This is a genomic window from Eikenella sp. (assembly GCF_057315495.1).
The window spans coordinates 1-55,327 of record NZ_DBHKXY010000024.1; the positions used below are offsets into that span (position 1 = coordinate 1).

Here is a 55,327-nt window from a genome sequence, read left to right on the forward strand (position 1 = left end):
TTATTTCTCTGTTTCTGATGATGAGTAGCACCTTTTTTGTTACTTATGCCGCAAAAGGCTACCTGAAAATGTAGAGCGCCAAGCAATTTTCAGGTAGCCTTACAGCCGACCCATTCCCCAACCACAAGGATACCTGCCATGACCACACTCCTCACCATTCCCGCCAGCCAAACCGTATTCGCCATGTCGCCCGACAATGCCCCCGTGCTGCGTGCCGCATCGGGCAGCCGCGTGCGTTTTGAAACCTGCGACTGCTTCACCAACCAAATCCAAACCGCTGCCGACACTTTCGACAATCTCGACTGGAACCGCATCAATCCCGCCACCGGCCCCCTGTTTGTGGAAGGCGCCGAGCCAGGCGACACCCTGCGCGTGCACATCCGCCGCCTCGAATTGGGCAAACAGGCCGTGCTCGCCACCCTGCCAGGCGCAGGCGTGGCCGGCAACCGGCTGGAACGCGGGCGCATCGACATCGTGCCGGTGGAAGACAACCATGTTGTCTTGTTCGGCAAAGTGCGCCTGCCGCTCAACCCAATGATCGGCGTAATCGGCACCGCACCCGCCGAAGGCGCCATCAGCTGCGGCACGCCCGATTCACATGGCGGCAATATGGACACCAAAATCATCACCGAAGGCACCACGCTGCTCCTGCCGGTAAACGTACCCGGCGCGCTGCTGGCCATGGGTGATTTACACGCCGGCATGGGCGACGGCGAAGTGGGCATTTCCGGCCTGGAAATCAAAGGCGCGGTAGAAGTGGACGTGAGCGTCATCAAAGGCCGCCCCTACCCCCTGCCGCTGGCCGTTACCGCCGATTGCTGCTACACCATCGCCTCCAGCCCCGATTTGGATCAAGCCGCCGAAACCGCCACCCTGATGGCCACCGACCTGCTCACCGCCCACGGCGGGCTCGACACCAACCAAGCCATCGCCTTGCAAAGCATCGCCGGCGATTTGCAAGTGTGCCAAGTGGTCGATCCCAACAAAACCTGCCGCTTCGCCCTGCCGCGCAGGGTAACGGAACAATTAGGGATTGAGCTGCCGTAACGCGTGTCCTTGATTGGAAATAGTAAAAGGCTACCTGAAAGTTTAGCTTCACAGGAATTTCGCTTTATAGCGTTATTTCGTTGAAGCCAAACTTTCAGGTAGCCTTATTGATGCGCAAAGCAACGGGAGAAGCTTAAGCTTGCTCCTCTTCGTCTCCATAATACTTCACCCCGATTTTAATCGGCGGCCGGCCTTGTGATTTGCGGTAGGCGTTAGAATCGCGCAGGGAATAAGCACAGCCGCAGTATTCCTGCTGGTAGAAGTGTTCCCGCTTGCTGATTTCGATCATGCGTGCGCTGCCACCGCCTTTGCGCCAGTTGAAATCCCAATACACCAAGCCGGGATACTGTTCAGCGGCACGGCGGCCGCAATCATTAATCTGGTTCATGTTTTTCCAGCGGGAAATGCCGAGGCTGCTGGTGAACACAGGAAAGCCGTTTTCGTGGGCATATTGGGCGGCTTTTTCAAAACGCATGTCGAAGCACATGGTGCAGCGAATGCCGCGCTCGGGCTCAAACTCCATGCCTTTGGCTTTCTCAAACCATTCTTTGCGGTCGTTTTCGTAATCGTCGTCTTTATCGATGAAGGGAATGCCGAATTTGTCGGCAAAACGCATATTTTCTTCTTTGCGCAGCAGATATTCTTTGAGCGGGTGGATGTTGGGATTGTAGAAATAGATGGTGTAGTCGATGCCGGAAGCAAGCAGGGCTTCCATCACTTCACCGCTGCATGGGGCACAGCAGGAGTGGAGCAAGACTTTGTTCTGCCCACCCGGCGGAACAAGCACGGGGCGGCTGATGGGGCTAACTTCAAGAGTGTGGTTCATGGTTTTTCCGTCATTTAGTTTGGGCAGGATTTTAACACCAAACGCAGCAGGGCTGCGGGCCTACGGGTTAAAGCCAAGGAAAAAACGTTTTCAGGTAGCCTTTTTATGTTTTGCAAAGGCTACCTGAAAATATTACAACCAATAGTAGCAAGGCATGGTCTCTGTGCTCAGCATGTCAATCGCAGCTATAAGAGAAAACCGCTTGAAAGGGCATGCCTTTTCAAGCGGTTTAGTTTGGCTAAAGCCGGAATCAGCAGCAGCGGCCGCCGTTGGCTCCACAGCGGCGTTTACGGCAGTAGTCTGCAAACTGCTGCTCGGTCATCACCGGTGCGTTGGGGTTATAGCGCCGTTGGCGTGCCACGTAGTTGGCGTAATCCGGCACGCCCACCATCAGGTTGGCAGTCAGCTTAGCTGTTTTCCAAGCCTGATGGAGACGCTGTTTCAGCTTATGCTTCATTCACGGCCTCGGAGCTTGCGCCGGCGGTTTCGTTACGGAATACCGGCGGGATTTCCTGAGCGGTCGGCCAGCCGACTTTACGGGCTTTCAGGGCTACCTGAAGACCATAAATCCCCACCACAACCACTACAGCCAAGAACAGCACGGTCAGGCCGGAGTTTACATAGTCGTTGAAGGCGATACGGCTCATCTCTTCGGCGGTTTTAGCCGGAGCCAAGATTTCGCCACGAGCCAAGGCTTCTTTGTATTTGGCAGCGTGGGCCATAAAGCTTACGCGCGGGTTGGAATCGAACACTTTTTGCCAGCCGGCATAGCAGGTTACCAGCAATACACCAAGCGCCGGAACCAAAGTAACCCAAATGTAGCGGTCGCGTTTCATCTTAATCAGAACCACGGTACACAGAATCAGAGCCACACCTGCAAGCATCTGGTTGGCGATACCAAACAGCGGCCACAGAGAGTTGATGCCGCCCAACGGGTCGGTTACACCGGTGTAGAGGAAGTAGCCCCACAGTGCAACGGCCATAAAGGTGGCAATCAAGTTAGCCGGTAGGCTGTCGGTGTTGCCGAAGGGTTTGTAGAAGATACTGCCCAAGTCCTGGATCATGAAGCGGGCCACACGGGTACCGGCGTCCACAGCAGTCAGGATGAACAGGGCTTCAAACAGCAGCGCGAAGTGATACCAGAATGCCATCATGCTTTCGCCCGGGATCAGCTGGCTCATGATGTGAGCCATACCCACGGCCAGAGTCGGCGCACCGCCTGCACGAGACAGGATGGTGTGTTCGCCCACTTCTTTGGCCACGTGCAGCAGAGTGGCTTCGCTTACCGGGAAGCCCAGCTGGGTGGTGATCACGTGTGCGGCATTGGCAGCGTCGGTGCCGATGAGGGCAGCCGGGCTGTTCATGGCGAAGTACACACCAGGATCAAGCGAAGAAGCGGCAGCCAGCGCCATAATGGCCACAAAGCTTTCCATGATCATGCCGCCGTAGCCGATCATGCGTACGTGCTCTTCGTTTTCCACCATTTTCGGAGTGGTACCTGAAGAAATCAAGGCATGGAAGCCGGATACCGCACCGCAGGCGATGGTGATAAACAGGAAGGGGAAGAGATGGCCTGAGAATACCGGGCCAGTACCGTCGATAAAACGGGTAACGGCGTGCATTTGCAGCGGCGGGCTAACAATAACGATGCCCAAGGCCAATGCAATGATGGTACCGATTTTCAGGAAGGTGGAGAGGTAGTCACGCGGGGTGAGCAGCAGCCACACCGGCAACACGGAAGCGATGAAACCGTAGATCATCACTGCCCAGGCGATAGACAGGCCTTCCAAATCGAAGATATGCCCAAAGGAGCTTTCAGCCACGTTTTTACCATACACAATCGCCAACACCAGCAGGATAAAGCCGACGATAGAAATCTCGCCGATTTTGCCCGGACGGATATAGCGGGTGTAGATACCCATAAACAGGGCGATCGGGATGGTGGTGGCGATGGTGAAGGTACCCCACGGGCTGTGGATCAAGGCTTTTACCACAATCAGCGCCAGCACGGCCATAATGATTACCATGATCATCAAAATGCCGATGGAGGCAATCACGCCGGCTACAGTACCCAGCTCTTGTTTCACGATGTCGCCCAATGATTTACCATCACGGCGCATGGATACGAACAACACCATCGCGTCCTGAACCGCACCGGCAAACACCACGCCGAAGATAATCCACAGCGTGCCGGGCAGATAACCCATCTGCGCGGCCAACACCGGGCCTACCAACGGGCCGGCGCCGGCGATGGCGGCAAAATGATGGCCGAACAGCACGCCTTTGTGCGTCGGCACATAGTCCAAGCCGTCGTTATGACGCTCGGCCGGCGTGAGCCGGTTGGGATCGAGCTGCATTACGTTTTTGGCAATGTAGAGGCTATAAAAGCGGTAGGCAATGGCATATACGGAGACGGCAGCAATCACCATCCACACCGCACTTACCTGCTCACCGCGATGGATAGCCAAAGTGGTAAAGGCGGCCAAGCCAGCCAACACCACAACGCCCCATATCAGGAAGCTTTTGAGTTTGCTCATGATAACAACACTCCGATTCAACAAACATAAAACGGCTGCTTGGCCAGGCCATACCGCCCAACTCGGCAGCCCCTATCCAGCAATCAAACGCTATGCTAAAGACACAAACGTCTTAACTACCAAACGGCACAAGCTTAACATATTTGTGGGAATAATTACGTTAAATTTTCAAGCAAGAGCGGCTGTTTTTGCCACGTTTTAGACGGAAAAGCCTAGATTCAGTACAAAAATATACTGGAGCAAGAATAATTTGACTTGGATCAACAAATCACCATCGGATAACACCATTATTGGTTTTTACAAAAAAATCGGCAGGCGAAGGTAAAGTTTGTTTGTCGGGCTTGAGTTGTATTGACGCTTTTCAGGTAGCCTCTTGAGCCTTGGCAATCGCCAAGATAGCAGCAAAAGGCCACCTGAAAATGTGGGGAGCAGACAGAGCAAAATGTCAGAGTGGCAATACCAACCTAATCATCAAGTTTCAGGTAGCCTCCCGCTAGGTAATGGCTGCATTGGCTGTTTGCTGCTGGTATGACCAACGGCTACCTGAAAACAACCAAACCGGACGGCTGTATGCCCGCCCGGTTTGGTTGTTCCATAGATAAATCAGGCGGCAAACTACTGCGCTGGCTGCGCCGCTGGGGCAGGAGCTTTCCGGTAACGGCCGGCCATGGCTTTATACACCATGCTTTCGTAGCGCAGGGCTTGGTAGCGGGCTTCAAGTAGGCTTTGCGCGCCGGAGTATTCGGTGTTCAGTGCGGAGAGCCAGTCTTTGAGCTCGTTGCGGCCGTGCTGGTAGCGCACGCGGTAGTAGCGGCTGTTTTCAACATCGAGCCGGTAACGGCGGCGCTGATTTTCCAGGGTTTGGCGGCTGGCGCGGTATTGGCGGTAGTTGGTATCGACTTCGTTGAGCGCGGTGGTAAGGGCTTTTTCGAAGGCAAGTTTGGCGTTGTCAAAGTTGGCTTCGGCGCTGCGGTCTTTCCAGTGCATGGTGCGCCAGTTGAGGAAGGGCAGGTTGAGGCTGACGCTGCCGCCCAATATCGGCACGTTGAACAGGTTTTTGCTGTGTTCGGACGAGGTGCTCAGCGCGGCATTCAGCGTGATGCTGGGATACCAGCTGCGGTATTGCGCCTGCTGGCTTTTGAGGGCGGACTGTAGGCGGTAGTCGGCGGCGATGAGGTCGGGGCGGGCGGCGAGGGTGGAGATGGGCACATTCAAATCGAGTTTGCCGCCTTCGGGCAGGCGGAAAGATTCGGGCTGCACGGCCATTGCCTGGCCGGGGCGCAGGTTGAGCAAGTTGCGCAGGGTGGCTTCGGTGTTGCTGCGGCTCTGTTGCAGCGACAGCAGGCTGTTTTCGGCGGCAAGCAGGGATTGCTCGGCCTGGGTAACCTCAATCGAGGCCACGCGGCCGTGGCGGTATTTGCTGCGGGCGATTTGCAGGATTTGTTTGTATTGCTCGATGGTTTTTTCGGTGAGCTTAATGGCTTCGTTGAGATAGGCTACCTGAAAATAAGCATCGGCCACATTGTTGATTACGGTGAGTCGCGTGGCGGCCAAATCTTGCTCGGTGGCGCGCTGCTCCCACGCCTGGGCAGAGGCGGCGGCATTGAGTTTGCGCCACAAATCCAGCTCGTAGCTTAAGCCGAGCTGACTGCTGTAACTGTGGCTGTTTTGGCGGGTGTCGAGGTTGCGGTTGGCATTGGCGCCGAGCGAAGCGTTGAATTCGGGCACGAGGTTGGCGCCCAGGATGTTGGCCTGATACAGGGCTTTGTTCACGCTGACGGCGGCCTGTTTCAAATCCACGTTATTAGCCAAGGCCTGTTCCACCAGAGCATTCAGTCCGCTGTCGCCGAAAGTTTGCCACCAATCGCCCTCGGTTTGGTAGGCGCAACCGGCGGGATCGGGGCAGTGGCCGCTCTCGCTGGCGGCGGTTTGCACACTGCCTTCGCGCTGAGCTTGGGAGAGGCCGATTTGGGTGTTGGGGGTTTGGTCGATGGCGCAGCCGGCAAGCAGTAGCAGAGCCAGCGCGGCAGCGCGGACGGGCGGGTGGGCTGTGTGGTTCATAAACCCTCGTTTCTTGGTTGGGTATCGGGTGGGTTTCAGGTAGCCTGGGTCGCAGGGTTGGAGGCTACCTGAAAAATAGTTCACTTCGGTTGTTAATCCAGTTTTAGCTTGTTTTCAGGTAGCCCCTGCCTACCGATGGCAGGCTACCTGAAAATAGCGGGCAGCATTTAATTTGATGGCTGCTCACACTTTCCGCCCGCCGCTAATCGCGCGACAGGGCGGCAATCGGGTTGAGCTTGGAGGCGTTCTTGGCGGGCATGAAGCCGAACAGCACGCCGATGAAGGTGGAGCAGCACACCGCGCTCACAATCGACCAGGTGGAGAAAGACATAGCAAACTCGCTGGCCATCGCATTGAAGCCCAAGCCGATTAAATAGGAGAGCAGAATGCCGGCCGCACCACCGATGAGGCAGATAAGCACGGCTTCAATCAGAAACTGCTGCAAAATATTGCCCTGACGCGCGCCGATGGCCATGCGCACGCCGATTTCCTTGGTGCGCTCGGTTACCGACACCAGCATGATGTTCATCACGCCAATACCGCCCACCACCAATGAAATCAGGGCAATACAAGAAATCAGCAGGGTCATCGCGCCGGTGGTTTTTTCAATGGTTTGCTTGATGCTGTCGCTGTTGCTGGTGAAGAAATCTTCCTTGCCGTGCCACGCCAGCAGTAGCTCTTTGATGCCCTGCTCAGCCACAGAAGTGCTCACATCGTCGCGGATTTTCACGGTAACTGCGCTGATGTAGCGTTCGCCGGAAATGCGGTTCATCACCGTGGTGTAGGGCGCCCACATTTGCAGGCTGTCGCCCCCGCCGAAGCCGTTTTGCTCTTCCGCGCTGATGCCGATTACGCGCAGCGGGCGTTTACCGAACAGAATGGTTTGGCCGATGGGGTTGGTGCCTTCCGGGAACAACTGCTTGCGGGTGTTCGGGTCGATTACCACCACTTGCGCGGCAGCATCCACGTCGTCTTGGTTAAACAGCCGGCCTTGGTCTAGTTTGATGCCGCGCACGTTGAAATACTGTTCGCCCGCGCCGTAGAGCTGGGCGGTAACGTTGGTGTTGCGGTAGGTAACTGTGGCGTTGGAAGTGGTCAGCGGGGTAACGCTATCCACATAGCTTTGTTTGCCGATGGCTTCGGCGTCGGCAATGGTAAGCGTACGGATGCGGCCTCGGTGGCGGTCGCCAAAGCTCTTGCCGGGATACACGCCGATGGTGTTGGTGCCGATGGCGCTGATGTCGGAGAGGATTTTCTCCTGCGTGCCGCGTCCCAACGCCACCACGGAGACCACCGATGCAATGCCGATAATGATGCCGAGCATGGTGAGCAGGGAACGCATTTTGTGCGACATGATGGCCTGTACCGACATCTTGAAGGCTTCCACAAACTGGTCTTTATAAAACAGCCAAGATGCCTTTTCGGCGCGGCTTTCCACGCTGCTGGGCGGGATGTCGGCGCTTTTGCTGGTGTCGGCGATGATTTCGCCGTCTTTGATTTCAATCACGCGGTTGGCAAAGGCGGCGATTTTCGGATCGTGCGTTACCAAAATAACGGTGTGGCCTTTTGCGTGCAGCCCGCGGATGATTTCCATCACCATCTCGCCGCTGCCGGAATCGAGCGCGCCGGTGGGCTCGTCGGCCAGGATGATTTCGCCGCCGTTCATCAGGGCGCGGGCAATGGACACGCGTTGCTGCTGGCCGCCGGAGAGCTGGTTGGGGCGGTTGTCTTCTTTGCCTTCCAAGCCCAAATCGGCCAAAAGCTGGGTGGCGCGTTCGTATCGCGCTTTCTGATCCATGCCGGCATACACGGCGGGCAGGGCTACGTTGTCGCGTGCACTCAATGCGCCCAACAGGTTGTAGCGCTGGAAAATGAAGCCGAACTTGCGCCGGCGCAGTGCGGCCAGCTCGTCGCCGCTCATCTGCGAAGCTTCCACGCCGTCGATTTGATACGAGCCGGAAGTGGCGCTATCGAGACAGCCGATGATGTTCATCAGCGTGGATTTGCCGGAGCCGGATTGGCCGATGATGGCAATGAAATCGCCTTTTTGGATGGTGAGGCTGATGTCTTTTAAAACGTGGACGCGGTTGGCGTCTTCACCAAAATAGCGGTTGATGTTGCGGCATTCGATTAGGTTCATATGCATACGGCTTTCGTTGCGGCTGGGGAGGCTACCTGAAACGATAGAAGCAGGCTTTAAAGTATGGTTTCAGGTAGCCTTTAGGTTTTCAGGTAGCCTGATATGGCAAAGCGAGAGCCAGCTTATATCGGCGGGCCGCCCTGCCACTCTTTCACCGTGCCGTCGCTCTCCGACACAATCACTTTTTCGCCCTCTTTCACACCCGATTTCACTTCGGTGCGCGTACCGTCGCTGATGCCCACGGTAATCGTGCGCTCTTCCACTTGGTTGTCGGCTTTCAGCACGCGCACATAGCGTTCGTGGCCGCGCTGCTTCACCGCGGTGGAGGGAACGGTTAGCACGTTTTTGGCTTCGCCGATCACGATATTGTTTTGCGTGGTCATACCGATGGCGAGCTTGCCGTCTTCGTTCGGCACGAGCGCGCGGGCGTAGTAGTAGATGGCGGTGCTGGTGGTGTCGGTGCTGGTGGTGTAGCTGCCTTGCGACAGGGTGGTTAAGCCCGGATCGACGCTATCCAGCTTGGCTTCCCGTTCGCTGTCGGGGTCGGCCAGGGTGGTAAACAGCAGGGTTTGGCCGGCGCGCACTTTGGTTACATCGCCCTCGGCAATCTGCATTTTGTTCAACATGCGGCTCAAATCGGCCACTTGGCCGATGGCGGGCGTGGTTTGTACCGCGTTCACGGTTTGCCCTTCTTCCACTTTCACCGAAACCATCGTGCCGGAAATCGGCGCCGTGATGCGGGTGTAGCCCAAATCGGCCTCGGCCGTGTTGATGGCGATGCGGGTTTGGCGGATGGAAGATTGCAGCTCGCCCACCTGCGCCTTGGCCGCGGCATACGAGCCCTGCGCGCTTTCCAGCTCTTCTTTGGAGGTGGCATTTTCCGCCCACAGCGCCTGCTCGCGGCGGTATTTGCGTTCGGCGTTTTGCAGCGCCACGCGGGCAGACACGAGCTGCGCCTGATAGGTTTCCAGCTTGGCCTTATTCGTGTTCAGCGCGTTGAGCTGGGTGGTGGAATCGATTTCGGCGATGAGGTCGCCCTTTTCCACATGCTGCCCGAGCTTCACGTATAGATGCTTGATCTGGCCGGAAGCCTGGGCGCCCACATCCACCAGTTGCGCGGCGGAAATCTCGCCGGTGGCGGATACGGTTTGGCGCACATCGGCACGTTTCACTGCTTCGGTGAGATAGGTGGTTTGTGGCTTGCTCGGCTTCAAAAAGGCATAGCCCGCTGCGCCCACAGCCAACGCCGCCACTGCCCACAATGTCCATTTCAACGGTTTTTTCATCTTGTTCCGCCTGCCCTTTCCGGCAGCTGTTAAGAAATATGGTTATTCTAGAAAACTGCCGCTGCTTGCGCTATCTGATTAACCTATCCTTACCCCGCCGAGGCTTTGTTGGCAGGGCTTTACGGAAATTAGGGTTGCAGAAAAGGCTACCTGAAAGTTTCAGGTAGCCTTTTGTTTGATCACGCTTGGTTCAATCAAGCGGATTGTGCCTAACGCCTTCTGCCGTGGCTGCGGCGGGCGGCGGGTTTGCCGGCTTGGGGCATACCGACCACGGTGGTGTGCAGGCCGGTTACGCGGCGTTGCCAGGCGGCTTTCACCTCTTCGGCGCTCAGGCGGGAAACGACTGCCGGGTAGCGGCTGAGGTAGTCGTCGGGCAGGTTGTAGAGGCCGATGAGTTTCAGGTAGCCCAACAGTTCGGCGTTGGTGTCGAAGCGCAGGGGGAAGCTGCCCACGAGATTAGCTTTGGCTTGGGCAAGTTCGGCTTCGGTGGGGCCGTTGGCGGCGAATTCCTGCAACACTTTCTGCGTGTCGGCCAGGGCGGCGGCGGCACGGGATTTCTCGGTGGCGAATGAGATAGTGAGCGGGCCTTGGGCGCGCAGGGGGGTGAGGCGGGAGGAGGCGCCGTAGGTGTAGCCGTGTTGGTCGCGCAAGACTTTCATCAGCCGGCTATCAAAACTGCCGCCGCCGAGGATGTAGTTGCCCACGGCCAAGGCGTAGTAGTCGGGATCATTCGGCGTGATGATGGGCATGCCCAATACGATGTGCGCCTGGGTGCCGCTGTGCGGCAAGGTTTGGGTTTGTACCGCGCCATGGGTGGCTTCAGGCAGGGGTGGCAAGGCTTGGCCGGTGGGCAAGTCGCCGGTGAGTTTGCTCACGATTGCTTCGGCCTGGCTGCGGCTCACATCGCCCACAATTGCCACCACGGCGTTGCGGCGGGTGAAATATTGCTGGTGGAAGCGGTGCAGGTCGGCAGGGGTGATGCGTCGGATGGTTTGCTCGCTGGTGCGGGCGGGGTAGCCGTAGGGATGGGCGGGATACACCTGCCGGGTGTTGGCTACGGAAGCGAGGAAATCGGGCTGGGTGCGGTTTTGTTTGAGGGTTTCCACCGCACGGTCTTGCTCGCGTTTGAGCACGGCCGGGTCGAAGCTGGGCTCAACCAACACGTCGCGCATCAGGCCGAGGGCGGGGTTGAGGATATCCGGCTTGAAGAGGCTGCGCAGGCGTACGCCGGAGGTCTCGGTGGTGTTGTAGCTGGAAAGGCTCACGGCCAAATCGGCCACGCGCTGGAGCAGGGCTTCTTCGCCCAGGCTTTTGGTGCCGGTGTCGGCTAAGCCGGCGGCGAAATCGGCCACGCCGATTTTGTTGGCGCTGTCGCGGCTGCTGCCGGCATCGAAGGCCACGTCGATATCGACAATCGGGTTTTCATGCCGCTCCACCAGCAGCACTTTGGTGCCCTCGGCGGTTTGCCAGCGCTGAATCGGAATATTCTCGGCCAACGCGGCGGCGGGCAGCAGGCAGGCCAGCAGCAGGGTGCGGAACAGGGGTTTCATGGGGATTTACTCCTAAATTTGGATACGGTTTTGGCTGCGCTGAAGCGGGCGCTTTCAGGTAGCCTGTTAATTTAGAACCGGAAGGCTACCTGAAAATATTCCTACTTTTTCAGGTAGCCTTTGCCGCTTATTTGGATTCGGGATACAGCACCACGGTGGTGTGCTTCTGCGCCAGGAGCCAGCGGGCGGCCTCGCGCACTTCTTCGGCGCTCACGGCCAAGCGGCGGCGGAGAATTTCGTCTTCATCCGTGTAGGAGAAGCCGGCCGATTCCAGCGAGCCGATGTTGGTGGCTTGGGTTTCCATCGAGTCTTTGCCAAACTCGCGCGCGGCCAGGCTGCGGTTGCGCACACGCGCCAATTCTTCTTCGCTCACACCGTGTTCGGCAATTTGGCGCACTTCGTTCAAAAACGCTGCCGTGAGCTGCTCGGGCTTCACATTCGGCGCGGGCGTGCCGCTAAACAGCAGCACATCCGGCGAGCGGGTGAGCATATCGTAGCCCATCGAGGCTTCCACGGCGACTTCGCGGCCGCGCACCAAGTTGCGCTCGATGCGGGCAGACATGCTGCCGTCGAGCACGTCGGCCAGCATATTCAACGCATAGGGCAGCTTGTCGTCTACCTTGCGCAGGGCGGGCACCTGAATAGCCAAACCCACCACCGGCGAGCTTACCGGCGCGGTAGAGCGGGCGGAGCGGTTGGCCGTTTGCGGCGGCTCGGTTAAATCATTACGCGCGGGCAGCGGGTGGTCGGGCAGGCTGCCGAACAGTTTTTCCGCGTTATCCAACACTTCGCCCGCCTTCACATCGCCCACAACCACCAGCGTGGCATTGTGCGGCGCATACCAGGCGCGGTACCACTGGCGCAAATCTTCCGGCTTGAGCGTGTGCAAATCCGCCTCATAGCCGATAACCGGCGCACGGTTTTCCGGCTTGGCATAGGCATTCAGATTAATCTGCTCCCACATTTTGCCGTCGGGGTCGTTATCGGTGGTGAGGCGTCGCTCTTCGCGGATTACCTTCATTTCGTTTTCAAAATCGGCATCGCTGAAATTCAGGTTCACCATGCGGTCGGCCTCCAGCTCCAGCACCTGCGGCAGGCTGGCTACGGCAAATTCTTGGTGATACACGGTTTCGTTGCGCGAAGTGAACGCGTTGTCGCTGCCGCCCAGCGCGGAAATGCGGCGGCTGAACTCGCCGGCGGGCACGGTGGGCGTACCTTTAAACATCATGTGCTCCAAGGCGTGGCTCAGGCCGGTTTTGCCTGCGTGCTCGTCGGCACTGCCCACCTTAAACCACAGCTGCGTAACCGCCACCGGCGCACGGTGGTCTTCGCGCACAATCACTTTCATACCATTGGCCAGCACGCGCGACTGCGTTTCTGCCGCCGCCGGCACCACAGAAGCCGCCAGCACGGCGGCCACAAGCAATGAACGGAACATAAGTTTTCCTAAAAACGGGAAGAGGCTGCATGATACCGAAATTTTCGGCAAAGGGCACTTGGAGCGGTCTGAATCAAAGATAAAGGCTACCTGAAACTTTCAGGTAGCCTCTGCCGTGATTGCGAGCCTCTGCCGTGATTGCGTCAGATTACCGCGCGGCCGGAGCAGCGGGCGCAGTGCTCTGCAGCTGGCCGATAAAGTTGATGAAGCGCAGCGGCCGACGGCCGGTATTTTTCAGCGAGTGCGACTGGCCTGGGCGGGCGATGGTCACGTCGCCGGCAGACACCGGCACTTCCTTGCCGTCTGAGCCCACAAATATGCCGCGGCCTTCCACAATCAGATATACGTCTTCATTAATGGTGTGCCCGTGCAGGCCGATAGACGCGCCCGGCGGCAGCGTGAGCCAGCCGATTTCGCGGATTGCATCCTGCTCGCCGGTTTGGTGGCGGGTGTAGGCGAAACGCCCCAGCAGCTTGCCCTCGCCGCCGGCGGCTTTTTCGCGGTCCCACTGCTGGAAGTCGGCTGCTTTGTATACTTGAATGCTGCGGTCTACCGGCGTTTTGCTCGGCTCATTCGCCCAAGCGCCGGTGCTGGCCAACAGAGCGGCAGTGGCAACGGATAAAATTACTTTTTTCATCGGGTATCTCCTGTGGTTGAAATCAAGGGGAAACAAAAGAATCGGGCGCAGAATAACAGCAACGGGGCAGCAGTCAAACCTGCAGGCGGGCTTATCTGCCGCTTATTTGATGTATGCCAAACATGGTGCGAACAAAGGCTACCTGAAAACTTTCAGGTAGCCTTCCCCATTCATCCCAACGCATTCACACCCGATGCAGCAACACCTGCAACACAAACTTGCTGCCCACATAAGCCAGCATCAGGCACACAAACCCGGCCACACACCACAGCGCCGCCGTACGGCCGCGCCAGCGGCGGGTGCGGTGTAGCAGCAGAATGCCGGCATACACCAGCCACGAAAGCACGCCGAACACGCTTTTGTGCGTGAGCGCGAGCGGCTTGCCGAAAATCTCCAGCGGAAACAGCAAGGCGCCGCCCACGGAAACGCTCAGCAGCACAAAGCCCGCCAGCATGCTTTGAAACATCAGCTTTTCCAAACTCAACAGCGGCGGCAGAAACGATATCAGCGGAGAAATGCGGTGATTGCGCAGGCAGCGGTTTAGCAGCAACACCAATAGCGCCAACAGCGCGGCAATGCCAAACAGGCTATACGACAACACCGATGCGCCCACATGCAGTGCGAAGGATATATTGTCCACTGCATAATCTGCGCCCGGTGCCGGCCACTGCGCGGCAGCCAGCATGGAAAGCGCGGCAAAGGGATAGAGCAGCAGCTGCAAGCCCTTCAACGAATAAAAGAAACTGCCACACCAATACAGCAGCAGCATCAGCCAGGTAACCAAGCACAAGGCATAGCCGATGCCGTTGGGGAAGCGGCTGAGCAGCAGCGGCTGCCACACCACTGCCGCATGCGCGGGCAGCAACGCCGCCAGCAACAGCAGCTCGCCCTTGAGCGGATATGGCAGCCGGGCATTTTGCCGCCCAAACCACCAGGCAAACACGCCCATGCCGCCATAGAGCAGCCCGAGCAAAACAAACAATACAGCCATGCTTTTTCCGTGTGTTGCGCGCCCGCTTTTCCATCAGGAAAGCCGCAAAGGCTGCGCGTAATAGTGTAAAATGCCGCGATTTTAGCAAACTTTGCCGCCTGCCAGGGGCTACCTGAAAGCAAAGCGTCAGCGCAATTAAAACGCTATGCAGCGAAGTTCCTACAAAACTAAAGCCCCGCTTCAGCAAATTTAACCAACCCGCTATCCCCATTCCGAATCAAACCCATTTATCGGTTGGGCAAAACCGCCAGCAATAAAGCGAGCCAAGGCAGCATCTAAGCGGTTTCACCCAGCATAAGGAACAATATGTTAGACAATCTATCCGGTCGCCTCAGCCAGTGGGCCAAAAAAATGCGCGGCCAAGCGCGCCTCTCTGAAGACAACATCAAAGAAGCCCTGCGCGAAGTGCGCATGGCGCTGCTGGAAGCCGATGTAGCGCTGCCGGTGGTGAAAGACTTTATGGCCAGCGTGAAAGAACGCGCCGTCGGCCACGAAGTAATCGGCAGCCTCACGCCAGGCCAGGCCTTTATCGGCGTGGTCAACCAAGCGCTCACCGAGCTGATGGGCACGCAAAGCAGCAGCCTCAATCTGGCCGCCGTGCCGCCTGCCGTGGTGCTGATGGCCGGCCTGCAGGGCGCGGGTAAAACCACCACCGCCGGCAAGCTCGCCCGCCTGCTCAAAGAAGAGCAGCGCAAAAAAGTGCTGCTGGTGTCGGCCGACGTATACCGTCCCGCCGCCATTGAGCAACTGCGCCTCCTGGCTGAGCAAGTGGGCGCGGATTTCTTCCCCTCCGACGTTTCCCAGCAGCCCGTGGCCATCGCCCAGGCCGCGCTTGATTACGCCAAAAAGCATTTCTACGACGTGCTGATGGTCGACACCGCCGGCCGATTGGCGGTGGACGAAGTCATGATGGCCGAAATCAAGGCTCTGCATGAAGCCGTGAATCCGGTGGAAACCCTGTTTGTGGTGGATGCCATGCTCGGCCAGGATGCCGTAAACACCGCCCAGGCCTTCAACGAAGCCCTGCCGCTCACCGGTGTGATCCTGACCAAAATGGACGGCGACGCGCGCGGCGGCGCGGCACTTTCCGTGCGCCACGTTACCGGCAAGCCGATTAAATTCATCGGTACAGGCGAAAAAATCGGCGGCCTCGAGCCTTTCCACCCCGACCGCATCGCCGGCCGCATTCTCGGCATGGGCGACGTGCTTTCCCTGATTGAAGACGTGCAAAAAGGCATCGATCAGGAAGTGGCCGAACGCATGGCCAAAAAGCTGCACAAGGGCAAAGGCTTCGACCTGAACGATTTCAAAGCCCAAATCCAGCAGATGCGCAATATGGGCGGCATCGAATCTCTCATGTCCAAACTGCCCGGCGAGATGGGGCAGCTTTCCGCACAAATCCCGGAAGGCACGGCGGAAAAAGCCATGAGCAAAGTGGAAGCCATCATCAATTCCATGACCCCGAAAGAGCGTGCCAATCCGGCTCTGCTCAAAGCCAGCCGCAAACGCCGCATCGCCGCCGGCGCCGGCACCACCGTGCAGGAAGTGAACAAAATGCTCAAGCAGTTCGAGCAGTCGCAAAAAATGATGAAAATGTTCGGCGGCAAAGGCATGGGCAAACTCATGCGCATGGCGCAAGGCATGAAAGGCCTGTTCCCCGGGCGTTAAACCCTCTGAATGAAATATCAGAAGGCTACCTGAAAATGGTTTTTCAGGTAGCCTTTTCCGTATCCGAACAGCTTTGTCGATTAAATAAAAATATAGCCGTAAACCCGCCTGCGATACTTTTAGATAGCCACCTGCCCGCCTATAATCAGGCTACCTGAAACCCAACCGTTTATATAGAAAGCCCATCATGTGCATCCGCCTGCTCCCCCTCGTTTCCGCCCTATTGCTCGCCGCCTGCGGCCAAATCACTGACACCCTGCCCACACCTGCCGCCAACCAAACCGCTACTCCCGCCGCATCCGAATCAGCCACCAGCACGACTGCCGAACAAACAGCCCGTAAGCCCGACTTTACCCCGTACAATTCGCATCCCACCGTCGTACGCCCCGGGCAGACCGCCTCCCCCATTCCTGCTGTCGCCACACGTTCCTACGATTTCTTCCACCAAAAACGTTGCTATCCTGGCGGCAAACTCTGCGCCGAAGTCCGCCTTACCTTGCCCGATACTGGCATTGCCTGGCTAAACCGCTTTTGGCGCGAAAGCTTCTACAACAATCAATCCACCAAAGAGCAGACAATAAAAAATGATGCCTCCCTGCGCCGCTCCTATCAAAACGAACTCAACAGATTAGCCGCTAAAGTGAAAACAAACGATTACGGCGAAGCACTTTACCAATCCACTTCCGATGTCCGCTTCCTTTACCAACGTGATAATTTGGCTTTTTTTGAATCATCCTTCGATATATACGAAGGCGGTGCCCATGGGTGGAGCAGGCTAAATTACTGGATCATGGACTTGGAAAAACACAAACTGCTTGAGCTTCAAGATATCCTCCTGCCCTGGCGTGAGAACGAAAGCGAAGTCCTCCAGCTTCTACAAAACAGCTTCGACGTATATCTAGAAGACAACAAAATGGAGACCATGTCGGAAACAGAGCGGAAGTTGGATAAAAGCTACCTTTACAATGCCAGCATCCTCTTTACCGCAAATGGGTTGCTATTCCATTACAATGATACCGTATTACCCGGCCACGGTTACGCCCAAGGACAAGTTGATCTAACCATTGATTGGATTAGCCTCAATCAATTCATCAAACCCGAATACCGCTGGAAATAAATCCCTGTCGATTTTTCAGGTAGCCTCCTGCCTGCCACAGGCTACCTGAAAAATCCAGTCAAACCATGTAACCGCACGCCCCCGATGCAAAACTTAAGGCTATAATGCCGCCCCAAAGCCGCTGATTCTCAGCGCACCTTCCCTTTTTCAGCAAAGGAACCCCAAATGACCAGTCTCACCCTCCGCCTCGGCACTGCCGCCGCCCTGTGCGCCGCCGCACTGGCCGCGCCCACTGCCGCTGCCGAAACTGCCTTTCCCAAAAACGCCGAGCTGCACTACATCGGCCCCTATGGCGTGCCCGCTGTGATGACCTTCAACCAAAACGGCGGCCGCTACAACGTAAACGCCGACATCAACGTGCCGCTCTACAAAATGCGCTTTTCCTCCAGCGGCAGCATCAGCGGCAACCGCCTGCAGCCTGCCCGCTACAGCGACACCCGCAAAGGCCGCGCCTATGCCGGCGCCACTTTCGACTACGGCAGCAAAACCATCACCTACGGCAAAGCCGGCCACACCGAAAGCCAGCCGCTTGCCGGCCCCACTTTCGACCTCTTTACCTTGGCCTGGCAGCTTGCGCTCAATAATGGCCAACTGCCCGCCAACCTGCACATTACCAACGGCAAACGCGTTTACCCCGTGCGCGGCATGACCCGCCTGCCTTCCGCCCGCTACAACATCAACGGCGCCAGCATTGCGGTAAACCGCTTCCGTGTACAGCGCGGTGACGACACCATCGAATATTCCTTCGCCCCCGATTTTGCCAACATCCCCGCCCTCATCAAATATACCGACGACGGCAAAACCTACGAGCTCAAACTGCGTAGCGGCAAAATCGACGGCACCCCGCTGCAACCGCCCAAGTAAGCAGCAAACGCAGGCTACCTGAAATGCCAAACAAACAGACAAGCCGCCCCACAGCCTGTCTGTTTCTTATCTGCCCATTTTCAGGTAGCCTTCCCCTTTCCCAGGCTACCTGAAACCTCGCGCCCAAATGACCCCTGCCCAACTCCTCCACACCTCCACCCTGCTCGGCCAAGTGCTCGGCTTCGAACAACCCGCTGATGCCCTCGTTTCCGCCTATTTCCGCAGCCACAAAAAACTCGGCCGCCAAGACCGGCACGAAATCGCCGAAACCGTGTTTGCCGCCCTGCGCCATTTGCAGAAAATCCAAAGCGTGCTGCCCGAGCCCGTGCGCCAATCCCGCCGTGCTGCGCTGGCTGCCCTGGTATTGGGTCGCGGCATCAGCATTTCCGCCCTGGCCGATTGCGCCAATGCCGAAGAAACCGAGTTTCTAGGCTACCTGAAAGCCAAAAAAACCGAGTTTGCCGCGCAGCTGAACACCGCTGCCGAACTGCCCGAGTGGCTCATCGCCCAACTGCGCGCCCAAGGCTGGAACGACGAACACATCCTCGCCTTCGGCCGCAGCACCGCCACCCCCGCCCCGCTCGATTTGCGCGTGAACACCCTCCAAGCCAAACGCGACAAGGTGCTCGCCCAGCTACAAGATGAAGGCATCCGCTGCGAAGCCACGCCTTATTCGCCGTGGGGCATCCGCCTGCACGACAAATCTGCCCTCATGCGCCACCCGCTGTTTTTAGAAGGCGCCATCGAAGTGCAAGACGAAGGCAGCCAGCTGCTCGCCCGCCTCACCGGCGCGCGGCGCGGCGAAATCATCGTCGATTTCTGCGCCGGCGCGGGCGGCAAAACCCTCGCCCTGGGCGCCGCCATGAATAACAGCGGCCGCCTCTACGCCTTCGATGTGGCCGAAAAGCGCCTGGCCAAACTCAAACCGCGCATGGTGCGTGCCGGCCTCACCAACATCAGCCCGCAGCGCATCGGCAGCGAAACCGACCCGCGCCTCGAACGCCTCATCGGTAAAGCCGACCGCGTGCTGGTGGACGCCCCCTGCTCCGGGCTGGGCACACTGCGCCGCAACCCCGATTTGAAATACCGCCAATCGCCCGAACGCATCGCCGAATTGGCAAAACAACAGGCTGCCATCCTCGAAGCTGCCGCCCGCCTGGTGCGCCCCGGTGGCCGTTTGGTGTATGCCACCTGTAGCGTGCTCGCAACTGAAAACGAACAGCAGGCCGAGAGCTTCAGCGATGCCCACCCCGATTGGCAGCTGGCCAACGCCGCCGAACTGCTGCCCGACTGCCCGGAATTATTTTCAGGTAGCCCCTATCTGCAACTCTCCACCGCAGAACACCGCACAGACGGCTTCTTCGCCGCCGTGTGGACGCGCCCGGCATAGTCGGCAAATCGGCTATGGCACATCCATTTCGCTGCTGCTTCCGGTATCGAAAGCAAATGTAATCCGCTATAATGGCCGCCGTTTTGCATCCGAATTTTGATTCATATTTAATCCATAAAAGGAAAACACCATGAGCATCCAAGAAGAAATCAAACAATTCGTAAACAGCAACCGCATCGTGCTGTTTATGAAAGGCACCAAACAATTCCCGCAATGCGGTTTCTCTTCCCGCGCCGTGCAAATCCTGCAAGCCGCCGGCTGCAATGATTTCGTTACGGTAAACGTATTGGAAAACCCAGAAATCCGCCAAGGCATCAAAGAATACGCCAACTGGCCCACCATCCCGCAACTGTATGTAAACGGCGAATTTGTGGGCGGATCTGATATTCTGATGGAAATGTATGAAGCCGGCGAATTGCAAGATTTGCTGAAAGCCGAAGCCTGATTTTCTATAAAGAAACTAAGCTGGTTTGGTACATATTCGTGCCAAACCGGCAATTTATTTCTAGCATAACAAATCAAAATACCTTTATAATCAGCCCAGAAATAAATTTTAACAACCTCCACAAAGGAAACATCATGGCAGCACGCGAAACTTTAGACCAACTCTTGGAGCAGAAGAAAACCTTGGAAGACCGTATCCAACGCCGTTTGGCTTCCGAGCGTAAAAAGAAAGTCAATCAGATTCTGGCCATTATGCGAGACTTTGAAATCAGCGTTGCCGATATCGAAGCCGGCCTGAAAGAAAAACAAAGCCGCCCGCAATACCGCAACCCCAAAACCGGCGCAGTGTGGGGCGGCGTGGGCAAACGGCCGAAATGGATTGTAGAAGCCCAAGAAAAAGGCATCGACATCAAGAAATTCTTGGTATAACTGTTGCCCATACAGCATAAAAGGCTACCTGAAAGTTCTCAGGTAGCCTTTTTCATGTTATGCCTTAATCCGCATTCATATTGATGGTGTCTTTAAATTGTGCGTTGGGCACTTGCACAATCAGCGGGTCAACTGGGCCGATAGCTTTGAGATCGCGGTCGGGATAGTCGAGAGCATGCAGGAAGAAGCGGATACAGTTGAGGCGGGCGCGTTTTTTGTCGTCAGACTTAATAATAGTCCAAGGCGCATCCCCAGTATGGGTGTGGAAGAACATGGTGTTCTTGGCTTCGGTATAAGCGTCCCAACGGTCGAGCGACTCGATGTCTACAGGCGAAAGTTTCCAGTGTTTCAACGGGTCGTCGCGTCGAGAGATGAAGCGGCGCAGCTGTTCTTCGCGTGATACGGAAAACCAGAACTTGAACAGGTGCATCCCGCTGTTTACCAACATGCGCTCCAATTCGGGCGCTTGGCGCATGAATTGCAGGTATTCGTGCGGTTCGCAAAAGCCCATTACGCGTTCTACGCCGGCACGGTTGTACCAAGAGCGGTCGAAAAACACCATTTCGCCGGCAGTGGGCAGGTGGCTGATGTAGCGCTGGAAATACCATTGGCCGCGTTCGCGGTCGCTGGGCTTCTCCAAAGCCACCACGCGGGCGCCGCGCGGATTGAGGTGTTCCATGTAGCGTTTGATGGTACCGCCTTTACCGGCGGCATCGCGGCCTTCAAATATGGCGGCGATGCGGCTGCCGCTCTCTTTCACCCAGCTTTGTACTTTGAGCAACTCGATTTGCAGCTTTTTCTTTTCTTTTTCGTACACATTGCGGCTGATGCGGGTGCGGTAAGGATAGCTTTCGGGTAGTGGTGCAACAGATGAATCTTCACTACTGCGGTTACCACTGTATTGCAGCACTTGTTCTTCAAATACTTGCAGGCGGTCTTTGCGCTCTGCCAGATCGATTTCTTCAAATGGTTTGAGTTGATGATCGGTCATGGTGTGCCCCTTATGGCGTGTTAGAAAATAAAATTTATCCTTTTGACTATTAAGGCTATTTTACATTATGGCAGGCTACCTGAAAAGTGAATTTTCCATTTATCATTCATGCCAATCTAATTATTTCAAACAGGTATAAAGTGTGGTGGAAAACTACATGGTTAGGAGAGTAAACGTTGTATTATTTCTATTGGAACGACCATATGGTTGAAGCATTTATTTTCTCATGCAAGGAGAGCTAACACGATATAAGAAAATAAGTGTTTAGCTACCCTCACCAAGAATAAAACAGCCCGAATCTTGCAGATTCGGGCTGTTGCCTTTTTGCTATATCTTAGGATTTGACGGCACCATTGATTTTCCGATTAATCAACCACTGCTGTCCCATACTCAAGAGGTTATTCACCACATAGTAAAGCACTAGGCCGGCAGGGAAGAAGAAGAACATCACGGAAAAGGCCAGCGGCATGATTTTCATCATTTTAGCCTGCATCGGGTCACTCGGCGGCGGGCTGAGTTTGGTTTGGATATACATTGTCAGCGCCATCAAAATCGGCAGGATATAGAGCGGGTCGGGTCGGGCCAAGTCAGCCACCCAGCCCCAAGAGGCCTGGCGCAGCTCAACCGAGGCGAGCAGCACCCAATACAAGCCGATAAACACAGGGAACTGCAACAGCATGGGCAGGCAGCCGCCCAGCGGGTTGATTTTCTCATCTTTATACATCTTCATCATGGCCTGTTGCAGCGCCATACGGTCATCACCATGCTGTTTTTTCAGCATTTCCAGCTTGGGCGCAACGGCACGCATCTTGGCCATGGAGCGGTAAGAGGCGTTAGTAAGCGGCAACAACAGGGTTTTAACGATGATGGTCAGCAAAACGATGGACCAGCCCCAGTTGCCAATGAGACTGTGCAGCCAGTTGAGCAGGCCGAACAGCGGCGCGGCCACCACGTGGGTGCGGCCATAGTCTTTCACCAGCTCCAAGCGGTCAGCCACTTTGCTGATCACGGCGTATTCCTGCGGACCGGCATACAGTTCGGCAGGCACGCTCAGTTTCTGGCCAGCAGCAATCGCGGGCAGCGGCACGCGCACGCCGGCGGAGTAAAGATTGTCACTGCGGCGTTTGATGTCGAGCAGGCAGTTGCCGTTTTGGCAGATGCTGTTGCCATCTTTGGGCTGTAGCACCCACACAGTGGTGAAGTAGTGTTGAGTGAAGCCAACCCAGCCGCTGGTAGCAGTGCGCTGGTAGTCGGCGCGATCACGTTTGCTCTCGAAATCGTCGTCCAAGTCTTTAAACGGCACTTTTTGGAAGTTACCATCGGGCGTGTAGGCTACCGGGCCGACATAGGTTTGGTTGAAATAACCGCTGCCCTCGGGCGTGCTGTTGTCGCGCAGCACACGATACACACCATCCAGCTTCAGCGGGGCATCAGTGTGGTTGGTGATATCGAAGCGTACATCAATAAGGTAGCTGCCTTTACGGAAGGTGTACACTTTGTCTACCTGAACGCCGTTGGTTTCCGGCGCGCTCAAGCGCACTTCCAGTGTATCGCCGTTGAGGGTGTAGCTGTTTTGCGGGGCTTTGAAGCTGCTGTCTTGTAGCAGGTAGTTGCCTTTTTGGTCGATCAACAGCGATTGCACCAAGTATTTGTGCTCGTTGTTGTCGGAAAGCAGGGTGAAGGTTTTGCTGGCATCGCCGGCGGAGTTGTGTTTGAGCAAATCCAGCCCGCGCAAATCGCCACTGTTTTCATCGATCACGGCTTTGAGCGTATCGGTGCTTACGGTGATCGGTTTGGTGGGCGGCAAATCGCTCCCGGCAACGGGTGCAGCAGCTTGCTGCTCCGTCTGCACAGCAGCCTGTTCGGGCTGCTGCGGCTGGGGGTTGAAATAATTCCAAACCATCAGGGTCAGGATAGCGATAATGGCAAAAACCGCCGTCCGCTTCAATTCGTTGTTGGATTCCATAATCGGGTTCCGTTTGAAAACAGGAGAAAACGGCAGTCTGCATTCCAAGTGCAGGCTACCTGAAAATTCTGCCGCCATGCGGCATAAATGCCGTAGACAGGCTTAAGGCACAGGGTCGTAACCGCTGCCGCCCCACGGATGGCAACGGCCGATGCGCTTGGCCGCCAGCCAACCGCCTTTAAGCGCACCGTACTTGCGCACCGCCTCAATGGCATATTGCGAACAGGTGGGCTGATAACGGCAGCGCGGCGGCAGCATCGGGCTGATTGCGTATTGGTAAAGCCGGATCAGCCCCAGCAGGATTTTGGCTAGCATGGTTTTTTCGGCACAATCTGTTCCAACTGCGCCAACACCTGCTGCCGTCCAGCCTTACCAAACGGGCGGCGCACGCGAACCACCAAATCGCTGCTGTCCAAACGGTGCCGATTAAGGCGGAACCATTCGCGCAGCGTGCGTTTCATATAGTTGCGGCGGTTGGCACGGCGGGCGGTTTTCTTGGCCACCACCAAACCTAGCCGGGGATGCCCCAGCCCGTTTGGCTTATGCCACAGTTGGATATCCGGCCGCGATTTCAGCCGGCGTAAAGCAAAAACGGATGAGAAATCATCCGTTTTCAGTAAGCGGTATGGTTTGCCGAAACAGTGATCCACTGTTATACGGCCAAACGTTTACGGCCTTTGGCGCGACGAGCAGCCAACACGGCACGGCCGCCGCGTGTTTTGGAGCGAACCAAGAAGCCATGGGTGCGTTTGCGGCGGATAACGGAGGGTTGATAAGTGCGTTTCATGATGTTTCCCGTGGAAATAATCTAAAATCAGAAAGCGGCGTATTACACCTGATTTTGCTGAAATTGTCAAACTATTCGTGCTGCATGCCGCTTTTCCTCCCGCCTTGGTTCGCTTCCTGGATTTTGGGTATAATTCACCGTTCGCACTTACTTAGATACGACGGGGCACCATGCCCCTTTGCCGCTTCCCCTGTATTTTTTTCAGAACCGCCACCATGACGCTCGACCAATTCTGGCCACAATGCCTGCATCATTTGCGCCACACTCTGCCTGCCAAACAGTATCAGAGCTGGATTGAGCCTTTGAGCGTGGGCGAAGGGGCGGGCGGGGAGTGGGTGGTGTATGCGCCTAGCCGCTTCGTGTTGAATATGTTGCGCACCCGCTATGCCGCCGAAATCGACAAACTACTGGCGGAGAGGCTACCTGAAAACACCCCTACACTATTGTTCAAACAAGGGGAAGGTAAACGCTATGCCCCGGCCGACAAACCAGCGTCTGTGCGTGCTTCCAAAGCTGCTGCGCCAACCGAGCAAGCCGGCAAACCAGCTACCCCACAACATACTGACAAACGCAGCGCCCTAGAAATCGTGCAATCCCGTTTGGAAAGTTTGGGCATCAATCCGCAAGCCGAACCAACCGGGCAACCCAACCAAACCAAACCGACAACCAAGCCTGCCCAAGCCAAATCTACCGCCAAACGCGAAGAGCGCCAGCAGCAGCGCTATGCGCAGACCAATTTATCGCCAGAATACACTTTCGACACTTTAGTGGAAGGCAAAGGCAACCGCTTGGCTGTAGCCGCTGCCCGTTCTATTGCCGAAAATCCGGGCAAAAACTACAACCCCTTCTTTTTATACGGCAGCACCGGCCTGGGTAAAACCCATCTGGCGCAGGCCGTGGGCAATGAGTTGTTGCGGCTCAAGCCCGAAGCCAAGGTTTACTATATGCATGCCGAAGACTTCGTGCGCGGCATGATTCAGGCCTTCCGCAACCATGCCCACGATGCCTTCCGCCAGCAATACAAGCCCTACGATTTTCTCATTATCGACGACATCCAGTTCATCAAAGGCAAAGACCGCAGCATGGAAGAGTTTTTCCACCTGTATAACCATTGCCACCACCATAAAAAACAGATTATCCTTACCTGCGACGTGCTGCCCACCAAAATCGACGACATGGACGACCGTCTGAAATCCCGTTTTTCATGGGGTTTAACGCTGGAGCTGGAGCCGCCGGAATTGGAAATGCGAGTGGAGATTTTGCAGAAAAAAGCCGATTCCGTGGGCGTGGAATTAAAAGAGGAAGCCGCCTTTTTCATCGCCACCCACATCCGTTCCAACGTGCGCGAGCTGGAAGGCGCGTTTAAACGAGTGGAAGCGCGCAGCCGTTTCGAACATAAGCCGATCGATGTAGAACTGGCCACCGAAGCCCTGCAAGATATCGTGGCCGGTAACTTCAAGCCGATTAATCTGCCGTTGATTATGGACGCAGTGGCCAAATATTACGGCATCCGCACTGCCGACCTTATTGGCAAAAAACGCGCACAAAGCATCGTCCGTCCGCGCCACCTGGCCATCAAACTTGCCCGCGAGCTAACCACTCACAGCTACGAAGACATCGGCAAAGCCTTCGGTGGGCGCGACCACAGCACGGTGCTCAATTCCGTGAAAAAGGCCGATGAATTGCGGCAGGAAGATGCCGAGATTGCCCAAGATTACGAAAAACTATTGATTATAATCAAAAATTAGACCTAAGGAATCTGTATGTTGATTTTAGAAGCCGAGCGCGACACTCTGCTCAAACCGCTGCAAGCCGTTACCGGCATCGTGGAGCGCAAGCACACCCTGCCTATTCTCTCCAACGTGCTGATTGAGCGCACCGGCGGGCAAACCAATATTTTGGCCACCGACTTGGAAATCCAAATCCACACCCATGGCCCGCACACCGATGCCGAAGATTTCCGCATCACCACCAATGCCAAAAAACTGCAAGACATCCTGCGTGCGCTGCCCGAAGGCGCGATTGTGGCACTGGATTGGGCGCAAAACCGCCTCACCCTCAAGGCCGGCAAATCTCGTTTTGCCTTGCAAACCCTGCCAGCCGAAGATTTCCCGCTGATGAGCATTGGCGAAGAAGTGGTTTCTGCCTTCACCCTGCCGCAAGAAACCTTCCGCAATATGCTCTCGCAGGTGCAATACGCCATGGCCGTGCAAGATATTCGCTACTATCTCAACGGCTTGCTGATGCAGGTGGAAGGCAGCAATCTGCGCCTAGTGGCCACGGACGGTCACCGCCTGGCCTACTCCGCCGCCGTGATTGATGCCGACTTGCCCAAAGCCGAAGTGATCCTGCCGCGCAAAACTGTGCTCGAACTGTTCAAGCTGCTCAACCGCCCCGAAGAACCCGTTACCGTGGAGCTCTTAAACAACCAAGTGCGCTTCCGCTGCAACGACACCGTGGTGGTGAGCAAAGTGGTGGACGGTAAGTTCCCCGATTTCAACCGCGTGATTCCGCAAGATAACGACAAAATCTTCCTGCTCGGCCGCCAGCCGTTCTTGGGTGCGCTGGAACGTGCTGCCATTTTGGCTAACGAAAAATTCCGCGGCGTGCGCCTACAGCTGCGCCCCGGCCTGCTGAGCGTGTTGTGCAGCAACAGTGAACAGGAAGAAGCGCGTGAAGAGATGGAAATCGCCTACCAGGGTGCCGAGCTGGAAGTGGGCTTCAACATCAATTATCTGATGGACGTATTGCGCAACGTACACGCCGAAGACATCCAACTGGCCTTCGGCGATGCCAACCGCTCCACCCTGTTTACCATCCCCGACAACGCCGATTTCAAATACATCGTGATGCCGATGCGCATCTAAGGCTGCATCACCATACGCCAGCAGGCTACCTGAACATTACAAAGTAAAAGTTTTCAGGTAGCCTGAAAAATATGTGGCAGACAAGCACACTTGCGCTATAAACTTTGCCCTTTACAGTTTCAGGTAGCCTTCTGCTGCCGCACACCCATTCCAAGGAACCACCATGTCTTCACGGCATTCCCGTATCCGCACCCTCGCCCTTGCCGCCCTCCTGCTGCCGCTGGCCGCCCAAGCCGCGCCAGCTCCACGCAAATCTGGTTCGCAAACCCCGCTGACCCACCGCCAAATCATCGACCGCGCCAACAATCTGATGACGGCCTTCTCCTCCGAGATTGCCCTCCAGCAAGGCAAAGGCAGTGAAGCCCTCTCTGCCTATATACGCCTGTTCCGTCGCACCAACGACCCGGCAGTAGCCGAGCGTGCCGTCGAAATCGCCCTTGCCACCGATGTCCGCCTAGCAGAGCAAGTGCTTGAACGTTGGCAGGAAGCCGAGTCCAAACCCTCGGCCGAACAAAAACGTATACGCTGGATTGTGGCTGCAGCCAAGGGCGATGTCGCCACGGTGCGCGCCGGCTTGCCCGAAATCCTCGACCAAACCGACCGCCACCGCATGCGTAACGTATTCCTGCGCATGTCCCAGCTCGCCCTCTACCACCCGGAAGCTGCCGATGCGCAAACCGCGCGTCTCGTGCACCAAGCTGCTGGCCGCTTCCCTAGTCTAGCTGAGGCCGCCATCACGGATGCCATTTATTCCGCCCACGCCAGCCGCACTGCCGATGCCAACGCCGCACTGCGCCGCCTCTCCCGCCTCGACAGCGATATTCGCCCTATTACCAGCATCACCCTGCGCCTGATTGCCCAGCGCCAGCCTGAAGTGCTCGAATACTTCTTCCGCCATGCCGACAGCCGCCATCTTTCCCCCATGTGGCAAAACCTGCAAGTAGAAACCCTCATCGCCGCCAAACGCGAAGAAGAAGCCTACCGCCTGCTGCAAAATATGCTGGCCAAAACCCCAGATGCCGACCTCTACATCCAAGCCGGCATCCTCTCCGTGCGCCGCAAAGAGCCCGTGGCCACCACCATCAACTACTTCGACAAAGCCTACCTGCACGGCACCCAGCAGCAGAAAAGCCGCGCCGCCCTGCTCGCCACCATGCGCCTGATTGAAGACAACAACATAGCCGAAAGCCGCAACTGGCTCAATCGCGCCAACTCCCCTGAAGCCCAGTTTGATAAACACATCCTGGAAGCACGCATTGCCGAAGCCGAGAAAAACTGGCCGGCGGCCGAAGATGCCCTGCTACGCGCAGAAACCATCATTTCCACCGACCGCAACAACGCCATCTTCAACACCGACGACCTCCTGGTTGCCCACCTGCGCATCGCCCGCGAGCAGCCGCCTGCCGAAGCCCTCAACAGCATCCGCAGCCTCTATCGCCGCTACAGCGACAACTCCGCGCCGCTCGCCATGATCGCCCTCATCCTCGAGCAGCGCGCCATCCTGTATGCCGACCGCCTGCAACAACCCGAAAAAGCCGTGGCCGACCTCAAGCAGGCACAAGAGCTCGTGCCCAAAAACCCCGACATCCTCAATTCCCTCGGCTACACCATGCTCTCCCTGCCCAACCCTGACCTAGCCCAGGCACGCCACTACATCGAGCAAGCTCTGCACCGCCGCCCTAATTCGCCAGAAATCCAAGACAGCATGGGCTGGGTGTTGTTCAAGCAAGGCCAACCTCAGGCCGCCCTGCCGTATTTGCAGCGCGCCCACGCCAAACTGCCTGAAGCCGATGTAGCCGCCCACCTCGGCGAAGTGCTGTGGACACTCGGCCGTAAAAACGAAGCCATCGTTATCTGGCAAGCCGCCCAGCGCAAAGGCGGTGACAAACCCGTATTGCAGGAAACCCTGCAACGCCTCAACGTAACTCTCCCGTCTTCCGGTGGAAAAGCCGATAGCGAAGGCAACAGCAGCCAATAAATCAAAGGCTACCTGAAAACAGTTCCTGCCGTTTTCAGGTAGCCTTAGCGTGTATTGAAATAGATATTCCCTTATGCGGCCGCCAATCTTACCCGTCCAGCCACATCACTCAAGATAAGCAGTAACTTGGTCGCGAATATGCATAACAGGCTACCTGAAAGCGCCCGCTTCGGCGCAGCTAAAACCACATCCGCATTAGACACTACGCTCCTGCTAGGCTTCCGCCCTAGCGCCACCCACCCAATCCGTGAGAACCCATGATCCGACGCTATTTCCTCCCTATCTCTGCCGCCCTCCTGCTCGCCGCCTGTACCAGCCTTGGCACGCAAATGTCTGCCGAAAACTGGCGCGACGATGCCACCACGCCCGAATTTGAAGCTTCCGGTCGCATGGGCGTGAAGGAAAACGAACGCGGCAGCTATGCCAATTTCGATTGGCTGCGCACTACCGCCGTACAGCTGTTTGACGTGAAAACCCCGCTGGGCAACAGCGTGGGCCGATTGTGCCAAGACAGCGGCGGCGTGCAGGCGGTGGCGTCCGACGGCCAAGTTTACCGCGCCGCCACCACCGCCGAACTCAGCCGCCAGCTGCTCGGCTACGACCTGCCCGTGGCCTATATCGACCGCTGGGCCAACGGCCTGCGCGTGCCCGGCGAACCTTACAGCGTACTGCCCGACGGCCGCCTGCAGCAAATGGGCTGGAAAATCCAGCGCAATTTGGGCGAAGACGGCCAAGTGCGCATGTTGCTGCTGGAACGCACCGGCTTGAGCCTGCGCCTGGTGTTCGACCGCTTCGGCCAGCCTGAGCGCCGCCCCGGCAGCTGCGCCGCCGATGTCGAGCAGACTGTATGATGCGGCCGCACCCTGCCGCCCGGGCCTTTCCCGCTCCGGCCAAGCTCAATCTCGACCTGCGCATCATCAGCCGTCGTGCCGACGGCTACCACCTGCTCGAGAGCATCTTCTGCCTGATTGATCTATGCGACACAATATGGCTGCTGCCGCGCGAAGACGGGCAAATCATCCTGCATAATCCCGCCGGCGGCATCCCGCCCGAACAAGATTTGAGCCATCGCGCCGCCCGGCTGCTGCAACAGTTTTCAGGTAGCCCTAACGGCGTGGAAATCTGGCTGGACAAACATATTCCCAGCGGCGGCGGGCTAGGCGGCGGCAGCTCGGATGCCGCTACCGTGCTGCTTGCCCTCAATCATTTGTGGCACACTGCCGTGCCGCCCGAAACGCTGCGGGCGCTCGGCCTGAAGCTGGGTGCGGACGTGCCGTTTTTCCTGTTCGGCCAAAGCGCTTTTGTGCAAGGCATCGGCGAAATCCTGAGCCCGCTGGCCGTGCCGGAACAATGGTATGTGGTGGTTCGCCCCGATGTACATGTGGCCACCCCGAAAATCTTCGCCCACCCCGGCCTCACCCGCAACAGCCCGCCCTGTACGCAACCCGGTTTCGCGCAACTGCAACCTTTCCGCAACGATATGCAGGCCGTGGTGCTGGCCGAATATCCGCCCGTGGCCGCAGCATTCCGTCTGTTGCAAGACTACGGCACGCCGCAGCTCACCGGCTCCGGTGCCTGCCTGTTTACCGCCTGCGCCACGCAAGGCGAAGCCGAGTATATCTATAGCAGGCTACCTGAAAACCTGGCCGCCTGGTGTGTGCGCGGTTTGGATCGGCATCCCTTGCAAGCCATCTTGGGAAATAACGAAAATATCAGGCACGCTTGACAACGTGCCGAAAAAACCGCATAATTCGCACCTTTCCTGAATCACCTGCCGTAATAGCAGGTTCGTACTGGGGATTCGCCAAGTTGGTTAAGGCATCGGATTCTGAATCCGACATACGTAGGTTCGAATCCTACATCCCCAGCCAGATTCGTAAACAATATAATTGGGGATTCGCCAAGCTGGTTAAGGCACCGGATTTTGATTCCGGCATGCGTAGGTTCGAATCCTACATCCCCAGCCACCTTACAAAAGCATGTACGTGTACATGCTTTTATTTTTGTTGCCGCATTGTGCAGCAACAGGCTACCTGAAAACGAATATAGCGAGCTTCGCCAAAACAAAATCAGTATGGAAACTAGAGCGACAGGAATTTTCTTGCCATAGAAACGTGTTTATTCAATTTTGATTGCTCAATTAGGGGTCGGGATAAACCGGACACAGGTATTTGCTGCCTAGTCCTGATATCAAGCCGACAAAATTGGCGGATATTCCACACAAACAGCACTTTGGTTTTGCCCGCGCTCGGCGTATAATCCGCCGTTTGCAAGCCAGTCAAACCCAAACGCGAGGGAGCGGCAATGTTTCCCACAGTCGGCGGCGAGACCGCAAACAACACAGGTAATGAAGAAATGGCATACGAAAGTTTAATGGTATTCGCCGGCAACGCCAGTGCCGGCTTGGCTGAGAACGTGGTCAAACACCTTGGCATTTCCTTGGGGCGCGCCTCCGTAGGCAAATTTTCCGACGGTGAAATCGCCGTGGAGCTCTTGGAAAACGTGCGCGGCCGCGACGTGTTTATTTTGCAGTCCACCTGCGCCCCCACCAACGATAACCTGATGGAACTGCTCACCGTGGCCGACGCGCTCAAACGCGCTTCCGCCGGCCGCATTACCGCCGCCATCCCCTATTTCGGCTATGCCCGCCAAGACCGCCGCCCGCGTTCCGTGCGTGTGCCGATTTCTGCCAAACTGGTGGCCAATATGCTCGCCACCGCCGGCATCGACCGCGTGCTGACCGTGGATTTGCATGCCGACCAAATTCAAGGCTTTTTCGATATTCCGGTGGACAACATCTATGCCACCCCGATTTTGGTGCACGACATCCTGCAGCAACGCATCGAAAACCTTACCGTAGTCAGCCCCGATATCGGCGGCGTGGTGCGTGCCCGTGCCGTGGCCAAGGTGTTGAACACCGATTTGGCGATTATCGACAAACGCCGCCCCAAAGCCAACGTGGCCGAAGTGATGAACATCATCGGCGATGTTCAAGGCCGCACTTGCCTGATTGTGGACGACATGATCGACACCGCCAACACTTTGTGCAAAGCCGCTTCCGCCCTGAAAGAGCGCGGTGCAGAACGCGTATTGGCCTATGCCACCCACCCCGTGTTCTCCGGCGAAGCCGTGAACCGCATTGCATCGTCTGATATTGACCAAGTGGTGATTACCGACACCATCGCCCTGTCTGATGCCGCCCGCAACTGCGACCGTATCCGCCAGGTTACGATTGCCGGTTTGCTGGCCGAAACCATGCGCCGCATCAGCAACGAAGAATCTGTCTCATACCTCTTCAACGAGGATGTGGCATCCCCGGGAGCATTGTTCCTCCCGTAATCCCCCGCCGTCAGGGTTGGTCGCAGCCCGGCAGACGGCTTTTTTAACTTAAATGGAGTTTTACCATGTCTTTCAAAATTGAAGCCCAAGTGCGCGAAGAGCAAGGTACTGGTGCGAGCCGCCGCCTGCGCCGCGAAGGCCGTGTGCCTGCCGTAGTTTACGGCGCCGGCTCTGACGCCACTGCTGTTTCCGTTGACCACAAAACCGTATTCTTTGCCCTGCAGAAAGAAGAGTTCCACACCGCCATCATTAAACTGGCGCTGAACGGCAAAGAGCAAGACGTGATTGTGCGCGATTTCCAAATGCACCCCGTTCGCCGCGAAGTGCGCCACATCGACTTCCAAATCGTGGAAGCCGGCAAACCGATCAAAATCCGCCTGCCGCTGCACTTGGTTAACGCCGAGAAATCTCAGGCCGTTAAACTGCAAAACAGCCGCATGGCTCTGCTGAGCACCAGCGTGGAAGTGCTGCTGGATCCGAAACACATCCCGTCTGAACTGGTTTTGGATTGCGAAAAAGTTGTGGCCGGCGATGTATTGCACCTGTCCGACATCCAATATCCGGAAGGCGTGGAAAGCACCTCCCTGCGCCGTGGCGCCAACTTGGCCGTAGCCACCGTAACCGCCGCAGGCAAATAAGCCGAACGGCTTTGATGACAAACCCCGCTGCAAAGCGGGGTTTTGTTTGGCTAGTGTTGCGGTGTAAAGGCTACCTGAAAACCTATACTGCAATGCGGTCAAACTAGAAATCCATCCTCACTCCACACAAACAAAAGGCTACCTGAAATTCCAGCTTCGCAGAAACTCTGCGGTGCTTTGCTTTCAGGTAGCCTTTACTTCAACCGGATTGCCGAACCGTTTTATTTGGTCAGAATTTCCGCCTCTTTGTCGCCATACACCGGGCGCAGGGTTTTTTCGTAGGCGGCGTGCAGGCGGCCGTCTTGTTTGATGGCGGCGATTTCCTGGTTCACCCAATTGAGCAGGGATTGGTCGCCTTTGCGCACGGCGGGGGCGATGTGCTCGGCCGGGCCGATGTTGCCGATGGCCACTTCAAAGTTGGGGTTTTCTTTGGCCCATGCCCATAACAGCGCGTTGTCATGTGCCAGCGCCACGCCGCGGCCGTCTTTCAGCGCATCGAAGGTTTCGGTGTTTTGGTCGAATTTCAACAGGTTGATGTTGGGATGATTTTTGGTGAAATAGGCATCAGCGGTGGTGCCTTTGTTCACCAGCAGGGTTTTACCTTCCAGCTGGGAAAGGTCGGTAATCGGCGCGCCTTTGGGGGAAACCACGCCCAAGGCCACGTTCATATAGGGGCTGGCGAAATCCACCACTTCGGCGCGTTCGGGCGTTTGGGTGAAGTTGGCGAGGATTAAATCCACTTTGCCGGAACGCACGTATTCCACGCGGTTGGCGGCTTCGGTGAGCACGAATTCCACTTTGTCGGGGCTGCCGAGCAGGTCGTTGGCCAGATATTTGGCGATTTCCACGTCGAAGCCTTGGCTTTGGCCGTTGGTGTCCACATAGCCGAAGGGGGGCTTGTCGCCGAACACGCCGATGCGGATTACGCCGCGCTCTTTGATTTTGGCCAGTGCGTCATCGCTGGCGGCACCGGAAGCAGCAGAAGCGTTGGCTGCGCTGCTGCCGGAAGCAGGCTGGTCGCTGCCCTGTGAGCCGCCACCGCAGGCGGCCAGGCCGAAGCCGAGCACGACGGTGGCCAATAAGGTTTTGAAAGATTGGTGTAACTGCATGATGTTTCCTTTTCTGTTAGAGGTAGAGTGAAACCGCCGTACAGGCTACCTGAAAATACGGCAGTGGTTTTAAACGGGTTAAATCGAATAGTCCATGCCGCTGAGAAACTGCTGGGCGCGGCCGCTTTCGGGTTTGGTGAAGAATTTGTCGGGCGTGCTTTCCTCGATGATGTGGCCTTGATCCATAAAGATAATCCGGTCGGCCACCTTGGCGGCGAATTCCATTTCGTGGGTAACGATGAGCATGCTCATGCCCTCGCGCGCCAGCTCCAGCACCACATCCAACACCTCGCGCACCATTTCCGGGTCGAGCGCGGCGGTGATTTCATCCAACAAGATCACTTCCGGATTCATACACAATGCGCGCACGATGGCGATGCGCTGCTTCTGCCCGCCGGAAAGCTCGCGCGGGAAGGCGGTTTTGCGGTTGAGCAAGCCCACGCGGGCAAGCAGTTTGTCGGCTTGCGCCTCCACTTCTTCGCGGCGGCGCCCTTGTGCTTTCAGCGGGCCGAGCAGAATGTTGTCGATCACGTTCATGTGGGCAAACAGCTCATAACTCTGAAACACCATGCCCACTTTCTGGCGGGCGGTTTCCCACGGCACATCTTTGCCAAACTCGCCCACGCCTTCCATCTCGATGCTGCCGACCTGGTGCGGCTCCAAGCCGTTGATGCAGCGCAGCAGGGAGCTTTTGCCGCTGCCCGACGGGCCCAAAATCACCACCACTTCGCCCTTCTCCAGGCTCAAATCCAAATCCTGCAACACCACGGTATCGCCGTAGCCCTTGCGCAGGTGGCGCACGTTTAGCAAAGCCATATCAGCTCTCCCATTTCTTTTCCAAATAGCCCGCCAGCAGCGACAGCGGCCAGCAGCACAAGAAATACAGTATGAAAATCAGGCCATACACCCAAAACGAAGCGTTCGGCATGGTGAGCAGCGAATTCTCGATAATCTGCTGCCCCACTTTCACCACCTCCACCACGCCGATCAAAGCAGCCAGCGAGCTGGTTTTCACCATCCGCGTAAATAAGTTAATCGCCCCCGGCAGTGCCCGCTGCACGCTCTGCGGCAGCTCGATATACCAAAACACCTGCCGCCGGTTCAGCCCCAGTGCCTTGGCCGATTCCACCTGATGCTTTTCAATCGATTCCAGCGCGCCGCGCACCAAATCGCCCATCTCGCCAGTGCCCCAAACCACAAATACCCAAATGCACACCCACACGCCGCTCAAATGAATGTCCGTCCAAGCCGAAAGCCCGAAATACAGCACAAACAGCCACACCAGAATCGGCACAATCCGCACCATTTCCAGATACAACGCGCACATCAACCGCACCAGCGGATGGCGCACCCTCATCAGCAGCCCGAACAGCGTGCCCAACACGCAGGAAAGCGCCACCGAAATCAACGAAATCTTCGCCGTGAGCCACAAGCCCTGCGCCAAACGCGCCGCATTCTGGCCGGCAAACAGCCATTCAAGCACCATATTTCGCCTCCCGCAGCCTTCTTTCCGCCCAACGCGCCAGCAGCGACACCGGCAGCAGAATAATCAGATAGCTGATAAACAGCAGCAGCAGCGCCTCGTTGGTTTTATAGTCCATGCCGATGATGTCTTTGGTGACAAACATCAATTCCGCCACCGCCACCGCGCTCACCACCGAAGTTTCCTTAATCAAAAACAGCACATTCGCCCCAACCGCCGGCACCGACACTGCCCAAGCCTGCGGCAACACCACAAAGCGGAACACCTGCCAGCGCGACAAACCAATCGCCTTGGCCGCCTCCACCTGCCCATTGGGCACCGCAAGCAAACCCGCCCGCAGCGCCTCCGACATATAGCTCGCGCCCAAAAACACCAGCGCCAAGATACCGCAGGTAAAGCCGTCCCACTTAATGCCCACCTTCGGCAGGCCGTAATACAGGAAAAACAGCTGAATCAGCAAAGGTGTGTTGCGCGAAAGCTCGATATACGCCCGAGCCGGCCAATACAGCGGCCGCACGCGATAAGCCGTCACCACCGCCACCGCCAACCCCAGCAGGAGCGACAGCCCAATGCTGTAGGCCGACAGCTTCAAAGTAATCAGCGCGGCATCGGCAAACTTCGGCGCCACCCGCCAAAAATAAGACCAGTTCATAATCAGGTAAAATTGAAAACAGGCGGCCATTATAGAAACCGCCGTGCAGCTTGAGAAAGAAGCATTGGCAATATGCTTAGAGGGAAAAGGCATAAGGTAAAAAAGGCTACCTGAAAGCCTACTAAACGCGGCTTACTAAAAGTAAGCTGCAGGCAAATACAGAATATTAGCGAGGCCATGCCAACCCACGGCGTATACGCACCGTTAGTTGGCATGGCCTCGCTGACTTCCTACTCGCGTTTTCAGGTAGCCTTTTAAATGCTTAAGGCTATCTGAAAACTAATCATCCGAACTACTATGCCGCCGTTTTTTACTTTCTATTTCTGCCAAAACCCCTCGTCATGAAACTTTTCCGGCAGCCCAATATTTCTGACTTGGTGTATTGCTTGCAGCCGGTGCAGGGCTGATATGTCGTTCAGACTGCGGGCATAGCTGATGTCGAGCATTTCCAAGGCGGTAAGGTTTTCGATGCCGTTTAATGTGCACACGGAGGGGCGCACCAGCAATAAGTCTTTCAGCCGCTTCAGGTTTTGGAATTCAGTTAAGCCTTTGCCTTTGTAAGACCAAAGGTATAAACGCTCCAAGCGGGTGCATTGCCCGATATTTCGGATTTTTTTGTTGTAGTCCAGCCTTAAGTCTTTAAGCGCGGGCAGTTGGGAGAGGTCGATGTCGATTGGCTGTGCGATGACCAGGGTGTCCAATTGCTCGAAGCGGTATAGGGCATCCGTATTGATGAATTCGGGCGACTCGAGATCGTGTCCGATTTGGAGATACGGCAGTTCGGGATAAGCGGCCAAATCGGCAAAATCCACCACGGCGTGTTTCGGCGCGGGTGTCGGGTTGATGGCAACCGTCGGCCGGCTCAAAATCCGAATGCCGCAACGGTAACGCTTGGCCTGCCGCATGGCGGTACGGATAAATGCGGGCTGAACTTCGATGCAGTTGATGTTTTTATTGTAGAAATACGTTTCCATGGGTGTATTCCGATGCAGGGGCGTGTTGGCAAGCGTGGGTTTCAGGTAGCCTGGGAGAGGTTTGAGGCCGTCTGAAAGAGTGGATACGGCAGTGCCAACGGCGGGCTTTAAGCCCGCTTTGTTTCATTCATGTTGCAGCTTCGTAGCAAATCATGTTTTCAGGTAGCCTTTCAGACGGCCTCAAGACTGCCTGAAACTTATCTGCCCAAAATCGCGTCCAAAGCCTCGCGGCTGGTGGGGCTGAATACGTTGAGTGCGCCGGAGAGGAGCAGTGTGCCGGGGGCGAGGTCGTCGCGGCCCGGGGGCGGGGTGCGGCAGGTGAGAGTGCAGTCGAACACGCCCATGTTGGTGGCGTTGTCTTGCCAGGATAGGGTGATTTGTACGTCGAGCACGGTGCCAACGGGGATTTCGGGGCGGGCGAAGTGGAGTTTGCGCGTGCCGAGCAGGAAGCCGAGCTGCACGGGGCGGCCGGCGTCCAGCGCGTGTGCACCCGCCCATGCACCCACACCTTGTGCCATGATTTCCATGCCGAGCCAGCCGGGTAGGGCGTTTGCACCGTCGGGAAGCAGGATGCAGTTGGGCCGGATGGTGCAGATGGCGTGCAGGCTGTTGTTGTCGTAGGATAAAACTTCGTCCAGCATCACCATGCGGCCGCTGTGCGGCAGGAGGGCGGCGGGTTGTTTAATCGGGCATTGGGGCATGTTCTTCTCCGATGATGAGGACGCTGTTGTTGCCGCCGAAGGCAAACGACGAACTCGCGCCGATGCGCCGCCCTTGCGGCCATCGGCTGCCTGAAACGGTGAGCGCGATTGAGGGCAGTTCGGGGTCGGCCTGGCCGTCCCACAGTTGGGGCGGCAGGCTGCCTTCCGGGTTGTCGCTGCGGCTGGCAATGCCCCATACGAAGGCGGCTTCGAGCGCGCCGGCCGCACCGAGGGTGTGGCCGGTGAGCGGTTTGGTGGAAGTGGCGGCGGTGTGGCTGCCGAACACTTCGGCTACGGCGCGGCTTTCCATGCCGTCGTTGAGCAGCGTGCCGGTGCCGTGCAGGTTGATCCAGCCGATGCTTTCTGGCGGCAAGCCCGCGTGCTTTAAGGCTACCTGAAAAGCCTGTGCCGCGCCGAGGCCGTCGGGGCGGGGGGAAGACATATGGTGCGCGTCGCTGCTGGCGCCGTAGCCCAAGAGCGGCAGGGCGTCGCCGTCGTCTTCGCGGGTCATCACGAATACGGCGGCGGCTTCGCCGATGTTGATGCCGTTGCGGTTGCGCGAAAACGGGTTGGCAATGCCGTCTGAAAGCACTTCCAGCGAGGCGAAACCGTTGATGGTGAGCGGCGAGAGCGTGTCCACGCCGCCGCACAATACCGCGTCGCACGCGCCCAGCCGCAGCAGCCGTGCCGCGCTGATGAGCGCCCGTGCGCCGGACGTGCAAGCGGTGGACACGCCGTAACACGCGCCCCGCAGGCCGTACGCCGCCGCGGCAAAATCGGCGGGCGAGGAAAGCAGTTGCGCCTGCTGCTTAAACGGAATGTCCGCCCAGCCGCCGCCGTTGGCAACGTGTTGGAACAGCGGGATATTTTCATCCGCGCCGCCCACCGACGTGCCGATGACCACGCCGATTCTGTCCGCGCCGTAGCGGCTGAGGGCTGCCTGAATCTGCGGCTCGATTTGCGCCAAAGCGTCCCACAGCAATTGATTGTTGCGGCTGCGGTGTTCGGCGGGCAGATGGTCGGCAAATGCCCGTAACGGCCGGTTTAGCGCGCCGAAAGCACGGTTTTTGCCCTTCACCCATTCGCTGGAAAACGTGAGCGGGCTGTTTTCAGACGGCCTCAACAGGCCATCCAAATGCTCCGCCAAACCGCTGCCCAAAGCCGACACCAAACCCGGCCGGCTGAGGTATACCCGTGCCTTATTCATCGCTCTCTCCCAAAGGCGTCAGCCGCCATTTCGCCCCACCGCCCTCCAACTCGCGCGGCCGGCCGTCTGAAAAACCGTTTTCCAACAGCGGGAACATTGCCGTGAACACTGCCTGCGCGGCATGGTTCGGCGGCACAAAACCATCGCGCCGCCAGCCGCTCGGCGTGGCCAGCAAACGCGCCAGCGGCGCACCGAACGCGTCGGTTTGAATCCAGCGCGACTGCTCGCCCGCCTCGCCCTGCACCACCAACAGCGACACCTGCTCCGCCGCGCCGGTTTCATCCAGCCGCTCCAGCTTGAAACGGCGGCTCTCGCCCGCCGCCAAATGCGGCAAATCCTGCGGCGCGAAAGTGGCACCGCAGGCGGCAAGCAGCAGCGCGGCAACGATGGGGACGAGGAGCTTGGGGAAGGTCATTTCAGGCAGCCTTTGCGGAATGGGGATGGGGTGGGATTATAGACGAAGCGGGGCGGGAGTGGCGGCTGCAGTCTGCCTACGGCTTACCGCCTTGCGTCTAACTAGCTACATTCGCTATAAATACTCGATTTATGGCGTTTCAGGTAGCCTTTAAACAAGGGGGTAATGAGCAAAGGCTACCTGAAAATTACCAAACATGCAGATAGCCTATCGACATGGCAACGCCCATCGATCACACAAAAAAAGCTGCCGGGCATACCGGCAGCTTTCGCCTTGCAATCAGGCACAGCAATCAATACATGCCTTCGCGTTCTTCGCGAGTGCTGATGTAGATGTTTTTCACCTGGGTGTAGGCTTCGAGCATCATTTTGTGGGTTTCGCGGCCGATGCCGGAAGTTTTGTAGCCGCCGAAGGGGGCACCGGCAGGCAGGCGGTTGTAGCAGTTCACCCACACGCGGCCGGTTTCCAGGGCGCGGGATACGCGCAGGGCGCGGTTGATGTCGCGCGTCCACACGCCGCCGCCGAGGCCGTATTCGCTGTCGTTGGCCAGCTGGATAACTTCTTCTTCGGTTTTGAATTTAATCACGGTAGCCACCGGGCCGAAGATTTCTTCTTGGGCGATGCGGCTGTTGTTGCTGTCGGCAGCAATCAGGGTGGGCTCAACAAATTCGCCTTTGCCCAATGCGCCTTCCACTTTTTTACCGCCGGTAATGATGCGGCAGCCTTCTTGTTCGCCGATTTGCACATACTTCAAGATGGTGTTGAGCTGGCCGGCATTGACTTGTGCACCCATCTGGGTGTCGTCTTCCCAAGGCAGGCCGACTTTCACTTTCTTAAACTCTTCAGACAGTGCGGCTACGAATTTGTCGTAGATGCCTTCCTGCACGAAAATGCGCGAACCGGCACAGCATACTTGGCCTTGGTTGAACAAAATACCTTTTTGCGCGCCTTCCAAGGCTTTGTCGAAAGGCATGTCGTCGAAGAAGATATTGGCAGACTTGCCGCCCAATTCCAGAGTGGAAGGAATCAGCAGCTCGGCAGCAGCGATGCCCACGCGGCGACCCACTTCGGTAGAGCCGGTGAAGGCAAGCTTGTTGAAGCCTTTGTGGTGCAGCATGTATTCGCCGGATTTGCTGCCTTTACCGGTAATCACGTTGAGCACGCCTTTGGGCAGCAGGTGGTTCACTTTTTTGGCAAAGGAGAGCAGGCTCAGAGAAGTGCTGGAAGAGGGGTGGATAACGATGGTGCAGCCAGCGGCCAGCGCAGGAGCAATTTTCCAAGCGGCCATGAGGAAGGGGAAGTTCCACGGAATGATTTGGCCAACCACGCCGATGGGCTCGCGCAATACGAGGGAGAGATCTTCTTCGTCCAGTTGGTTGGCGCTGCCTTCTTCGCCGCGAATCACGCTGGCGAAATAGCGGAAGTGGTCGGAGGCCAACGGAATGTCGGCAGCGCGGGTTTCGCGGATGGGTTTGCCGTTGTCGAGCGTTTCCTGCAGGGCGAAAAGTTCGGCATTTTCATCAATCACATCGGCAATTTTATTCAGAAGGGCGGCACGCTCGGCGGCGGTGGTTTTGCGCCAGGTTTTAAATGCAGCCTGTGCAGCGGCCACAGCGGCATCTACGTCGGCGTCGGTGGCATCGGTAAATTTAGCCAAGAGCTCGCCGTTGGCGGGGTTGTGTGATTCCAGCAGGTTGCCGGGCTTTGTCCACTCGCCGTTGATGAGCAGACCGTATTCGCGGTCGAAAACGTTCAGATTTTTAGCCATTTCGTTGGTTCTCCTAAAATTGTGCGGGGCTGGCGGCCCACTCCCAATAACATAAACAGCATTCGATTGATGCTGTGGGCGCAGCATATTCTTTTTTTCCAACTCTTTCAAGGATGCGTATTACCAAACCGGGCTTGTTTACAGATTAAAGGCTACCTGAAAACGAAGCTTCAACGCAGTTAACATACCGCGCAGGCGGCTTCTCAGCGCCGCTATTTCCATAGGGCTTGCACGCTCTACTATTTAGGATAAAAATGACAATATAACAATGAATAATCAGCCTGCCGCCGCAGCCGCGGACGGGCAAAACACATCAGGCCGGATCCGGTTTTTTGTTGCCGCAGAAGCGGAGGAGGATAAGCAATGCAAACGATTAAAAAAATTGATGCCGCAGCCCTACGCGCGTTTACCGAAGCCGCCTTCAAGGCATACGGCTTCGTGCCGGAAGAAGCGGCGCAGATTACCGATGTGCTGATGGCTGCCGACCTCTGCGGCGTAGACACACACGGCTCGCAGCGGTTGGAAATGTACCGCCAGCACATCAACGGCGGCTTCGTGCGCATCGGCGCCAAACCGGAAACCGTGTTTGAAACGCCCATGTCGGCCGTGGTAGACGGCCACGCCGCCATGGGGCAGCTCGTGTCGCGCTATGCCATGCAAATTGCCATCGACAAGGCCAAACAAAGCGGCATCGGCATGGTGTCGGTGCGCAATTCCAACCACTACGGCATCGCCGCCTACTACAGCAGCATGGCTGCCAGCCAAGACCTGGTGGGCATCTCCATGACCAACTCCTTCCCTATCGTGGTGCCCACCTACGGCCGCACCCCGATGATGGGCACCAACCCCATCGCCGTGGCCATCCCCGCCAGTCCAACCGATTTCAGCCTCGATGCCGCCACCTCTGTGGTTGCCTTCGGCAAGCCCGAGGTATATCTCAAAAAAGGCTTAACCGCCCCGCTGGGCTGGGCGATTAACAGCCAGGGCGTGGACGAAACCGACCCGCAGATTATCGTGGAATGCGTGCGCCAAGGATTGGGCGGCGGCATGTATCCTCTGGGCGGCAGCAGCGAGCTGTTTGGCAGCCACAAAGGCTACGGCTATGCCGTACTGGTGGAATTTTTCTCCGCCTGCCTGTCGCAAGGCACCACTTCCAACTACACCATGAAAAACGGCCATGCCGGCATCTGCCACTATTTCGCCGCCTTCAACCCGGAAATCTTCGGCGATGCCCAGGCCATCCGCAGCCATTTCAGCGCCTATCTGCAAGAGCTGCGCGAATCGGCAAAAGCCGCCGGCCAAGAGCGGATTTACATCCACGGCGAAAAAGAAGCCGAATGCTGCCGCGAACGCAAACAAAGCGGCATCCCCATCCTGCCCAAAACGCTGGACGAAATGCGCCGCTTGGCCGAAGAACTCGGGCTGCCGTTTGAGTGGTAGGGCTTGAATACGGCAGTGAAAGGCTACCTGAAAATGCGCAATACAATTTTCAGGTAGCCTTACCAAAACAGCCACCAACAACACATACCTTCATGACCGAACAAAAACAATATCCCAAAACCCACCGCTTCCGCCCCAACCCCACTGGCAAACCCTACCAGCCAGACCCCGCCAACAAAGAGCGCGATTTGGAAACGGCGCGGCGGATACAGCGGAAGTTACTATTTCCAAAATTCTGTTTTCTTACCGGATTCCTGCCCCTGCTCATGGTGATGATTTATGAGAAGCTAACTGGAGCGCAGATGTCCGAAGGCTTCATCATTTTCGGATTTTGCTATGTATTTACGATTTTTCCTCTGGGCATTGGACTTACCCTGCTTTTCGGCAGCTGCCCCCACTGCCATAAAACCCAAGGCCTCAACGGCCGGGTGTATACCCTTACCGGCCGCGAAATTTCCACCTCGCGCGGCGTATCGCCGTTTATCACGAAATGTATCCGTTGCGGCGCACCCTTATCAGCAAAAGAAGTGGAAGCTGCCTACCGTCGGCTGGAAGAACGGGAAAAGGCTACCTGAAAGTTTTTCAGGTAGCCTTTTAGCATTTATCGGACTATAGCCGGCAGGCCAAATCTTTTTCAATCTTATCCAGCAGCGCAGAGCAGCAGGCGGTGAGGATGCGGCGGGTTTCGTTGAAATTGCCGGTGTACCACGGGTCGGGAACGTGGCTGTAGCCGCTATCGGGCAGCAGGTCGGTTATCTTGAAGATTTTGCCGGGGTGGCGGCCGAAGCGTTGTTCCAGCTCGGCCAGGTTGTTGTCGTCCATGGCCAGCAGGTAGTCGAAATCGGCCAAATCCTGCGTGCGCACGCGGCGGCTCACAAAGCCGCTGCTGTCGATGCCTTCGTCGGAAAGGATTTCCAGGCTGCCGCAGTGCATGCCTTCGCCATCGTGCCAGCCGGATGTGCCCGCGCTGGCGGTGTGCACCGGCAGGCCGCGGGCGGCAGCCATGCTGCGGCAGAGATATTCGGCCATCGGCGAGCGGCAGATGTTGCCCAGGCAAACGAATAAAACCTTAACGGGGCGTTCCATAAGGCTACCTGAAAATCAAATGGCGGCAATAAACAAAGCCACGATGCACAGCAGGTTCACGCCGAACATGGCCGAACGCAGCGTGGCTTTATCGTTGATGTAGCAATAGATAAAGGCGATACGGCTGGCCACGAAGAGCAGCGCCCAGAAGTTGATGGTGAACTGGGCAGCGTTGCCGGTAACATGGGCGATAATCACGGCGGCGGCAAACGGCGGGAAGATTTCGTAGCTGTTTTGCTGTGCCGCATCGGCGCGCGCGGCCTTGCCTTGGGCATGGGCCAGGAAGGCGCGCGGGTTATGGTTGTCGGCCGGAGAGAAGCCGGCGCGGTATTTGGCATAGGCGGCGCAGAAAATGGGCAGGAAAATGGCGAAGAAGATGCACCAGTAGGCTAAGGTCATGATGTGTCTGCTCCTATAGTGAATTAACAAAAACCAGTACAGCGTTGGCTCGCCTTGCCGTAACGTGTGTACTGTCTGCGGCTCGCCGCCCGATATGAGGAAATCTTTGCTTCCGCCGTAATGGGTTGGAAAGATTGGTTTTGTGGGAGGCGTGATTATACACGGGTGCAAGACAGATGGGCTGTTTCCGGCAATAGGCGGCGGAATGGGATAACGCAATGTTGGTAGGCTACCTGAAATTTTCAGGTAGCCTCTTTCACATCGGGAAACACCAGCCTCGCCTCTACACCGTTTTCGCGGTTGGCGAGCATCAGGCGGCCGTGGTGCAAGCGCATGATTTCGGTGGTGAAGCTCAAACCCAGCCCGCTGCTGCGGCTGCCGTCGGCGCGGGGGAGCGAATAGAAGCGTTGGGGGATTTTGGCTAGCGCGTAATCAGGAACGGGGCTGCCTTGGTTGTAAACCGCCAGTTCGGTGCGGTTTCGGCTGCGGGTAAGGCTGAGGCGGATTTCGCTGCCGGTTTCGGCAAAGTCGATGGCGTTGTATAGCAGGTTGTCGATGGCTTGGCGAAGCAGCAGTGGATCGCCTTGAACGGCGTGGGGCGCGCAATTGAGGGCGATGTGCAGTTGTTTGGTTTGCAGGGCAGCGCGGCTTTCTTGGGCGGCTTGGGCGGCCAGGCTGGACAAATCGACGGTTTGGATGTCGTTCAGGCTGTCGCGGTTTTCCAGACGGGCGAGTTCGAGCAGGCGGGCGATGAGTTGCTTTTGTTTTTGGGTGTTGCGGTGGATGCGGTCGAGCAGCCGTTGCTGGTCGGGACTGAGGGAGCTGTCTTGCAGCAGTTCGAGGGCAGCTTGCTGGGCGGTGAGCGGGGTTTTGAGTTCGTGGGTGAGGCCTAATACATAATTTTCAATGTGTTGGCGGTGGTCGAGTTCGTCGCGCAGGTGGGCGACGGCGTGGACGAGGCGGTAGAGGTAGCTGTCGCCGAATTGGGGTTGTGCGGCTGGGCGGTTGGCGGCCATAGCTTCGGCATAACGGCGGATACGGCTGATGCTGCGGGCAAGCCACCAGGCAAGCGCGCCGAGCACGAACAGGCTGGCAGTGAGCAGGGATAAGACGTGCTGCTTGGCATAGACCAGCGACCAAGCGGTGAACAGGAGGAGGATGCCGAGCAGGACGAAGAATAGGCGGATGCTGAGGTGTTTGAAATATTTGAGCATGGGATTGGCTGAATGGATAGGGTTGCGCGGCCTGATATTAAGCCGGTCGGTGTTTTAATTTCGTTGCGGTTTTGCTTTCAGGTAGCCTGACAAAGTGTGTGTGATTAAGTCGGGCTGGTTTTCGCACTTGGAGGCCGTCTGAAAAGGCGGTTAGCGATAACTGATGACTATCCCCGTACTGCCGTCTTGTTTGTGGTAATACGCGCCCGCATTGCCCCATGCAAATCGGCGGCATTTGCCTGCTGCCGATGTTTCAATAGCGCAAGGGGCATCGCCCAGCTGTTTATCCAGCCATCGATCAAATTGTTTTCTGCGTTGCAATTCGCGCTCCTCCGACCATGCTGCCCAGCTATTGTCCTCGCCTATCGGGCAGAAGAATATGGATAAGCGCTCCAGCCGTTGCTGCTCGAACCGGGCGGTAAGGGTGTATTGTTCGGAATGTTTGGTAAATGACAAACCGAAAAATGTTATTCCCGCTTGCAGATGATTCGGGCTGGATTTTGGGAAGCATGCAATCCAGTCATCAAGCGTGGTGCGCGCGCTGATAAGGTTGCCGTCCGGCAGGCTGACGCTGCCGTTTTCAGGATTTATCTTCATCGGTTTGAATTTCCAAATACTGCTTTCAGACGGCCTGAAAGCAGTCGGCGGGCGGGCTGCAAATTCCCTCGCGCGAGCTTGCCTAGTTTTCAGTTATCCTCAATGGGGTGAAAGCACGCAGGCGGGAGTGCCTGCCCTACTTTTGCCCAAATGCCTGCACCGCCACCCAAACGATTTCAGGCTGTTCTTTAATGGCTTCGTGCGCAGCAAACGGCACATTCATCAAATGAACTTCGGGCAGTTCAGTTTTCAATTCCGCCCAATCGTCGAAAGCCAGCAGAAAATCGGCTTCACCACGTATCGCCAGCACCAGGGCTTGGATTTGGCGGATGTCTTCGTTGGGATAACCGCTCGCGCCCTCGTCCAGCCACATGGCTTTCAATGCCATAGCCCATTTTGCCGCGTCAGGCTCGGGGTTGGCTGCCTGATAGGCGGCCAGCTGTTCGGGCAGGTTTTCTTTGACGAAATCGAGATTGATCGTTTCAAACATGGGTCGCACGCCGTCCAAGTGCTTTTTGTGCCATTCCGCGCCCACGGTGATGATTTTCTCAACATTTTTGTCTTCTGCACCCAAGCGGTAGGCGGTTGTGCCGCCATCGCTGAACCCGAACAGGCTGTATTTTTCCACGCCTTCATGCCGCAGGATTTGGCGCGCATCTTCGGCGGCTTGGGCGTAGGTCAGCGCGACGGTGCCGAGCGAGGAGCGTCCGTGTCCGCGCGTATCTATGGCAATCACGCGGTAGTGTTGCTGCAAACGCGGCAACAGCGGGGCAAAGTCGGCAATCGAACCGAAGCCGCCGTGCAGCAGCACGATAACTGGGGCGGTTTCCGTGCCGCCTGTTTGATAGTGCAGCATCGCACCTTGATGTTTGATGAATTTAGACTGCATGGAAGTCTCCTTGTTCGGATTGTTGAAAGAATGGCGGCTATTGTCTGGCTTGTCGCAGGCGGAAACCGCCAATATTGCTGCGGCCAGTTTGAGTAAGTTTCTGCGCGAAAGATTCATGGTTTTTCAGACGGCCTTTTTGGGAGTGGGGAGGCCGTCTGAAAACCGTGCTTCAGGTTTCGTTAAAACTATACCCCAGCCCGTGATGGGTGCGGATGGGTTCGTCGGCGATGCCGGCTTCGCGCAGTTTGTGGCGCAGGGCGCGGATGTGGGTGTTGATGGTGTGCGGGTCGGAGGGGCGGTTGCCGCCGAACATGGCGGTGAGCAGTTCTTCGCGGCTGAACACGCGGCCGGGGCGGTGCAGCAGGGTGCGCAGCAGGCGGTATTCACCCTGCGTGAGCGGCAGTTCGCGCCCTTGGTGGCGGATGCAGCAGGCGGGCGCGTCATCGTGCCATGCCGGTGCGGATTCGGCTTTGGAGGCGGGCTGGGTTTGTGTGCGCCGCAGCACGGCTTTTACGCGGGCGACGAGTTCGCGCGGGCTGAAGGGTTTGCCGATGTAGTCGTCTGCACCGAGTTCGAGGCCGAGGATGCGGTCGGTTTCTTCGTCTTGGGCGGTGAGCATGATGACGGGCTGGGGATGTTGCGGGCGCAGGGTTTTGAGCAGCTCGAAGCCGTCGGTGTCGGGCAGGCCGACATCGAGCAGGAGCAGGTCGAAGTGTTCGCGCGCGAGCAGTTGCCGTGCCTGCTCTGCGGTGGGGGCGATGCGTGCGGTGAAATGGGCGCGGGCGAGGGAGAGTTCGACCAGTTCGGCGATTTCGCGTTCGTCTTCGATGATGAGGATATGCGGGTTCATGGGATAGGGAATTAACAAGCTTTGGATACAAGGCGGCGAGCCGAAGCCGCAGCGGAAGTGAAGCTACCGCTCATTCTACGCAAACGCGCTGGGTTACACACGCTTAGGCGCGGCAATCTTCATAAAATCTTCATCATTGTTCCACAAAAAATTGATGTGGGCCGGGCATACTGTGCGCCGTTGGCAGGCTTGTGCCTTGGCCGCATTCAATTCTTTGACGGAGTAAAAAATGAACCAGAAAATATGGAGTGTGCTTGGGCTGTGTATCGTGTTTGCCGTGGTGCTGTTTTCGATTTACGGCTTGGCGGAACAGCGAGGGTATTACCAATCCAGCGAGTTGTTGAGTATAGAAGACTACCGCATGATTATCCGCAGCGTGAAATACGGCATGGTGTTGGTGGTGCTGGTGTTTGCCTCGTTCTTTTTGAGCGAGGTGTTGCAGGAGTGGCGTATCCACCCGATGCAGTATTTGCTGGTGGGCGCGGCTTTATCGATATTTTATCTGTTGCTGCTCTCGCTGGCGGAACACATCGGTTTTACTGCCGCCTATGCCGTCGGCGCATTTGCCTGTATCAGCTTGCTGTTTTGGTATCTGCATTTCGTGCTGGCCACCACGCGCGGGGTGTATATGATGACGGCGCTGCTCATGGCGGCCTACGGCACGATGTTTGTGCTGGTGAAAATGCAGCAATACAACCTCTTGGCCGGCTCCTGCCTGCTGTTTGCCGCGCTGTTTACGGTGATGTATTACACGCGGGAGATTGATTGGTATGAGCTGGGCAAACCGGCAGAGAAGGAGTAATAGGGTTTAACTGCGTTGAAACCTCGCTTTCAGGTAGCCTTGAGGTTTGAGCAGAGGCTACCTGAAAAATAAACAGCAAATGGTCGGGCCTGATGCCCGGCCATTTGTGTTTAGGCTGCGCAGAAAACTTAAAGGCTACCTGAAAACCGCATCAACCGTTTTCAGGTAGCCTTTATGCCGCAACCGGCTTAGCGGGCGATGTCGCCGCGCATCACCACGCGGGCATGGAAGGTGCCCACTTCGCAGTCGTACTGGCCGCCGCGCAGCACTTGGCGGTTGTAGTAGCTGTGGAAGTTGCTCACGCGGCTGCCGCCACGGGCTTGAGCGGTTTCCTGGAATTTATGGGCGGCGTTGATAAAGGCGCGTTCGCAGGCGGCTTCGTCGGATTGGTTGGAAGCATTGGCTGCCTGACGGGTGGACAAATTGGCCTGAATCACGCGGCCGCTGCCGCCGAAGCTCACCGGCACGCTGGGGTTGAGCAGTCGCTTGGCTTCGTCGGAAGCCATCACGGCACGGCCGGAGCAGCGATACACTACTTTGCGGCCGCCGCGGTTGGGGTCGTCGTCGCGCAGCAGGCGGCACACGCGGCCGGTGGTTTGGCTGGTGGCATGGGCGCTGTTGCGGCCGCCATCGCGGCGGGCTTCGGTGCGGCTGCCTTGATTGCCTGAGTTGTCCGGCGCACGGTTGTTTTGGCAGCCGGCGAGGCCGAAAGCGGCTACAATCGCAGCCGCCAGCATGATTTGGCGAGATTTCATATTTGCTCCCTTTTTAAGCTGGGTTGGAAAACCGAAAATTCACGGCTAAGCAGCCGCGATTTCACAGAGTTTAAAGTATATTAAAAAAACTTGCCTATGCCTACCCGCCTGCCTCCGCCACACCCCCTCCACCTCTATTTGGCTGCGCCCGACTGCGCCGCGCACTACCGCGCCAGGCTGCTGGATGCGGCCGATCGCGCCCGCCTCTCGCGCCACCCTGCCCGTGCGGCGCAAACCGGCTGGCAGGTGAGCCGTTTTCTCAAGCAGCAGGCGGCGGTAGACGGGTTTTCAGGTAGCCCGAATTATTCGGGCAGCTTCAGCCACAGCGGCGGCCATGCCGTGCTGGCGGTGCCGTCTGCCGATTTTCCCGTTGGCGTGGATTTGGAGCAGCTACGCCCGCGTCGTTTCGATGCCTGGCCGTATTGGGTGCTGCATGCCGATGAAGCGAGCTGGCTGCAACAGCATGCCGAATTGGCCGATTATTATGCGTTGTGGACGCTGAAAGAAGCCTTGCTCAAGGCCACGGGGCAAGGGCTGGCGGAGATGCCGCAAACCGGATTGCGGCCAAACGGGGACGGCTGGCGGCTCTACGCGGCCGGCCGGTTTTGGCAGGGAGCGGTGTTCCTGTTGGACGGAGCTTGGCTGTGCGGCGTGGTGTGGCCGCAGGAAGTGGCAGCAGAATGGATATGGCACGGCTTCGGTAAGTGGCAGACGGTGGAAACGCAGCTGCTTTATCGTTTTATTTAGGCTCTTTCAGGTAGCCTCAAATTCTCGGGCTGCCAATACAAAAACTTTAAGAATGAAGGCTACCTGAAACTTTTCTTTTCGCAGAACCGCCGCCCACATTTTGCCTCCCGCCGGCCAGATGCCCGAGTGCTGCATTCTTGTTATAATGCGCCACCTTAAGCGCTCTTAACAGGCCGCCTGTTTTTAAAAAGGCTACCTGAAAGCGAAGCTTCAGCGCAGTTAAAACGCAGCCTCAACGAAGTTAAACCATGACCGCCGATTTCCGCCTCCGCTTTTCCATCCAAAGCTGGCACGCCGCCTCCACCCGCCTGCACACAGGCGAAGACTGGGCCGCGTGGGCATCGGGCCGCTTGAACGCCGCCGATTTGCCCGACACGCCGCCGAAGGTGGATTTCCTGCCCGCCATGCAGCGGCGGCGGCTCGGCCTCTCGGCGCGGCTGCTGTTTGCGGCGGCGCATCCGCTGTTGGCGGAAAGCGAACCCTGCCCGCTGGTGCTTGCTTCGCACGACGGCGAAATCAACCGCAGCTTCGGCTTGTGGACCACGCTGTTGCGCGACAACGAAGTTTCCCCCACTTCTTTCGGCCTTTCCGTGCACAACGCCCTGGCCGGGCAGTGGTCGATGCTGCGTGGCGACATGAGCGAATACACCGCGCTTTCCGTGCGGCAGAGCGGTTTGGAAAGCGCCGTGCTCGAAGCCGCCGGCCTGCTAGCCGATGGGGCGGAGCGCGTGTTGGCGGTGGTGGTGGACGAACCCTTGCAGACACAATACCCCGCCGCACCGGCCGAACGCGCGCCCTTCGCCCACGCGCTCGCGCTGCTGCTCACCGCCGGCGAAGAGTGGGAACTTTCCCCCGCCGCGCCTAATGCCGCAGCGGCAAACTGCGGCTATTGGGGCGCGCTCGAATGGCTGCGGCAACAGCACTCAGGCAGCCGCCAGTGGATAAACCGTTATGCAGACAAGGCTTGGCAATGGCAGCGGCTTATCCCTTGAGCGCCCGTTTAAACCGCTTGTGGCGATTGCTGGCCACCGGGATGGGCTTCGTGTTTTTCGGCGTGTTCGGCGTGCTGCTGCAAATCGTGCTGCTGCCCTGGTTGCTGCGCCGCTCGCCCGATTTGGCGCAGCAAAAGCAGGCGCGGCGCGTGGTTACGCGCACTTGGCTGTGGTTTAGCTATTATTTGATGCGCTCCGGCATTTTGCGCGCGGAATTTGAAGGCTTCGAGCGGCTCGGCCGCCCCGGCCAGCTGATTTTGGCCAACCATCCCTCGCTGCTCGATGTGGTGTTCCTGCTCGGCCGCGTGCCCGAAGCCAACTGCATCGTGAAAGCCGATTTGCAGCGCAACCCGGCCATGGCCGGGCAAATCCGCGCCTGCGGCTACCTGCCCAATCAGGAAGATTTGGATTTTGTGGAAGCCGTGCACCAAGTTTTGCAGCAGCAATGCCTGCTGGTATTCCCCGAAGGCACGCGCACCGGCTGGGACGGTGTGGTGAAATTTCATCGCGGCGCAGTATCCATCGGCCTCAGAAGCGCGCAGGTCATCACCCCCGTGGTGATTCAAATGCAGCCGCCGAACTTCAAAAAAGGCCAGCCGTGGTACAAAATCCCGCTGCAAAAACCGGCCTACCGCTTTATTGTGGGCGACGACATCAACCCGCAGGATTGGTTAAACAAGCACCCCCTGCCCATTGCCGCCCGCCGCCTTAACGACCACCTGCAACAATACTTCAATGAAAGAAGCCAAAAACATGACTGATTTGAAACAAGAAATCAAACAACTGATTATCGACAGCCTCGGCCTGGAAGACCTCACGCCCGCCGACATCGGCGACGAAGAAGCCCTGTTCGGCGACAGCGGTCTCGGCCTCGACTCCGTAGACGCACTCGAACTCGGCCTGGCCGTGCAAAAACACTTCGGCTTCCAGCTCGACGGCGAAAACCAAGAACTGCGCGACAGCTTCGCCAATGTGTCCACACTGGCCGCCTTTGTGCAGAAACACCGCACCTAAGCCCAAGCCGTTTGCCAAAGGCTACCTGAAAGCAAGTGCAGCGGACTTCCGCCAAGCCGAAGGTAGCAGGCTACCTGAAACATAGGCCGGGCATTCCTGCCCGGTCGCCACCCATCATTATAAGGAACACCCATGACCGAAACCGAAATCCGTGCCTTCCTGTTCGACATACTGGAAAACATGTTTGAAATCGACACCAGCAACGTAACCGGCAGCACCAACCTCTACGAAGACCTGGAAATCGACAGCATCGACGCCATCGACCTGCTCGACCAAATCAAACGCCAAACCGGCTACAAACTCCAAGCCGACGACTTCCGCAACGTCCGCACCATCGACGACATCGTGGCCGCCGTATCCAAGCTCTACCAAGAAGCCAAGCCCGAAGCGTGAAAACCGCCGCCAAAATCCTGCTCGGCATCTTGAGCGTACTCTACCCCCTGCTCTGGTATTACGGCCGCGAGCAGGGCTGGTTTTATCCGCTGGCCGGCTTCATGCTCCTGCTCTGGCTCGCCCGCGCCGCCATGCAGCGTGATCCCGGCCAGCGGCGCGTTTCCCTCCTCGTGGCCGCCTTCTTCGCCGCCATCCTCCTGTTAAAGCGGCCCGGCAGCATGTATTGGTATCCCGTGTGGGTAAACGGCCTGCTGTTGCTGCTGTTCGGCCTCAGCCTCACGCAAAAACAAAGCATCATCGAACGCCTCGCCCGCCTGCAACACCCCGACCTGCCGCCCGAAGGCGTGGCCTACACCCGCCGCGTTACCCAAATCTGGTGCGGCTTTTTCATCCTCAACGGCAGCCTCGCCGCCCTGCTCGTACTGCTCGAACAATACCGCTGGTGGGCACTCTACACCGGCATCATCGCCTACATCTTAATGGGCATCCTGATGGGCGGCGAATTCGCCTACCGCAAATGGGTGTTGAAGTTGTAATGAACAAAGGCTACCTGAAAAACAGAGATGATGGTTTTCAGGTAGCCTTTGAGCTTATCTGGAAATGAAGCAGGCATATTTGCTGCCTAAGTGAAAATCAAGCTGAAGAAATTTTGAATGATGGAGAGGCGAACCTGATGTTTTCCGATTTACTGCTTTCAGATAATTTATCCCCGGCCCAGATGAAAAAAGCAGCGGAGTTGAGTAAAAAATTCAGCCCAACCAACAAAGCCGACTTGGGAAAGGCCTACCACCTGCTATTTAGCCTGTTTTGCACCAACCGCATTCAAGAAACGGAAATCTGCTTAGATGCTTTAACCAAGCTGAAATTCAACGGAAATTTCAACTTGTGGACGTTTATCGAACCCTGTTATTGTTTGAAATTCTTCTTAACCCACGACGAAAGCGTCAAACAAGAAATCACCCGAATGCTGCGTGAAGACGTGAAATCGAAATGGCATGACGATGACGAACATCAGGAATGGATACAAAAAATTCTGGATGGCGAATCGGTGAAAAATGCACAAGAAGAGTTAGACCGATATATTGACGACGGAGTGGAAAAAGAATATTTCTGGCGCGTTAACTTGCTGACAGAATACTTGCACGTGCTGGCACTGGGCGCGACAGGTGTGTTGAATCCGTCCGTTGTTCGTGATGCCATTAATCAGAATCTGGCCAGATTAAGGGAAATAAGTGCGGCATAATCAGCTCGGTACGTGGCACTGGTTACCCACACGGAATCTGATACCACAAAGGCTACCTGGAACTTTCAGGTAGCCTTTTTCTATTCATTCAACACCGGCCGTATCAGCCCGCCGCACGTTTTTCCAGCACGGCCACGCCGGGCAGTTGTTTGCCTTCCAGGAACTCCAAGAACGCGCCACCGCCGGTGGAGATGTAGCTGATTTTGTCGGCGATGCCAAATTTGGCGATGGCGGCCAGGGTGTCGCCGCCGCCGGCGATGGAGAAGGCGCGGCTTTCGGCGATGGCTTCGGCCATCACGCGCGTACCTTCGGCGAAACGGTCAAACTCAAACACGCCCACCGGGCCGTTCCACACAATCGTACCGGCTTCGCGCAGCAGCGCGGCGAGCGAGGCGGCGGATTGCGGGCCGATGTCAAGAATCATATCGTCTGCGGCCACCTCGGCCACGGCTTTGGTTTCGGCTGCGGCATCGGCGGCAAAGGTTTTGGCGCATACCACGTCTTGCGGCAGCGGCACGGCGCCGCCTTTGGCTGCCATTTTTTCAGCCACGGCACGGGCTTCGGCAGCCAAATCGGCCTCGGCTAGCGAGTTGCCGATGGGCTGCCCGGCGGCGAGCAGGAAGGTGTTGGCGATGCCGCCGCCCACGATCAGCTGGTCCACTTTGTCGGCCAGGCTGTTGAGAATAGTGAGCTTGGTGGACACTTTGCTGCCGGCCACAATCGCCACCAGCGGGCGGGCTGGATTTTTCAGTGCCTTGCCCAGTGCGTCCAATTCGGCAGCCAGCAAAATGCCGGCGCAGGCAGCGGGTGCGGCTTCGGCCACGGCCACCAGCGAGGCTTCGGCGCGGTGCGCGGTGCCGAAGGCATCGTTCACGTAAATATCACACAACGCGGCGTAGGCCTGACCGAGCTCAGCATTGTTTTTCTTCTCGCCTTTGTTCACGCGCACGTTTTGCAGCATCACCACTTCGCCAGGCTGCGGGCGCGGCGGGTTTTGCCGCCAATCGCTGCTCACGGGCACAGTGAGGCCGAGCAGGCTGCCCAGATGCGCGGCCACGGGCGCGAGGTCGTCTTCGGGCTTGAATTCGCCCTCGGTGGGACGGCCGAGGTGGCTCATCAGGATAACGGCCGCACCGTTTTCCAGGCAGTAGCGCACGGAGGCGAGCGAGGCGCGGATGCGGGTATCGTCGCCGATTTTGCCGTCTTTAATCGGCACGTTCAGGTCGGCACGGATCAGCACGGTTTTGCCGCGCACGTTTTGTTCGGTGAGTTTAAGGAAGGACATAGTTATCCCTTTTGGTTTCAGTTATTTGGTTGGGAAAATCGGGCGGCTGTGCCAGCCGCATAAAACGCCGCCATTATCTTATAAACAGTTGGGCGGTGCAAACGGGAGAAATGGGCTGCGCTGCAGTTTACGCTTTCAGCTAGCCTTCGAGGATAATCGCCTCCATGCGGTACAGGCATATAGTTTGGTTCCTTTTTGATACATCGCCAGCTAGCCGGGACTACTCAGAGGCTACCTGAAAATGAGCGCAGCGAATTTCTGCGCAGCTAAAGCATAAGTTTCAACCCAACTGCAAACAGCAAGCTCTGTTTCAGGTAGCCT

The 55,327-nt window shown here is 57.1% G+C and carries 56 protein-coding genes and 2 tRNA genes; 26 read left to right on the forward strand and 32 right to left on the reverse strand.

Annotated features, from left to right (window positions below; genetic code table 11):
• Positions 1 to 138 precede the first annotated feature (138 nt).
• The gene (locus ACO6EE_RS03490) at positions 139 to 1,047 is read left to right on the forward strand and encodes an acetamidase/formamidase family protein (protein WP_485959267.1); all 909 of its coding nucleotides are present in this window, start codon (positions 139 to 141) and stop codon (positions 1,045 to 1,047) included.
• 133 nt (positions 1,048 to 1,180) lie between these two features.
• Here ACO6EE_RS03490 and ACO6EE_RS03495 read toward each other — a convergent pair whose 3' ends face one another.
• From ACO6EE_RS03495 to ACO6EE_RS03540, 10 genes are all read right to left on the reverse strand, one after another.
• A complete protein-coding gene (locus tag ACO6EE_RS03495; RefSeq protein ID WP_485959268.1) occupies positions 1,181 to 1,873 on the reverse strand; it encodes an epoxyqueuosine reductase QueH in 693 nt (230 codons plus the stop codon).
• Positions 1,874 to 2,123: 250 nt separating this feature from the next.
• On the reverse strand, positions 2,124 to 2,330 hold the full coding sequence (locus tag ACO6EE_RS03500) for a YbdD/YjiX family protein (RefSeq protein WP_003824655.1): 207 nt from the start codon (positions 2,328 to 2,330) through the stop codon (positions 2,124 to 2,126).
• Positions 2,320 to 4,410: a carbon starvation CstA family protein gene (locus ACO6EE_RS03505; RefSeq protein WP_485959270.1), complete on the reverse strand. Its 2,091-nt coding sequence runs from the start codon at positions 4,408 to 4,410 to the stop codon at positions 2,320 to 2,322. Before ACO6EE_RS03505 ends, ACO6EE_RS03500 begins: the two co-directional genes overlap by 11 nt.
• Positions 4,411 to 5,025: 615 nt before the next feature.
• Entirely contained in the window at positions 5,026 to 6,471 is a 1,446-nt protein-coding gene (locus tag ACO6EE_RS03510; RefSeq protein WP_485959272.1) for a TolC family protein, read from the reverse strand.
• A gap of 202 nt (positions 6,472 to 6,673) precedes the next feature.
• Positions 6,674 to 8,611: a MacB family efflux pump subunit gene (locus ACO6EE_RS03515; protein ID WP_485959391.1), complete on the reverse strand. Its 1,938-nt coding sequence runs from the start codon at positions 8,609 to 8,611 to the stop codon at positions 6,674 to 6,676.
• 122 nt (positions 8,612 to 8,733) lie between these two features.
• Entirely contained in the window at positions 8,734 to 9,897 is a 1,164-nt protein-coding gene (locus ACO6EE_RS03520; RefSeq protein ID WP_485959274.1) for an efflux RND transporter periplasmic adaptor subunit, read from the reverse strand.
• A 209-nt stretch (positions 9,898 to 10,106) separates the two neighbouring features.
• Positions 10,107 to 11,447 carry a M16 family metallopeptidase gene (locus ACO6EE_RS03525; RefSeq protein ID WP_485959276.1) on the reverse strand — a complete coding sequence of 447 codons (1,341 nt, stop codon included), beginning with the start codon at positions 11,445 to 11,447 and terminating at the stop codon, positions 10,107 to 10,109.
• 127 nt (positions 11,448 to 11,574) lie between these two features.
• A complete protein-coding gene (locus ACO6EE_RS03530; RefSeq protein WP_485959277.1) occupies positions 11,575 to 12,885 on the reverse strand; it encodes a M16 family metallopeptidase in 1,311 nt (436 codons plus the stop codon).
• 148 nt (positions 12,886 to 13,033) lie between these two features.
• Positions 13,034 to 13,522 (reverse strand): cupin domain-containing protein, encoded by a 489-nt coding sequence (locus ACO6EE_RS03535; RefSeq protein WP_485959279.1) that lies wholly within the window; start codon positions 13,520 to 13,522, stop codon positions 13,034 to 13,036.
• Between the two features lie 184 nt (positions 13,523 to 13,706).
• Entirely contained in the window at positions 13,707 to 14,513 is an 807-nt protein-coding gene (locus ACO6EE_RS03540; protein WP_485959281.1) for a cytochrome C assembly family protein, read from the reverse strand.
• Positions 14,514 to 14,819: 306 nt separating this feature from the next.
• Here ACO6EE_RS03540 and ffh point away from each other — a divergent pair, with 306 nt between their 5' ends.
• The 6 genes from ffh to ACO6EE_RS03570 all read left to right on the forward strand — a co-directional run bounded on the left by ffh (position 14,820) and on the right by ACO6EE_RS03570 (position 20,425).
• Positions 14,820 to 16,181, forward strand: a complete 1,362-nt coding sequence (gene ffh / locus ACO6EE_RS03545; RefSeq protein ID WP_485959283.1) for a signal recognition particle protein — start codon at positions 14,820 to 14,822, stop codon at positions 16,179 to 16,181.
• A gap of 187 nt (positions 16,182 to 16,368) precedes the next feature.
• Positions 16,369 to 17,298, forward strand: a complete 930-nt coding sequence (locus tag ACO6EE_RS03550) for a polysaccharide deacetylase family protein (protein WP_485959284.1) — start codon at positions 16,369 to 16,371, stop codon at positions 17,296 to 17,298.
• Positions 17,299 to 17,463: 165 nt separating this feature from the next.
• Positions 17,464 to 18,162 (forward strand): DUF3108 domain-containing protein, encoded by a 699-nt coding sequence (locus tag ACO6EE_RS03555; RefSeq protein WP_064106014.1) that lies wholly within the window; start codon positions 17,464 to 17,466, stop codon positions 18,160 to 18,162.
• 127 nt (positions 18,163 to 18,289) lie between these two features.
• Positions 18,290 to 19,552, forward strand: coding sequence for an RsmB/NOP family class I SAM-dependent RNA methyltransferase (locus ACO6EE_RS03560; protein ID WP_485959286.1), 1,263 nt, complete (start codon positions 18,290 to 18,292; stop codon positions 19,550 to 19,552).
• A 130-nt stretch (positions 19,553 to 19,682) separates the two neighbouring features.
• Positions 19,683 to 19,997, forward strand: coding sequence for a Grx4 family monothiol glutaredoxin (grxD, locus tag ACO6EE_RS03565; RefSeq protein WP_003824637.1), 315 nt, complete (start codon positions 19,683 to 19,685; stop codon positions 19,995 to 19,997).
• 134 nt (positions 19,998 to 20,131) lie between these two features.
• Positions 20,132 to 20,425, forward strand: coding sequence for an H-NS histone family protein (locus tag ACO6EE_RS03570; RefSeq protein WP_023887574.1), 294 nt, complete (start codon positions 20,132 to 20,134; stop codon positions 20,423 to 20,425).
• Positions 20,426 to 20,489: 64 nt separating this feature from the next.
• Here the strand turns inward: ACO6EE_RS03570 and ppk2 are convergent, their stop codons facing one another.
• From ppk2 to rpmH, 5 genes are all read right to left on the reverse strand, one after another.
• Positions 20,490 to 21,416 (reverse strand): polyphosphate kinase 2, encoded by a 927-nt coding sequence (ppk2, locus tag ACO6EE_RS03575; protein WP_485959287.1) that lies wholly within the window; start codon positions 21,414 to 21,416, stop codon positions 20,490 to 20,492.
• Positions 21,417 to 21,750: 334 nt separating this feature from the next.
• Complete coding sequence (gene yidC, locus ACO6EE_RS03580; protein ID WP_485959288.1) at positions 21,751 to 23,382, reverse strand: membrane protein insertase YidC; 1,632 nt, start codon at positions 23,380 to 23,382, stop codon at positions 21,751 to 21,753.
• A gap of 102 nt (positions 23,383 to 23,484) precedes the next feature.
• The gene (gene yidD / locus ACO6EE_RS03585; protein ID WP_485959289.1) at positions 23,485 to 23,697 is read right to left on the reverse strand and encodes a membrane protein insertion efficiency factor YidD; all 213 of its coding nucleotides are present in this window, start codon (positions 23,695 to 23,697) and stop codon (positions 23,485 to 23,487) included.
• Positions 23,691 to 24,032 carry a ribonuclease P protein component gene (gene rnpA / locus ACO6EE_RS03590; protein WP_485959290.1) on the reverse strand — a complete coding sequence of 114 codons (342 nt, stop codon included), beginning with the start codon at positions 24,030 to 24,032 and terminating at the stop codon, positions 23,691 to 23,693. The genes yidD and rnpA overlap by 7 nt, the downstream gene beginning before the upstream one ends.
• 2 nt (positions 24,033 to 24,034) lie before the next feature.
• Positions 24,035 to 24,169 carry a 50S ribosomal protein L34 gene (gene rpmH / locus ACO6EE_RS03595; RefSeq protein ID WP_003824630.1) on the reverse strand — a complete coding sequence of 45 codons (135 nt, stop codon included), beginning with the start codon at positions 24,167 to 24,169 and terminating at the stop codon, positions 24,035 to 24,037.
• A 215-nt stretch (positions 24,170 to 24,384) separates the two neighbouring features.
• On the opposite strand from rpmH, the gene dnaA reads away from it, so the two are divergent.
• The 9 genes from dnaA (at position 24,385) to ACO6EE_RS03640 (ending at position 32,991) form a co-directional block, all read left to right on the forward strand.
• The gene (gene dnaA, locus ACO6EE_RS03600; protein ID WP_485959291.1) at positions 24,385 to 25,917 is read left to right on the forward strand and encodes a chromosomal replication initiator protein DnaA; all 1,533 of its coding nucleotides are present in this window, start codon (positions 24,385 to 24,387) and stop codon (positions 25,915 to 25,917) included.
• A gap of 15 nt (positions 25,918 to 25,932) precedes the next feature.
• The gene (gene dnaN, locus ACO6EE_RS03605; protein WP_485959292.1) at positions 25,933 to 27,036 is read left to right on the forward strand and encodes a DNA polymerase III subunit beta; all 1,104 of its coding nucleotides are present in this window, start codon (positions 25,933 to 25,935) and stop codon (positions 27,034 to 27,036) included.
• A gap of 163 nt (positions 27,037 to 27,199) precedes the next feature.
• Positions 27,200 to 29,014, forward strand: coding sequence for a tetratricopeptide repeat protein (locus tag ACO6EE_RS03610; protein WP_485959293.1), 1,815 nt, complete (start codon positions 27,200 to 27,202; stop codon positions 29,012 to 29,014).
• Positions 29,015 to 29,271: 257 nt separating this feature from the next.
• Entirely contained in the window at positions 29,272 to 29,865 is a 594-nt protein-coding gene (locus ACO6EE_RS03615; RefSeq protein ID WP_485959294.1) for an outer membrane lipoprotein LolB, read from the forward strand.
• A complete protein-coding gene (gene ispE, locus ACO6EE_RS03620; RefSeq protein WP_485959295.1) occupies positions 29,862 to 30,740 on the forward strand; it encodes a 4-(cytidine 5'-diphospho)-2-C-methyl-D-erythritol kinase in 879 nt (292 codons plus the stop codon). The genes ACO6EE_RS03615 and ispE overlap by 4 nt, the downstream gene beginning before the upstream one ends.
• 68 nt (positions 30,741 to 30,808) lie before the next feature.
• Positions 30,809 to 30,885, forward strand: a tRNA-Gln gene (locus tag ACO6EE_RS03625).
• A gap of 19 nt (positions 30,886 to 30,904) precedes the next feature.
• Positions 30,905 to 30,981, forward strand: a tRNA-Gln gene (locus ACO6EE_RS03630).
• A gap of 388 nt (positions 30,982 to 31,369) precedes the next feature.
• On the forward strand, positions 31,370 to 32,353 hold the full coding sequence (locus ACO6EE_RS03635) for a ribose-phosphate pyrophosphokinase (RefSeq protein WP_153711269.1): 984 nt from the start codon (positions 31,370 to 31,372) through the stop codon (positions 32,351 to 32,353).
• Positions 32,354 to 32,418: 65 nt separating this feature from the next.
• Positions 32,419 to 32,991 carry a 50S ribosomal protein L25/general stress protein Ctc gene (locus tag ACO6EE_RS03640; RefSeq protein ID WP_485959296.1) on the forward strand — a complete coding sequence of 191 codons (573 nt, stop codon included), beginning with the start codon at positions 32,419 to 32,421 and terminating at the stop codon, positions 32,989 to 32,991.
• Between the two features lie 221 nt (positions 32,992 to 33,212).
• On the opposite strand, the gene ACO6EE_RS03645 is transcribed toward ACO6EE_RS03640, so the two are convergent.
• The 9 genes from ACO6EE_RS03645 to ACO6EE_RS03685 form a co-directional block, all read right to left on the reverse strand.
• Positions 33,213 to 34,100, reverse strand: a complete 888-nt coding sequence (locus ACO6EE_RS03645) for a cysteine ABC transporter substrate-binding protein (protein ID WP_485959297.1) — start codon at positions 34,098 to 34,100, stop codon at positions 33,213 to 33,215.
• 78 nt (positions 34,101 to 34,178) lie between these two features.
• Positions 34,179 to 34,916, reverse strand: a complete 738-nt coding sequence (locus ACO6EE_RS03650) for an amino acid ABC transporter ATP-binding protein (protein ID WP_485959298.1) — start codon at positions 34,914 to 34,916, stop codon at positions 34,179 to 34,181.
• 1 nt (position 34,917) lies between these two features.
• Entirely contained in the window at positions 34,918 to 35,586 is a 669-nt protein-coding gene (locus ACO6EE_RS03655; RefSeq protein WP_070630285.1) for an amino acid ABC transporter permease, read from the reverse strand.
• Positions 35,576 to 36,235: an amino acid ABC transporter permease gene (locus ACO6EE_RS03660; protein WP_485959299.1), complete on the reverse strand. Its 660-nt coding sequence runs from the start codon at positions 36,233 to 36,235 to the stop codon at positions 35,576 to 35,578. The genes ACO6EE_RS03655 and ACO6EE_RS03660 overlap by 11 nt, the downstream gene beginning before the upstream one ends.
• Before the next feature lie 317 nt (positions 36,236 to 36,552).
• On the reverse strand, positions 36,553 to 37,209 hold the full coding sequence (locus ACO6EE_RS03665) for a hypothetical protein (protein WP_485959300.1): 657 nt from the start codon (positions 37,207 to 37,209) through the stop codon (positions 36,553 to 36,555).
• A 197-nt stretch (positions 37,210 to 37,406) separates the two neighbouring features.
• Positions 37,407 to 37,910, reverse strand: coding sequence for a hotdog family protein (locus ACO6EE_RS03670; RefSeq protein WP_485959302.1), 504 nt, complete (start codon positions 37,908 to 37,910; stop codon positions 37,407 to 37,409).
• On the reverse strand, positions 37,891 to 39,117 hold the full coding sequence (locus ACO6EE_RS03675) for a beta-ketoacyl-ACP synthase (protein ID WP_485959304.1): 1,227 nt from the start codon (positions 39,115 to 39,117) through the stop codon (positions 37,891 to 37,893). Before ACO6EE_RS03675 ends, ACO6EE_RS03670 begins: the two co-directional genes overlap by 20 nt.
• Complete coding sequence (locus ACO6EE_RS03680; protein WP_485959306.1) at positions 39,110 to 39,532, reverse strand: hypothetical protein; 423 nt, start codon at positions 39,530 to 39,532, stop codon at positions 39,110 to 39,112. The genes ACO6EE_RS03675 and ACO6EE_RS03680 overlap by 8 nt, the downstream gene beginning before the upstream one ends.
• 292 nt (positions 39,533 to 39,824) lie before the next feature.
• On the reverse strand, positions 39,825 to 41,300 hold the full coding sequence (locus ACO6EE_RS03685; RefSeq protein ID WP_485959307.1) for an aldehyde dehydrogenase family protein: 1,476 nt from the start codon (positions 41,298 to 41,300) through the stop codon (positions 39,825 to 39,827).
• 363 nt (positions 41,301 to 41,663) lie between these two features.
• On the opposite strand from ACO6EE_RS03685, the gene ACO6EE_RS03690 reads away from it, so the two are divergent.
• Both ACO6EE_RS03690 and ACO6EE_RS03695 read left to right on the forward strand, forming a co-directional pair.
• Entirely contained in the window at positions 41,664 to 42,740 is a 1,077-nt protein-coding gene (locus tag ACO6EE_RS03690) for an Ldh family oxidoreductase (RefSeq protein WP_485959308.1), read from the forward strand.
• 92 nt (positions 42,741 to 42,832) lie between these two features.
• Positions 42,833 to 43,315, forward strand: a complete 483-nt coding sequence (locus ACO6EE_RS03695; protein WP_485959310.1) for a hypothetical protein — start codon at positions 42,833 to 42,835, stop codon at positions 43,313 to 43,315.
• Positions 43,316 to 43,349: 34 nt separating this feature from the next.
• Here the strand turns inward: ACO6EE_RS03695 and ACO6EE_RS03700 are convergent, their stop codons facing one another.
• From ACO6EE_RS03700 to ACO6EE_RS03725, 6 genes are all read right to left on the reverse strand, one after another.
• Positions 43,350 to 43,826: a low molecular weight protein-tyrosine-phosphatase gene (locus ACO6EE_RS03700; protein WP_485959312.1), complete on the reverse strand. Its 477-nt coding sequence runs from the start codon at positions 43,824 to 43,826 to the stop codon at positions 43,350 to 43,352.
• 15 nt (positions 43,827 to 43,841) lie between these two features.
• Positions 43,842 to 44,225 (reverse strand): MAPEG family protein, encoded by a 384-nt coding sequence (locus ACO6EE_RS03705; protein ID WP_067439896.1) that lies wholly within the window; start codon positions 44,223 to 44,225, stop codon positions 43,842 to 43,844.
• A gap of 242 nt (positions 44,226 to 44,467) precedes the next feature.
• Entirely contained in the window at positions 44,468 to 45,439 is a 972-nt protein-coding gene (locus tag ACO6EE_RS03710; RefSeq protein ID WP_485959314.1) for a histidine kinase dimerization/phospho-acceptor domain-containing protein, read from the reverse strand.
• Between the two features lie 150 nt (positions 45,440 to 45,589).
• Positions 45,590 to 46,036: a hypothetical protein gene (locus ACO6EE_RS03715; protein ID WP_485959316.1), complete on the reverse strand. Its 447-nt coding sequence runs from the start codon at positions 46,034 to 46,036 to the stop codon at positions 45,590 to 45,592.
• 136 nt (positions 46,037 to 46,172) lie between these two features.
• Positions 46,173 to 46,925, reverse strand: coding sequence for an alpha/beta fold hydrolase (locus ACO6EE_RS03720; protein WP_485959318.1), 753 nt, complete (start codon positions 46,923 to 46,925; stop codon positions 46,173 to 46,175).
• Between the two features lie 169 nt (positions 46,926 to 47,094).
• Positions 47,095 to 47,775 carry a response regulator gene (locus ACO6EE_RS03725; RefSeq protein WP_485959319.1) on the reverse strand — a complete coding sequence of 227 codons (681 nt, stop codon included), beginning with the start codon at positions 47,773 to 47,775 and terminating at the stop codon, positions 47,095 to 47,097.
• A gap of 229 nt (positions 47,776 to 48,004) precedes the next feature.
• Here ACO6EE_RS03725 and ACO6EE_RS03730 point away from each other — a divergent pair, with 229 nt between their 5' ends.
• The gene (locus ACO6EE_RS03730) at positions 48,005 to 48,577 is read left to right on the forward strand and encodes an inner membrane CreD family protein (RefSeq protein WP_485959320.1); all 573 of its coding nucleotides are present in this window, start codon (positions 48,005 to 48,007) and stop codon (positions 48,575 to 48,577) included.
• Between the two features lie 188 nt (positions 48,578 to 48,765).
• Here the strand turns inward: ACO6EE_RS03730 and ACO6EE_RS03735 are convergent, their stop codons facing one another.
• Complete coding sequence (locus tag ACO6EE_RS03735) at positions 48,766 to 49,332, reverse strand: hypothetical protein (RefSeq protein WP_485959321.1); 567 nt, start codon at positions 49,330 to 49,332, stop codon at positions 48,766 to 48,768.
• A gap of 96 nt (positions 49,333 to 49,428) precedes the next feature.
• Between ACO6EE_RS03735 and ACO6EE_RS03740 the strand changes: the two genes are divergently transcribed.
• The 7 genes from ACO6EE_RS03740 (at position 49,429) to ACO6EE_RS03770 (ending at position 53,721) form a co-directional block, all read left to right on the forward strand.
• The gene (locus tag ACO6EE_RS03740; protein WP_485959322.1) at positions 49,429 to 50,079 is read left to right on the forward strand and encodes a 4'-phosphopantetheinyl transferase family protein; all 651 of its coding nucleotides are present in this window, start codon (positions 49,429 to 49,431) and stop codon (positions 50,077 to 50,079) included.
• 248 nt (positions 50,080 to 50,327) lie between these two features.
• Positions 50,328 to 51,071, forward strand: coding sequence for a beta-ketoacyl synthase chain length factor (locus ACO6EE_RS03745; RefSeq protein WP_485959323.1), 744 nt, complete (start codon positions 50,328 to 50,330; stop codon positions 51,069 to 51,071).
• The gene (locus ACO6EE_RS03750; protein WP_485959325.1) at positions 51,050 to 51,832 is read left to right on the forward strand and encodes a lysophospholipid acyltransferase family protein; all 783 of its coding nucleotides are present in this window, start codon (positions 51,050 to 51,052) and stop codon (positions 51,830 to 51,832) included. Before ACO6EE_RS03745 ends, ACO6EE_RS03750 begins: the two co-directional genes overlap by 22 nt.
• Positions 51,825 to 52,085: a phosphopantetheine-binding protein gene (locus ACO6EE_RS03755; protein ID WP_485959326.1), complete on the forward strand. Its 261-nt coding sequence runs from the start codon at positions 51,825 to 51,827 to the stop codon at positions 52,083 to 52,085. The genes ACO6EE_RS03750 and ACO6EE_RS03755 overlap by 8 nt, the downstream gene beginning before the upstream one ends.
• Positions 52,086 to 52,217: 132 nt before the next feature.
• The gene (locus tag ACO6EE_RS03760) at positions 52,218 to 52,478 is read left to right on the forward strand and encodes an acyl carrier protein (protein WP_064083727.1); all 261 of its coding nucleotides are present in this window, start codon (positions 52,218 to 52,220) and stop codon (positions 52,476 to 52,478) included.
• Positions 52,475 to 53,014, forward strand: a complete 540-nt coding sequence (locus ACO6EE_RS03765; protein ID WP_485959328.1) for a COG4648 family protein — start codon at positions 52,475 to 52,477, stop codon at positions 53,012 to 53,014. Before ACO6EE_RS03760 ends, ACO6EE_RS03765 begins: the two co-directional genes overlap by 4 nt.
• A gap of 137 nt (positions 53,015 to 53,151) precedes the next feature.
• Positions 53,152 to 53,721 (forward strand): DUF6707 family protein, encoded by a 570-nt coding sequence (locus ACO6EE_RS03770; RefSeq protein ID WP_485959329.1) that lies wholly within the window; start codon positions 53,152 to 53,154, stop codon positions 53,719 to 53,721.
• A gap of 103 nt (positions 53,722 to 53,824) precedes the next feature.
• Here the strand turns inward: ACO6EE_RS03770 and ACO6EE_RS03775 are convergent, their stop codons facing one another.
• On the reverse strand, positions 53,825 to 55,006 hold the full coding sequence (locus tag ACO6EE_RS03775; RefSeq protein WP_485959331.1) for a phosphoglycerate kinase: 1,182 nt from the start codon (positions 55,004 to 55,006) through the stop codon (positions 53,825 to 53,827).
• Positions 55,007 to 55,327: the final 321 nt, after the last annotated feature.

Excerpts from the sequence above, each read along its gene's own strand:
- ACO6EE_RS03490 (WP_485959267.1), top strand. The coding sequence starts at position 139 with ATGACCACACTCCTCACCATTCCCGCCAGCCAAACCGTATTCGCCATG.
- ACO6EE_RS03495 (WP_485959268.1), bottom strand. The coding sequence starts at position 1,873 with ATGAACCACACTCTTGAAGTTAGCCCCATCAGCCGCCCCGTGCTTGTT.
- ACO6EE_RS03500 (WP_003824655.1), bottom strand. The coding sequence starts at position 2,330 with ATGAAGCATAAGCTGAAACAGCGTCTCCATCAGGCTTGGAAAACAGCT.
- ACO6EE_RS03505 (WP_485959270.1), bottom strand. The coding sequence starts at position 4,410 with ATGAGCAAACTCAAAAGCTTCCTGATATGGGGCGTTGTGGTGTTGGCT.
- ACO6EE_RS03510 (WP_485959272.1), bottom strand. The coding sequence starts at position 6,471 with ATGAACCACACAGCCCACCCGCCCGTCCGCGCTGCCGCGCTGGCTCTG.
- ACO6EE_RS03515 (WP_485959391.1), bottom strand. The coding sequence starts at position 8,611 with ATGAACCTAATCGAATGCCGCAACATCAACCGCTATTTTGGTGAAGAC.
- ACO6EE_RS03520 (WP_485959274.1), bottom strand. The coding sequence starts at position 9,897 with ATGAAAAAACCGTTGAAATGGACATTGTGGGCAGTGGCGGCGTTGGCT.
- ACO6EE_RS03525 (WP_485959276.1), bottom strand. The coding sequence starts at position 11,447 with ATGAAACCCCTGTTCCGCACCCTGCTGCTGGCCTGCCTGCTGCCCGCC.
- ACO6EE_RS03530 (WP_485959277.1), bottom strand. The coding sequence starts at position 12,885 with ATGTTCCGTTCATTGCTTGTGGCCGCCGTGCTGGCGGCTTCTGTGGTG.
- ACO6EE_RS03535 (WP_485959279.1), bottom strand. The coding sequence starts at position 13,522 with ATGAAAAAAGTAATTTTATCCGTTGCCACTGCCGCTCTGTTGGCCAGC.
- ACO6EE_RS03540 (WP_485959281.1), bottom strand. The coding sequence starts at position 14,513 with ATGGCTGTATTGTTTGTTTTGCTCGGGCTGCTCTATGGCGGCATGGGC.
- ffh (WP_485959283.1), top strand. The coding sequence starts at position 14,820 with ATGTTAGACAATCTATCCGGTCGCCTCAGCCAGTGGGCCAAAAAAATG.
- ACO6EE_RS03550 (WP_485959284.1), top strand. The coding sequence starts at position 16,369 with ATGTGCATCCGCCTGCTCCCCCTCGTTTCCGCCCTATTGCTCGCCGCC.
- ACO6EE_RS03555 (WP_064106014.1), top strand. The coding sequence starts at position 17,464 with ATGACCAGTCTCACCCTCCGCCTCGGCACTGCCGCCGCCCTGTGCGCC.
- ACO6EE_RS03560 (WP_485959286.1), top strand. The coding sequence starts at position 18,290 with ATGACCCCTGCCCAACTCCTCCACACCTCCACCCTGCTCGGCCAAGTG.
- grxD (WP_003824637.1), top strand. The coding sequence starts at position 19,683 with ATGAGCATCCAAGAAGAAATCAAACAATTCGTAAACAGCAACCGCATC.
- ACO6EE_RS03570 (WP_023887574.1), top strand. The coding sequence starts at position 20,132 with ATGGCAGCACGCGAAACTTTAGACCAACTCTTGGAGCAGAAGAAAACC.
- ppk2 (WP_485959287.1), bottom strand. The coding sequence starts at position 21,416 with ATGACCGATCATCAACTCAAACCATTTGAAGAAATCGATCTGGCAGAG.
- yidC (WP_485959288.1), bottom strand. The coding sequence starts at position 23,382 with ATGGAATCCAACAACGAATTGAAGCGGACGGCGGTTTTTGCCATTATC.
- yidD (WP_485959289.1), bottom strand. The coding sequence starts at position 23,697 with ATGCTAGCCAAAATCCTGCTGGGGCTGATCCGGCTTTACCAATACGCA.
- rpmH (WP_003824630.1), bottom strand. The coding sequence starts at position 24,169 with ATGAAACGCACTTATCAACCCTCCGTTATCCGCCGCAAACGCACCCAT.
- dnaA (WP_485959291.1), top strand. The coding sequence starts at position 24,385 with ATGACGCTCGACCAATTCTGGCCACAATGCCTGCATCATTTGCGCCAC.
- dnaN (WP_485959292.1), top strand. The coding sequence starts at position 25,933 with ATGTTGATTTTAGAAGCCGAGCGCGACACTCTGCTCAAACCGCTGCAA.
- ACO6EE_RS03610 (WP_485959293.1), top strand. The coding sequence starts at position 27,200 with ATGTCTTCACGGCATTCCCGTATCCGCACCCTCGCCCTTGCCGCCCTC.
- ACO6EE_RS03615 (WP_485959294.1), top strand. The coding sequence starts at position 29,272 with ATGATCCGACGCTATTTCCTCCCTATCTCTGCCGCCCTCCTGCTCGCC.
- ispE (WP_485959295.1), top strand. The coding sequence starts at position 29,862 with ATGATGCGGCCGCACCCTGCCGCCCGGGCCTTTCCCGCTCCGGCCAAG.
- ACO6EE_RS03635 (WP_153711269.1), top strand. The coding sequence starts at position 31,370 with ATGGCATACGAAAGTTTAATGGTATTCGCCGGCAACGCCAGTGCCGGC.
- ACO6EE_RS03640 (WP_485959296.1), top strand. The coding sequence starts at position 32,419 with ATGTCTTTCAAAATTGAAGCCCAAGTGCGCGAAGAGCAAGGTACTGGT.
- ACO6EE_RS03645 (WP_485959297.1), bottom strand. The coding sequence starts at position 34,100 with ATGCAGTTACACCAATCTTTCAAAACCTTATTGGCCACCGTCGTGCTC.
- ACO6EE_RS03650 (WP_485959298.1), bottom strand. The coding sequence starts at position 34,916 with ATGGCTTTGCTAAACGTGCGCCACCTGCGCAAGGGCTACGGCGATACC.
- ACO6EE_RS03655 (WP_070630285.1), bottom strand. The coding sequence starts at position 35,586 with ATGGTGCTTGAATGGCTGTTTGCCGGCCAGAATGCGGCGCGTTTGGCG.
- ACO6EE_RS03660 (WP_485959299.1), bottom strand. The coding sequence starts at position 36,235 with ATGAACTGGTCTTATTTTTGGCGGGTGGCGCCGAAGTTTGCCGATGCC.
- ACO6EE_RS03665 (WP_485959300.1), bottom strand. The coding sequence starts at position 37,209 with ATGGAAACGTATTTCTACAATAAAAACATCAACTGCATCGAAGTTCAG.
- ACO6EE_RS03670 (WP_485959302.1), bottom strand. The coding sequence starts at position 37,910 with ATGCCCCAATGCCCGATTAAACAACCCGCCGCCCTCCTGCCGCACAGC.
- ACO6EE_RS03675 (WP_485959304.1), bottom strand. The coding sequence starts at position 39,117 with ATGAATAAGGCACGGGTATACCTCAGCCGGCCGGGTTTGGTGTCGGCT.
- ACO6EE_RS03680 (WP_485959306.1), bottom strand. The coding sequence starts at position 39,532 with ATGACCTTCCCCAAGCTCCTCGTCCCCATCGTTGCCGCGCTGCTGCTT.
- ACO6EE_RS03685 (WP_485959307.1), bottom strand. The coding sequence starts at position 41,300 with ATGGCTAAAAATCTGAACGTTTTCGACCGCGAATACGGTCTGCTCATC.
- ACO6EE_RS03690 (WP_485959308.1), top strand. The coding sequence starts at position 41,664 with ATGCAAACGATTAAAAAAATTGATGCCGCAGCCCTACGCGCGTTTACC.
- ACO6EE_RS03695 (WP_485959310.1), top strand. The coding sequence starts at position 42,833 with ATGACCGAACAAAAACAATATCCCAAAACCCACCGCTTCCGCCCCAAC.
- ACO6EE_RS03700 (WP_485959312.1), bottom strand. The coding sequence starts at position 43,826 with ATGGAACGCCCCGTTAAGGTTTTATTCGTTTGCCTGGGCAACATCTGC.
- ACO6EE_RS03705 (WP_067439896.1), bottom strand. The coding sequence starts at position 44,225 with ATGACCTTAGCCTACTGGTGCATCTTCTTCGCCATTTTCCTGCCCATT.
- ACO6EE_RS03710 (WP_485959314.1), bottom strand. The coding sequence starts at position 45,439 with ATGCTCAAATATTTCAAACACCTCAGCATCCGCCTATTCTTCGTCCTG.
- ACO6EE_RS03715 (WP_485959316.1), bottom strand. The coding sequence starts at position 46,036 with ATGAAGATAAATCCTGAAAACGGCAGCGTCAGCCTGCCGGACGGCAAC.
- ACO6EE_RS03720 (WP_485959318.1), bottom strand. The coding sequence starts at position 46,925 with ATGCAGTCTAAATTCATCAAACATCAAGGTGCGATGCTGCACTATCAA.
- ACO6EE_RS03725 (WP_485959319.1), bottom strand. The coding sequence starts at position 47,775 with ATGAACCCGCATATCCTCATCATCGAAGACGAACGCGAAATCGCCGAA.
- ACO6EE_RS03730 (WP_485959320.1), top strand. The coding sequence starts at position 48,005 with ATGAACCAGAAAATATGGAGTGTGCTTGGGCTGTGTATCGTGTTTGCC.
- ACO6EE_RS03735 (WP_485959321.1), bottom strand. The coding sequence starts at position 49,332 with ATGAAATCTCGCCAAATCATGCTGGCGGCTGCGATTGTAGCCGCTTTC.
- ACO6EE_RS03740 (WP_485959322.1), top strand. The coding sequence starts at position 49,429 with ATGCCTACCCGCCTGCCTCCGCCACACCCCCTCCACCTCTATTTGGCT.
- ACO6EE_RS03745 (WP_485959323.1), top strand. The coding sequence starts at position 50,328 with ATGACCGCCGATTTCCGCCTCCGCTTTTCCATCCAAAGCTGGCACGCC.
- ACO6EE_RS03750 (WP_485959325.1), top strand. The coding sequence starts at position 51,050 with ATGGCAGCGGCTTATCCCTTGAGCGCCCGTTTAAACCGCTTGTGGCGA.
- ACO6EE_RS03755 (WP_485959326.1), top strand. The coding sequence starts at position 51,825 with ATGACTGATTTGAAACAAGAAATCAAACAACTGATTATCGACAGCCTC.
- ACO6EE_RS03760 (WP_064083727.1), top strand. The coding sequence starts at position 52,218 with ATGACCGAAACCGAAATCCGTGCCTTCCTGTTCGACATACTGGAAAAC.
- ACO6EE_RS03770 (WP_485959329.1), top strand. The coding sequence starts at position 53,152 with ATGTTTTCCGATTTACTGCTTTCAGATAATTTATCCCCGGCCCAGATG.
- ACO6EE_RS03775 (WP_485959331.1), bottom strand. The coding sequence starts at position 55,006 with ATGTCCTTCCTTAAACTCACCGAACAAAACGTGCGCGGCAAAACCGTG.